The organism is Paenibacillus sp. MMO-58 (genome assembly GCF_037146255.1).
Taxonomy (GTDB): Bacteria; Bacillota; Bacilli; order Paenibacillales; family Paenibacillaceae; genus Pristimantibacillus.
The window spans coordinates 57,672-115,342 of the sequence record NZ_JBBCVY010000003.1; the positions used below are offsets into that span (position 1 = coordinate 57,672).

54 protein-coding genes, 1 pseudogene and 2 riboswitches (1 of these 57 only partly in view) are annotated in these 57,671 nt (G+C 51.0%); of the genes and pseudogenes, 44 read left to right on the forward strand and 11 right to left on the reverse strand.

Annotated elements, in window-relative coordinates; translation table 11 throughout:
• Positions 1-104: 104 nt before the first annotated feature.
• From WFJ73_RS11285 to WFJ73_RS11355, 15 genes are all read left to right on the forward strand, one after another.
• Positions 105-1,202 (forward strand): acyl-CoA dehydrogenase family protein, encoded by a 1,098-nt coding sequence (locus tag WFJ73_RS11285; RefSeq protein WP_336773150.1) that lies wholly within the window; start codon positions 105-107, stop codon positions 1,200-1,202.
• 14 nt (positions 1,203-1,216) lie between these two features.
• On the forward strand, positions 1,217-2,395 hold the full coding sequence (locus WFJ73_RS11290; protein ID WP_336773151.1) for an acetyl-CoA C-acetyltransferase: 1,179 nt from the start codon (positions 1,217-1,219) through the stop codon (positions 2,393-2,395).
• A gap of 34 nt (positions 2,396-2,429) precedes the next feature.
• Complete coding sequence (locus WFJ73_RS11295; protein WP_336773152.1) at positions 2,430-3,293, forward strand: 3-hydroxyacyl-CoA dehydrogenase family protein; 864 nt, start codon at positions 2,430-2,432, stop codon at positions 3,291-3,293.
• 27 nt (positions 3,294-3,320) lie between these two features.
• Positions 3,321-4,445, forward strand: a complete 1,125-nt coding sequence (locus WFJ73_RS11300; RefSeq protein ID WP_336773153.1) for an acyl-CoA dehydrogenase family protein — start codon at positions 3,321-3,323, stop codon at positions 4,443-4,445.
• An 11-nt stretch (positions 4,446-4,456) separates the two neighbouring features.
• Positions 4,457-5,365, forward strand: a complete 909-nt coding sequence (gene prpB, locus WFJ73_RS11305) for a methylisocitrate lyase (protein ID WP_336773154.1) — start codon at positions 4,457-4,459, stop codon at positions 5,363-5,365.
• Positions 5,366-6,484 carry a citrate synthase/methylcitrate synthase gene (locus tag WFJ73_RS11310; RefSeq protein WP_336773155.1) on the forward strand — a complete coding sequence of 373 codons (1,119 nt, stop codon included), beginning with the start codon at positions 5,366-5,368 and terminating at the stop codon, positions 6,482-6,484. It begins immediately after the preceding gene.
• A 34-nt stretch (positions 6,485-6,518) separates the two neighbouring features.
• A complete protein-coding gene (locus tag WFJ73_RS11315; protein WP_336773156.1) occupies positions 6,519-7,961 on the forward strand; it encodes a bifunctional 2-methylcitrate dehydratase/aconitate hydratase in 1,443 nt (480 codons plus the stop codon).
• 120 nt (positions 7,962-8,081) lie between these two features.
• Positions 8,082-9,638 (forward strand): ABC-F family ATP-binding cassette domain-containing protein, encoded by a 1,557-nt coding sequence (locus WFJ73_RS11320; RefSeq protein WP_336773157.1) that lies wholly within the window; start codon positions 8,082-8,084, stop codon positions 9,636-9,638.
• Between the two features lie 182 nt (positions 9,639-9,820).
• The gene (locus WFJ73_RS11325) at positions 9,821-12,052 is read left to right on the forward strand and encodes a heavy metal translocating P-type ATPase (RefSeq protein ID WP_336773158.1); all 2,232 of its coding nucleotides are present in this window, start codon (positions 9,821-9,823) and stop codon (positions 12,050-12,052) included.
• Positions 12,053-12,159: 107 nt separating this feature from the next.
• Complete coding sequence (locus tag WFJ73_RS11330) at positions 12,160-12,876, forward strand: YebC/PmpR family DNA-binding transcriptional regulator (protein ID WP_336773159.1); 717 nt, start codon at positions 12,160-12,162, stop codon at positions 12,874-12,876.
• Positions 12,877-13,131: 255 nt separating this feature from the next.
• Positions 13,132-14,070, forward strand: coding sequence for an aldo/keto reductase family protein (locus tag WFJ73_RS11335; protein ID WP_336773160.1), 939 nt, complete (start codon positions 13,132-13,134; stop codon positions 14,068-14,070).
• A gap of 18 nt (positions 14,071-14,088) precedes the next feature.
• Positions 14,089-14,937, forward strand: coding sequence for an NAD-dependent epimerase/dehydratase family protein (locus WFJ73_RS11340; protein ID WP_336773161.1), 849 nt, complete (start codon positions 14,089-14,091; stop codon positions 14,935-14,937).
• A gap of 185 nt (positions 14,938-15,122) precedes the next feature.
• Entirely contained in the window at positions 15,123-16,025 is a 903-nt protein-coding gene (locus WFJ73_RS11345; RefSeq protein WP_336773162.1) for a DMT family transporter, read from the forward strand.
• An 18-nt stretch (positions 16,026-16,043) separates the two neighbouring features.
• Positions 16,044-16,241, forward strand: coding sequence for a DNA-binding protein (locus tag WFJ73_RS11350; RefSeq protein ID WP_336773163.1), 198 nt, complete (start codon positions 16,044-16,046; stop codon positions 16,239-16,241).
• 59 nt (positions 16,242-16,300) lie between these two features.
• Positions 16,301-16,765, forward strand: a complete 465-nt coding sequence (locus WFJ73_RS11355; RefSeq protein WP_336773164.1) for a VanZ family protein — start codon at positions 16,301-16,303, stop codon at positions 16,763-16,765.
• Positions 16,766-16,818: 53 nt separating this feature from the next.
• Here the strand turns inward: WFJ73_RS11355 and WFJ73_RS11360 are convergent, their stop codons facing one another.
• Positions 16,819-17,400: a TetR/AcrR family transcriptional regulator gene (locus WFJ73_RS11360; RefSeq protein ID WP_336773165.1), complete on the reverse strand. Its 582-nt coding sequence runs from the start codon at positions 17,398-17,400 to the stop codon at positions 16,819-16,821.
• A 252-nt stretch (positions 17,401-17,652) separates the two neighbouring features.
• Here WFJ73_RS11360 and WFJ73_RS11365 point away from each other — a divergent pair, with 252 nt between their 5' ends.
• The 6 genes from WFJ73_RS11365 (at position 17,653) to WFJ73_RS11390 (ending at position 23,658) form a co-directional block, all read left to right on the forward strand.
• A complete protein-coding gene (locus tag WFJ73_RS11365) occupies positions 17,653-19,128 on the forward strand; it encodes an MDR family MFS transporter (protein WP_336773166.1) in 1,476 nt (491 codons plus the stop codon).
• 151 nt (positions 19,129-19,279) lie between these two features.
• Positions 19,280-19,576 (forward strand): chorismate mutase, encoded by a 297-nt coding sequence (locus WFJ73_RS11370; RefSeq protein ID WP_336773167.1) that lies wholly within the window; start codon positions 19,280-19,282, stop codon positions 19,574-19,576.
• Between the two features lie 108 nt (positions 19,577-19,684).
• The gene (locus WFJ73_RS11375) at positions 19,685-19,954 is read left to right on the forward strand and encodes a hypothetical protein (RefSeq protein WP_336773168.1); all 270 of its coding nucleotides are present in this window, start codon (positions 19,685-19,687) and stop codon (positions 19,952-19,954) included.
• Positions 19,935-21,029 carry a GerAB/ArcD/ProY family transporter gene (locus WFJ73_RS11380; protein WP_336773169.1) on the forward strand — a complete coding sequence of 365 codons (1,095 nt, stop codon included), beginning with the start codon at positions 19,935-19,937 and terminating at the stop codon, positions 21,027-21,029. Before WFJ73_RS11375 ends, WFJ73_RS11380 begins: the two co-directional genes overlap by 20 nt.
• On the forward strand, positions 21,026-22,435 hold the full coding sequence (locus WFJ73_RS11385; RefSeq protein ID WP_336773170.1) for a spore germination protein: 1,410 nt from the start codon (positions 21,026-21,028) through the stop codon (positions 22,433-22,435). The genes WFJ73_RS11380 and WFJ73_RS11385 overlap by 4 nt, the downstream gene beginning before the upstream one ends.
• Positions 22,432-23,658 carry a Ger(x)C family spore germination protein gene (locus WFJ73_RS11390; RefSeq protein WP_336773171.1) on the forward strand — a complete coding sequence of 409 codons (1,227 nt, stop codon included), beginning with the start codon at positions 22,432-22,434 and terminating at the stop codon, positions 23,656-23,658. The genes WFJ73_RS11385 and WFJ73_RS11390 overlap by 4 nt, the downstream gene beginning before the upstream one ends.
• A 39-nt stretch (positions 23,659-23,697) precedes the next feature.
• Here WFJ73_RS11390 and WFJ73_RS11395 read toward each other — a convergent pair whose 3' ends face one another.
• Positions 23,698-24,303 (reverse strand): LysE/ArgO family amino acid transporter, encoded by a 606-nt coding sequence (locus tag WFJ73_RS11395; RefSeq protein ID WP_336773172.1) that lies wholly within the window; start codon positions 24,301-24,303, stop codon positions 23,698-23,700.
• A 125-nt stretch (positions 24,304-24,428) separates the two neighbouring features.
• Between WFJ73_RS11395 and WFJ73_RS11400 the strand changes: the two genes are divergently transcribed.
• From WFJ73_RS11400 to WFJ73_RS11420, 5 genes are all read left to right on the forward strand, one after another.
• A complete protein-coding gene (locus WFJ73_RS11400; protein WP_336773173.1) occupies positions 24,429-25,868 on the forward strand; it encodes an aminotransferase-like domain-containing protein in 1,440 nt (479 codons plus the stop codon).
• Between the two features lie 133 nt (positions 25,869-26,001).
• Positions 26,002-28,032, forward strand: a complete 2,031-nt coding sequence (locus WFJ73_RS11405) for an acyltransferase family protein (protein WP_336773174.1) — start codon at positions 26,002-26,004, stop codon at positions 28,030-28,032.
• A gap of 27 nt (positions 28,033-28,059) precedes the next feature.
• The gene (locus WFJ73_RS11410) at positions 28,060-28,566 is read left to right on the forward strand and encodes an RNA polymerase sigma factor (RefSeq protein WP_336773175.1); all 507 of its coding nucleotides are present in this window, start codon (positions 28,060-28,062) and stop codon (positions 28,564-28,566) included.
• Entirely contained in the window at positions 28,563-29,456 is an 894-nt protein-coding gene (locus tag WFJ73_RS11415; RefSeq protein WP_336773176.1) for a DUF3298 and DUF4163 domain-containing protein, read from the forward strand. Before WFJ73_RS11410 ends, WFJ73_RS11415 begins: the two co-directional genes overlap by 4 nt.
• A 129-nt stretch (positions 29,457-29,585) precedes the next feature.
• Complete coding sequence (locus tag WFJ73_RS11420; protein WP_336773177.1) at positions 29,586-30,368, forward strand: SDR family oxidoreductase; 783 nt, start codon at positions 29,586-29,588, stop codon at positions 30,366-30,368.
• Between the two features lie 155 nt (positions 30,369-30,523).
• Here the strand turns inward: WFJ73_RS11420 and yjcZ are convergent, their stop codons facing one another.
• From yjcZ to WFJ73_RS11455, 7 genes are all read right to left on the reverse strand, one after another.
• Positions 30,524-30,643 (reverse strand): sporulation protein YjcZ, encoded by a 120-nt coding sequence (yjcZ, locus tag WFJ73_RS11425; RefSeq protein WP_127496725.1) that lies wholly within the window; start codon positions 30,641-30,643, stop codon positions 30,524-30,526.
• Between the two features lie 249 nt (positions 30,644-30,892).
• Complete coding sequence (locus WFJ73_RS11430; protein WP_015844391.1) at positions 30,893-31,060, reverse strand: hypothetical protein; 168 nt, start codon at positions 31,058-31,060, stop codon at positions 30,893-30,895.
• Between the two features lie 270 nt (positions 31,061-31,330).
• Complete coding sequence (locus WFJ73_RS11435; protein ID WP_164775558.1) at positions 31,331-31,498, reverse strand: hypothetical protein; 168 nt, start codon at positions 31,496-31,498, stop codon at positions 31,331-31,333.
• A gap of 162 nt (positions 31,499-31,660) precedes the next feature.
• The gene (phnE, locus tag WFJ73_RS11440) at positions 31,661-32,455 is read right to left on the reverse strand and encodes a phosphonate ABC transporter, permease protein PhnE (RefSeq protein ID WP_336773178.1); all 795 of its coding nucleotides are present in this window, start codon (positions 32,453-32,455) and stop codon (positions 31,661-31,663) included.
• Positions 32,452-33,267 (reverse strand): phosphonate ABC transporter, permease protein PhnE, encoded by an 816-nt coding sequence (gene phnE / locus WFJ73_RS11445; RefSeq protein ID WP_336773179.1) that lies wholly within the window; start codon positions 33,265-33,267, stop codon positions 32,452-32,454. The genes phnE (WFJ73_RS11440) and phnE (WFJ73_RS11445) overlap by 4 nt, the downstream gene beginning before the upstream one ends.
• Complete coding sequence (phnC, locus tag WFJ73_RS11450) at positions 33,264-34,037, reverse strand: phosphonate ABC transporter ATP-binding protein (RefSeq protein WP_336773180.1); 774 nt, start codon at positions 34,035-34,037, stop codon at positions 33,264-33,266. The genes phnE (WFJ73_RS11445) and phnC overlap by 4 nt, the downstream gene beginning before the upstream one ends.
• A gap of 116 nt (positions 34,038-34,153) precedes the next feature.
• On the reverse strand, positions 34,154-35,161 hold the full coding sequence (locus WFJ73_RS11455) for a phosphate/phosphite/phosphonate ABC transporter substrate-binding protein (RefSeq protein ID WP_336773181.1): 1,008 nt from the start codon (positions 35,159-35,161) through the stop codon (positions 34,154-34,156).
• Positions 35,162-35,333: 172 nt separating this feature from the next.
• Here WFJ73_RS11455 and WFJ73_RS11460 point away from each other — a divergent pair, with 172 nt between their 5' ends.
• The 10 genes from WFJ73_RS11460 (at position 35,334) to WFJ73_RS11505 (ending at position 48,256) form a co-directional block, all read left to right on the forward strand.
• Positions 35,334-36,911: a bifunctional metallophosphatase/5'-nucleotidase gene (locus WFJ73_RS11460; RefSeq protein ID WP_336773182.1), complete on the forward strand. Its 1,578-nt coding sequence runs from the start codon at positions 35,334-35,336 to the stop codon at positions 36,909-36,911.
• A gap of 207 nt (positions 36,912-37,118) precedes the next feature.
• A riboswitch (guanidine-I (ykkC/yxkD leader) is annotated at positions 37,119-37,224 on the forward strand.
• 117 nt (positions 37,225-37,341) lie between these two features.
• Complete coding sequence (locus WFJ73_RS11465) at positions 37,342-38,694, forward strand: APC family permease (RefSeq protein WP_336773183.1); 1,353 nt, start codon at positions 37,342-37,344, stop codon at positions 38,692-38,694.
• 98 nt (positions 38,695-38,792) lie between these two features.
• Positions 38,793-38,913, forward strand: a riboswitch (guanidine-I (ykkC/yxkD leader).
• Positions 38,914-38,953: 40 nt separating this feature from the next.
• Positions 38,954-39,673, forward strand: coding sequence for an urea amidolyase associated protein UAAP1 (locus tag WFJ73_RS11470; RefSeq protein WP_336773184.1), 720 nt, complete (start codon positions 38,954-38,956; stop codon positions 39,671-39,673).
• A 116-nt stretch (positions 39,674-39,789) separates the two neighbouring features.
• Positions 39,790-40,440 carry an urea amidolyase associated protein UAAP2 gene (locus WFJ73_RS11475; protein WP_336773185.1) on the forward strand — a complete coding sequence of 217 codons (651 nt, stop codon included), beginning with the start codon at positions 39,790-39,792 and terminating at the stop codon, positions 40,438-40,440.
• 28 nt (positions 40,441-40,468) lie between these two features.
• Entirely contained in the window at positions 40,469-44,116 is a 3,648-nt protein-coding gene (uca, locus tag WFJ73_RS11480) for an urea carboxylase (protein WP_336773186.1), read from the forward strand.
• Positions 44,113-45,876 (forward strand): allophanate hydrolase, encoded by a 1,764-nt coding sequence (gene atzF, locus WFJ73_RS11485; protein ID WP_336773187.1) that lies wholly within the window; start codon positions 44,113-44,115, stop codon positions 45,874-45,876. Before uca ends, atzF begins: the two co-directional genes overlap by 4 nt.
• A gap of 103 nt (positions 45,877-45,979) precedes the next feature.
• Entirely contained in the window at positions 45,980-46,492 is a 513-nt protein-coding gene (locus WFJ73_RS11490; RefSeq protein WP_336773188.1) for an AAA family ATPase, read from the forward strand.
• A gap of 26 nt (positions 46,493-46,518) precedes the next feature.
• A complete protein-coding gene (locus WFJ73_RS11495) occupies positions 46,519-47,034 on the forward strand; it encodes a DinB family protein (RefSeq protein WP_336773189.1) in 516 nt (171 codons plus the stop codon).
• Between the two features lie 7 nt (positions 47,035-47,041).
• Positions 47,042-47,500 (forward strand): putative immunity protein, encoded by a 459-nt coding sequence (locus tag WFJ73_RS11500; RefSeq protein ID WP_336773190.1) that lies wholly within the window; start codon positions 47,042-47,044, stop codon positions 47,498-47,500.
• Between the two features lie 48 nt (positions 47,501-47,548).
• The gene (locus WFJ73_RS11505; RefSeq protein WP_336773191.1) at positions 47,549-48,256 is read left to right on the forward strand and encodes an MOSC domain-containing protein; all 708 of its coding nucleotides are present in this window, start codon (positions 47,549-47,551) and stop codon (positions 48,254-48,256) included.
• Between the two features lie 52 nt (positions 48,257-48,308).
• Here the strand turns inward: WFJ73_RS11505 and WFJ73_RS11510 are convergent, their stop codons facing one another.
• A complete protein-coding gene (locus WFJ73_RS11510; RefSeq protein ID WP_336773574.1) occupies positions 48,309-49,142 on the reverse strand; it encodes an MBL fold metallo-hydrolase in 834 nt (277 codons plus the stop codon).
• A gap of 149 nt (positions 49,143-49,291) precedes the next feature.
• On the opposite strand from WFJ73_RS11510, the pseudogene WFJ73_RS11515 reads away from it, so the two are divergent.
• From WFJ73_RS11515 to WFJ73_RS11530, 4 genes and pseudogenes are all read left to right on the forward strand, one after another.
• A pseudogene (locus WFJ73_RS11515) lies at positions 49,292-49,525 on the forward strand (manganese catalase family protein); the annotation flags it as partial.
• A gap of 94 nt (positions 49,526-49,619) precedes the next feature.
• Positions 49,620-51,632 carry a Na+/H+ antiporter gene (locus WFJ73_RS11520; protein WP_336773192.1) on the forward strand — a complete coding sequence of 671 codons (2,013 nt, stop codon included), beginning with the start codon at positions 49,620-49,622 and terminating at the stop codon, positions 51,630-51,632.
• 60 nt (positions 51,633-51,692) lie between these two features.
• Entirely contained in the window at positions 51,693-52,250 is a 558-nt protein-coding gene (locus WFJ73_RS11525; RefSeq protein ID WP_336773193.1) for an NADPH-dependent FMN reductase, read from the forward strand.
• Positions 52,251-52,255: 5 nt separating this feature from the next.
• Positions 52,256-52,798: a GNAT family N-acetyltransferase gene (locus WFJ73_RS11530; protein WP_336773194.1), complete on the forward strand. Its 543-nt coding sequence runs from the start codon at positions 52,256-52,258 to the stop codon at positions 52,796-52,798.
• 218 nt (positions 52,799-53,016) lie between these two features.
• Here WFJ73_RS11530 and WFJ73_RS11535 read toward each other — a convergent pair whose 3' ends face one another.
• Entirely contained in the window at positions 53,017-53,970 is a 954-nt protein-coding gene (locus tag WFJ73_RS11535; protein WP_336773195.1) for a helix-turn-helix transcriptional regulator, read from the reverse strand.
• Positions 53,971-54,134: 164 nt separating this feature from the next.
• Here WFJ73_RS11535 and modA point away from each other — a divergent pair, with 164 nt between their 5' ends.
• The 4 genes from modA to WFJ73_RS11555 all read left to right on the forward strand — a co-directional run.
• Positions 54,135-54,941, forward strand: a complete 807-nt coding sequence (modA, locus tag WFJ73_RS11540) for a molybdate ABC transporter substrate-binding protein (RefSeq protein ID WP_442955942.1) — start codon at positions 54,135-54,137, stop codon at positions 54,939-54,941.
• Between the two features lie 106 nt (positions 54,942-55,047).
• Positions 55,048-55,428, forward strand: coding sequence for a hypothetical protein (locus WFJ73_RS11545; RefSeq protein ID WP_336773196.1), 381 nt, complete (start codon positions 55,048-55,050; stop codon positions 55,426-55,428).
• 112 nt (positions 55,429-55,540) lie between these two features.
• Entirely contained in the window at positions 55,541-57,040 is a 1,500-nt protein-coding gene (locus WFJ73_RS11550; RefSeq protein ID WP_336773197.1) for a spore germination protein, read from the forward strand.
• 5 nt (positions 57,041-57,045) lie between these two features.
• Positions 57,046-57,671 carry the 5' portion of a GerAB/ArcD/ProY family transporter gene (locus WFJ73_RS11555; RefSeq protein WP_336773198.1) on the forward strand. 484 nt of this gene lie beyond the right edge of the window, so 626 of the gene's 1,110 nt are visible here — the first part of the coding sequence; it begins with the start codon at positions 57,046-57,048; the stop codon falls past the right edge of the window.

Sequence of the window (57,671 nt, forward strand, 5' to 3'; positions counted from 1 at the left end):
TTTTTTATTGCGTACGGCATGTTAGCGTTAGGCTCCTTCATATATTGATATTGGCTCGGAATCCGTCGAATAGGTTGTCCTTTTACGGAAAGGGGGAGGGGGAGATGCGGTTTCAGCTGGACGAGGAATATGAGCTGACACGTGCGGCGGTGAGGGATTTTGCGGAAAGCGAGCTTGCCCCGGGTGCGGCTGACAGAGATGAGCTTGAGCGATTTGACCGCAGCTTGTTCGACAATATGGCGACGATGGGCTTAACGGGGATTCCGATTGCCGAGAAGTGGGGCGGAGCGGGCAGCGATATACTCGTCTACTCGATTGTCCTGGAGGAGCTGGCCCGTGTATGTGCTTCGACCTCGGCTGTGCTGGGGGTGCATACCACAGCGGCATGGGTTCTTTCCAAGCATGGAAGCGATAACTTGCGCGAGGGAAGATTAATGCCATTAACTACAGGGAAAAGGCTTGGAACCATTGCTTATTCGCGTCCGACCTTAAAAGGAAAAAGGATGGACCAAGACATCTATAAACTAAACGGAACTTTGCCGTCCGTCGAACTGGCAGGCGTAGCGGAAGATTATGTAGGGTTAATCAAGCATCGGACCGGAGGACTCTCGCTAGGTATGGTCTCAGGTGACAGTCCCGGTCTCACTTGTGAGCCTTCGGAAAGCAAGCTTGGTTTGCGGGGGATGCCTATTGCGGAACTGCGTTTTCAATCCGTAAATTTTCCTTTATTTAACGTGATTAAAGAAAACTCGGAATCAGGCACGGGACATATATTTAATGGCATTAACGTAATTCGGAATATTGGTGCGGCCGCTCAAGCTACGGGAATTGCCCAGGGGGCATTGGATGCCGCGTTGGACTACGCGAAGAAACGGACGCAATTCGGCAAACCGATCGGCCGCCAGCAGGGCATAGCGTTTAAGCTGGCGGATATGGCGGCGAATGTGGAGGCATCAAGGTGGCTTGTCTACGATGCAGCCTGGTCCACGGACAGAGGATTGTCAAGCAGCGCGAAAGCGGCTATGGCAAAGCTTTACGCGATCAAACACGCGGTAGCGACGGCCATAGAAGCGGTACAGATTTTTGGCGGGTACGGCTATATGCGCGAATACCGCGTTGAACGTTATTTGCGGGATGCCAAAAGTCTGGAGGCAGCTATGGAACATTCGCATTCGACTATTTTAGGCCAGGAGGCGGAATAGGAGGAGCTGACGGCATGTCTAATCGTCAGTCGGTCATCGTAGCTGGGGCAAGAACAGCGTTTGGCAAGTATGGCGGCCAGTTCAAAACCGTACCGGCCGTTCAACTGGGAGCTGCAGCGATTACAGGAGCCATGCAAAGATCCGGCATTTCGCCCGGTCAGGTGGATGGCGTCATTATGGGCATGGTGCTTCAGGCGGGAGCCGGTCAGATTCCGTCCAGGCAAGCCGCAAGGCTGGCGGGTCTAAGCTGGGAAGTGCCGTCGGAGACGATAAACAAGGTTTGCGCATCGGGCATGAGGGCCATAACGATGGCCGATCAAATGGTACGCTCCGGCGATGCCGGGATCGTTGTGGCAGGCGGAATGGAGAGCATGAGCCGCACTCCTTACGCCGTTCCAACGGCAAGATGGGGCGCTAGAATGGGCAATGCGGCACTGGTTGATCTGATGAATCATGACGGCTTATTTTGCGCGTTCCACCAGGTGCCGATGGGCTCGCTTGGCAACCGGGTGGCTGACGAGTTCAATATCGGGCGCCCGGAGCAGGACGATTGGGCGCTCCGCAGTCACATGCGCGCGGTAGCTGCACAGCGGAGCGGGCGCTTTGCCGAGGAAATCGTTCCCGTCATTATGGATGACGGCATGCAGCATCATGTCGACGAGTGTCCGCGTCCGGATACGAATGCGGCAAAGCTGGCCCATTTAAAGCCCGCCTTCGACCGGACCGGGACGATTACGGCCGGCAATGCTCCAGGGGTGAATGACGGCGCCGCCGCGGTGACGGTCATGTCTTCGGAGGAAGCCTTCCGTCTTGGCATTAAGCCGCTTGCAACCATACTCGGGCATGCTTCGGCAGGCGCGGAAGCCGCGTATTTGGCAACCGTCCCGGCGCTTGCGATCCGTAAGCTTCTGAAGCAGACGGGAATTCCGCTGGAGAAGATTGATCTATTTGAAGTGAATGAAGCCTTCGCTTCGGTGGTGCTGATCAGCGGGCAGATGCTTGGCTGGGATCCTGAGAAAGTAAATGTCAACGGCGGAGCGATCGCGCTGGGGCATCCGATTGGAGCAAGCGGCGCCCGTATTGTTTTGACGCTGATTCATGAGCTTAAACGGCGGGGCGGCGGATTGGGGATCGCCGCGATATGCAGCGGCGGAGCGCAGGGCGACGCGATTTTGCTTCAGGTTGACGCGTGAAAAGGATGCTTGAACGAGAACCGAGGTGAAGAGGATGGAGCAGGTACGGCGGATCCGCCAGGTTACCGTGCTGGGAGCCGGGCAGATGGGAAGCGGCATTGCCCAGACTTTGGCGCAATACGGATACGAGACCGCGCTTTACGATATTACCGAAGCGGCTGTTGAGCGCGGGATGTACGCGATTGGGAGCTCTCTGGACCGATTCGCGAAAAAAGGACGGCTAACGAAGGAGCAGCAGGAAGAAGCCATGCGGAAGCTGACGCCGGTTATAACTTTGGAAGCCTGCCGGGTATCCGATTTTGTAATTGAGGCTATCCCTGAACAGCTGGAGCTTAAACAGAAGCTGTTCAAGGAATTGGACCGGATCTGTCCGCCGCATGCCATTCTGGCGACAAACACTTCTTCGCTGTCGATAACGGCTATCGCCGGCGCGACAAAGCGCCCCTCGCAGGTGATAGGCATGCATTTTATGAATCCGGTTCCGGTTATGACGCTTGTGGAAGTGATTCGAGGTCTGGCTACTTCGGCCGATACGCTGGCAACGACGGTAGCCCTTGCCGAATCGCTTGGGAAAACGGCCGTCCGCGTTGAGGATTACCCGGGCTTTATCTCGAACCGGATTCTGATGCCGATGATTAACGAGGCGGTCTATGCCGTCTATGAAGGCGTGGCTTCGCCAGAAGCGGTGGACCGGATTATGAAGCTAGGCATGAATCATCCGATGGGCCCGCTTACTCTCGCGGATTTTATCGGGCTGGATACTTGCTTGTACATTATGGAGACGCTGCATGAGGGGTTTGGCGATTCGAAATACCGGCCATGCCCGCTGCTGCGCAACTATGTATCGGCCGGCTGGTTAGGGAAGAAAACCGGGAAGGGCTTTTACAGCTACGAATAGAATCGCACCCGAAAGGAGCGATTGTCCATGGAACTCCGGTTTACGAAGGAGCAGCAAGCCATTAGGGAGGCTATTCGGCGGTTCGCCAATGAGGAAATAACATCAGCCGTGCCACGGATGGAATCCGAGGAGCGGTTTCCCGCGGAAATCATCCGAAAGATGGCGGAGCGGGAGTGGATGGGAATCCCGATACCCAAGCAATGGGGCGGGGCAGGATTGGATTTTATCTCCTATATTATCGCGATTAACGAAGTGTCGAGGGTTAGTGCCGCGGTTGGCGTTATTTTATCCGTACACACCTCCGTATGCACGCTTCCCATTCTGAATTACGGCACGGAAGAGCAGCGCCGGCAATTCGTTGGAAAGCTGGCTTCCGGCGAATGTATCGGTGCCTTTGCCTTAACGGAACCGCATGCCGGTTCGGATGCTGCCGCTATACGGACGGCAGCCGAGCAAACAGGCGATTATTATGAGCTGAACGGATCCAAGCTGTTTATTACCAACGCAGGAGCAGCCGGGGTATATGTCGTGTTTGCCGTTACGGACGGGACGAAGCGTGCCGGCGGCATTACCGCATTTATTGTGCCGGGGGATACGAAGGGTCTTCATATCGGCAAGCCCGAGCGGAAAATGGGTCTACATGGCTCGAATACCTGCGAGCTGCATTTCGAGCAGCTGCGGATTCCCGCCGAGTACCGGCTGGGACGGGAAGGCGAAGGCTTCGCGATTGCCAAAGGCTCGCTTGACGGCGGCCGGATCGGCATTGCCGCGCAAGCGCTTGGAATTGCCGAAGCCTCGATCGAGCTTCTTCGTGAGCGTTTCGGATCGCCAAAGGGCTCTCCTTATACTTCCCGCGACACCGAGCTGGCGGAGCTTCTGGCAAGAACGGCGGCCGCCAGGCTGCTGGTCTACCGTGCTGCTTCGCTTCGGCAGGAAGGACGGCATTGCACGAAGGAAGCGTCAATGGCCAAGATGTTTGCTTCCGATACCGCAGTTGCCGTGTCCGGTGCTGCCGTCCGGCTGTTGGGGGAAGAGGGGATATCCAAGGAACATCCCGCCGAACGGTTGTTCAGAGATGCCAAGGTAACGCAAATCTACGAAGGTACCAACGAAATCCATCGCCTTGTGATCAGCGGCAGATTGATGAAATGAAGGTGACTTTAATGAGAAGTAGCCCCGGATTTAAGCTTCGGGACGCGATTCTGTCGGAGCAGCCTCTTCAGGTTGCGGGAGCGATTAACGCGTATGCCGCCATGATGGCGGAGCAGGTTGGCTTCCGCGCGCTGTATTTATCCGGTGCCGGAGTTGCCAATGCTTCCTTTGGCCTACCTGATTTGGGAATTACGACGCTTCAGGATGTGCTGGAGGATATCCGCCGAATCACGAACGTATCGGAGCTGCCGCTGTTAGTCGATATCGATACCGGCTTTGGCGGTGCCTTTCAGATCGCCAGAACGATAAAGGAAATGCAGAGAGCCGGCGTTGCGGCTGTCCATATCGAGGATCAGGTGGCGGAGAAAAGATGCGGGCACCGTCCGAATAAAGCAATGGTGCGATCGGGCGAGATGGTCGACCGGATCAAAGCCGCGGTAGACGCAAAGACCGACAGCAGCTTTGTCATTATGGCCAGGACGGATGCTTTGGCTTCGGAAGGGCTTGAGGCCGCGGTTGAACGCGCCAGCCGGTATGTCGAAGCTGGGGCGGATATGCTTTTTCCCGAAGCGGTCGGCAGTCTGGACGAATATAAGAGGTTTGCCGATGCGGTGCAGGTACCTATTCTGGCGAACATAACGGAATTCGGGAAAACGCCGCTGTTCACCGTAGAACAGCTTCGGGATGCGGGAGTCAGCCTTGCCCTGTACCCTTTATCGGCGTTTAGGGCCATGAACGCGGCGGCGCTGCGCGTCTACCGCACGATCCGTGAAGAGGGCTCGCAGCAGAAGGTAATAGATCTGATGCAGACGCGCGCGGAGCTGTACGATTTTCTGCACTACTATGATTATGAACATAAACTTGATGCGTTGTTTGGAATGGAGCAGAAGGAGCTGAAGGAGGAGAAGGGAGAGGGGTAAATGCCGGAACCAAAGCAAGGCGGCCTTGCGGCTGTTATTGCCGGCCAGACTCGAATCTCGACGGTCGGCAAGGAAGGGAAGGGATTATCGTACCGCGGTTATTCCATCTACGATTTAGCCCGATTCGCAACCTTTGAGGAGACTGCCTATTTACTCTTATACGGATGGCTTCCGGATGCCGAGCAGCTTGGCCAATTCCGAAAGCAGCTTGCTGCCAGCCGAGAGCTGCCGCCTGCCTTAACCGGCATACTCGAGCTGCTGCCGGGCAGCACCCATCCGATGGATGTGCTCCGGACCGGCTATTCTGCCCTTGCTTCGTTCGAGCCGGAGGAGGAAGGGCGCTCCGCCTTGGATATTGCGATCCGGTTGATTGGCTGTACGTCATCGATTCTGTTGTACTGGTATCACTACCAGAATAGCGGCAAGCGGATTGATACCGAAGGCAGCGGCGGCGACACGGCTGCGCATTTTCTGCAGCTGCTGCATCAGAAGGAGCCTGGTGAACAGCATGCCAAAGCTCTTGATGTTTCTCTAACGCTATATGCGGAGCACGAATTTAACGCCTCAACGTTTGCGGCAAGAGTAACGGCTTCAACGCTATCCGATTATTATTCGGCGATTACTACCGGAGTAGGCACGCTGCGCGGACCGCTGCACGGCGGTGCCAATGAAGCGGCGATGGCGCTTATTGAACAATACGACAATCCAGGCGATGCGGAGACGGGCATTCTGGAGGCTCTCCGGCAAAAACAGCTGATCATGGGATTTGGCCACCGCGTTTATTCGGTCTCGGATCCCCGATCCGATGTGATTAAGGAATGGGCGCTCGCCTTGTCCGAACAGGCTGGAGACCGGAAGCTGTACGAGATTTCCGAGAGAATCGAACAGGTTATGCGCCGTGAGAAAAAACTGTTCCCCAATCTGGATTTCTACAGCGCTTCAGCCTATTTTCACTTGGGGATTCCCACTTCGTTGTTTACCCCCGTCTTTGTGTTGTCGCGCCTCACGGGTTGGTCGGCGCATGTCATGGAGCAGCGTGCAGGGAACCGGATAATCCGTCCAAGCGCCGATTATATCGGACCTGATCCTCAAGAGTGGCTGCCGCTCGATCAGCGCTAGTGAAAGATGAATGTCAGGGAGGTGCGCAACTTAAATGTCTGAAACCTTTAGTGCGAATCGACCGGATCCCGATCCGCTGCTGGTCGATATTGCGGATTATGTTCTTCATAAAGAGCTGGTAAGCGAAGAAGCTTACAACACGGCAAGGCTATGCCTGATCGATACGCTTGGCTGCGGACTCTTAGCGCTCCGTTATCCGGAATGCGCAAAGCTTCTTAGTCCGCTTGTGCCGGGAACCGTGGTGCCTAACGGCGCGCGGGTGCCGGGTACGTCCACCGTAACCGACCCGGTCTCAGCCGCCTTCCAGATTGGCTGTATAATCCGCTGGCTTGATTACAATGATACGTGGCTGGCCGCCGAATGGGGCCATCCCTCCGACAATCTGGGCGGCATTCTTGCTGCCGCCGATTACATCAGCCGCAAGAATAGAGCCGAAGGCAAAGCCCCGCTCGCCATGCGAGATGTGCTGACGGCGATGATCAAAGCGCATGAGATTCAGGGAATCCTCGCGCTTGAGAACAGCTTTAACCGGGTAGGACTCGATCATGTGCTCCTTGTCAAAATCGCCTCGACCGCCGTAGTAGCGCAGCTTCTTGGAGGCAGCAAGGACGAGATCGTGAATGCAGTCTCTCATGCTTGGCTTGACGGGCATGCTCTCCGAACGTACCGCCATGCGCCGAATACGGGCTCTAGAAAATCCTGGGCTGCGGGAGACGCGACAAGCCGCGCCGTATGGCTCGCCATGATGGCGCTTCGCGGCGAGATGGGCTATCCTTCCGTGCTGACTGCCCCGGGTTGGGGGTTTCAGGATGTGCTGTTTAAAGGGAAGCCTGTCGTCCAGGCGAGACCGTTTGACTCCTACGTTATGGAGCATGTTTTGTTCAAAATCTCGTTTCCGGCGGAATTTCACGGACAGACTGCCGTTGAAGCGGCCATTCGGCTGCATCCGCTTGTGAAAGACAAGATTGATGACATTGCTTCGATTGAGCTCACTACCCATGAGTCGGCGATCCGCATCATCGACAAGCGTGGACCGCTTCACAATCCGGCTGACCGCGATCATTGCCTGCAATACATGGTTGCGATTGGCCTGCTGCACGGCGGACTTACGGCGGATCATTATGAGGATGCGGCAGCTTCCGACCCGCGGATCGATAAACTGCGGGATAAAATGCGGACGAATGAGGATCCGAGGTATTCCAAAGAGTATCTGGATGCCGACAAACGTTCGATCGCCAACGCTATTCAAGTGTTTTTCGCGGACGGTTCTTCAACCGGTAAAGTAGAGGTGGAGTATCCAATCGGCCACCGGAGAAGGAGAGAGGAGGGCATTCCTTTACTCATGAGCAAATTCCAGGAGAATCTGCGGACGCGGTTCCCGGCGAAGCAAACCGGTCGGATCGCCGCGCTTTGCCTTGATCAGGAGGCTTTGGAGCGTTTAGAGGTGGATCGATTTGTCGATTTATTCGTCATTTGACGGAGCGGCCTTTCATAAGGCCGCTTTTTTCGCGTTTTCTTGACATCCTTCATTGAGTTATGAGCCCTCTAACGCTTATAATATAACGAGGAAAAAAGATTAAAAAGAAAAGGTGCATTCATGAGTATATTAAACGTTGAAAGATTAAGCCATGGATTTGGCGACCGAGCGATTTTTAACGACGTATCGTTCCGTCTGCTCAAAGGAGAGCATATCGGTCTGATCGGCGCAAACGGCGAAGGCAAATCCACATTCATGAACATTATTACCGGCAAGCTTCAGCCGGATGACGGCAAGGTGGAATGGTCCAAACGGATGCGCGTTGGTTATCTCGATCAGCACGCCGTTCTGAGCAAAGGACTTACGATGCGCGATGTTCTTAAAGGCGCCTTCCAATATTTGTTTGACATGGAACAAGAGATGAACGATATGTACGGCCGCATGGGCGACGTATCGCCGGAAGAGCTGGAGAAGCTCCTTGAGGATGTCGGCACGATTCAAGATACGTTGACGAATCAGGATTTCTATCTCATCGATGCAAAAATCGATGAAACCGCGCGTGGTCTTGGCCTGACTGATGTCGGCCTCGACAAGGACGTTCATGACCTCAGCGGAGGCCAGCGCACGAAAGTATTGCTAGCCAAGCTGCTGCTTGAGAAGCCGGATATTCTGCTTCTCGACGAGCCGACCAACTATCTGGACGAACAGCACATTGAATGGTTGAAGCGTTACCTGCAGGAGTATGAGAATGCCTTCATTCTTATCTCTCATGATATTCCGTTCCTGAACAGCGTCATTAACCTGATCTACCACATGGAGAATCAAGAGCTTACCCGTTATGTAGGCGACTACGATCATTTCCTGGAAGTTCATGAAATGAAGAAGCAGCAGCTGGAATCGGCATTCAAGCGCCAACAGCAGGAAATTTCCGAGCTGAAGGATTTTGTTGCCCGTAATAAAGCCAGCGTTGCGACGCGCAACATGGCGATGTCCAGACAGAAGAAGCTCGATAAGATGGAAGTTATTGAGCTGGCGAAGGAGAAGCCGAAGCCGCAGTTCAACTTCATGGACGCAAGAGCATCCAGCAAGCTGATCTTCGAAACGAAGGATCTTGTTATCGGCTACGATTCACCGCTCTCGAGACCGCTTAATCTCCGAATGGAGCGTGGTCAGAAGATTGCCCTAGTTGGCGCGAACGGTATCGGTAAAACAACCCTGCTGCGCAGTATTCTGGGCGAAATCCCGGCAGTGGAAGGTTCCGTCCAGCGTGGCGATATTCTTAGCATTGGCTACTTCCAGCAGGAGATGAAAGAGTCCAACAACAATACCTGCATCGACGAGATCTGGAACGAGTTCCCGTCTTATTCGCAGTTCGAAGTGCGTGCGGCACTCGCGAAATGCGGACTGACAACCAAGCATATCGAGAGCAAGATCGCCGTGCTCAGCGGCGGCGAGAAAGCAAAGGTACGCCTCTGCAAGCTGATCAACCGCGAGACAAACGTGCTTGTGCTTGACGAGCCGACGAACCACTTGGACGTTGACGCAAAGGACGAGCTGGCCCGTGCGCTGAAAGCGTACAAAGGCAGCATCATCCTTATCTCTCACGAACCTGAATTCTACAAACAAGTCGTTACCGAAACGTGGAACTGCGAAGAATGGACAACGAAAGTATTCTAATCGTGTGGCGCATAATAGATAGACTGATCCTGCCTGACAGCGTGTTGTCAGGCAGGATTTTTTTGTGCGGATGTGACAATCGCTGAATATACCCCCTATAGGTATTTTTAATGATTGACATATATACGGGTGGGGGGTATACTGAAGCCAATCAAAGATAATAAGAAATGGATGTGTTGCGTATGGCCCCCGTGCAATCAAACGATCATGACCAGACTACCTTTGACATAACCGGAATGACTTGTGCCGCATGTGCGAACCGCATAGAGAAAGGTTTGAATAAACTTCCCGGCGTTGCTTCGGCAACGGTTAACTTTGCGATGGAAACGGCCCGAGTCGAGTATGCGCCAAGCGAAGTTTCCGCCCAGGATATAGAGCGTAAGGTCGAGCAGTTAGGCTATGCTGCCGCTGAGCGCGTGGCAAGTGCCGCTGTAGAGAAGAATCCTGAAAGGCAAGGACAAATCAGAAAGCTCGTGATTTCAGCCTTATTATCGCTCCCGCTTATTTGGAGCATGGTTGGTCATTTTTCGTTTACTTCCTGGCTGTATGTGCCGGAGCTGTTTATGAACCCGTGGTTTCAGCTTGTTCTGGCAACGCCCGTACAGTTCTACATCGGCCGATCCTTCTATGTGAGCGCGTATAAAGCGCTGCGGAACGGCGGCGCCAACATGGATGTGCTTATCGCGCTTGGCACGTCGGCCGCTTATTTCTACAGCCTTTACGCATCCGTCAATTGGGAAGCGGAAGGCTCATCGATGCATCATGCGCCGGAGCTGTATTTTGAGACCAGCGCGATTCTGATTACCCTGGTATTGCTTGGCAAGCTGTTCGAAACTTTGGCCAAAGGTCGGACCTCGGAAGCGATAAAATCGCTGATGGGCCTGAGAGCGAAGACGGCTACGGTCATAAGGGAAGAGCAAGAAATGATGATTCCCGTCGAGCAAGTGGTGAAAGGGGATGTCGTCATGGTCCGGCCGGGCGAGAAAATTCCGGTTGACGGTCTGGTGCTCGAAGGCGCATCGGCGGTTGATGAAGCGATGCTGACGGGCGAGAGCCTGCCGGTGGAGAAAAGCGCTGGCGATAACGTAATCGGAGCAACCATTAACGGCAACGGCATATTGAAAGTGCAGGCGACAAAAGTAGGAGCGGATACGGCGCTTGCCCAGATTATACGGGTTGTGGAGGAAGCACAAGGCTCGAAAGCGCAAATTCAACGGGTTGCGGACGTCATTTCCGGTATTTTTGTCCCGATTGTAACGGGAATAGCGGTTCTTGCTTTCCTGGCGTGGCTGATCTTTATCAAACCGGGAGATTTAACCGCGGCGCTTGAGACCGCAATTGCGATCCTCGTTATTGCCTGCCCTTGCGCGCTTGGTCTCGCGACCCCTACTTCGATTATGGCGGGTTCCGGCCGCGCGGCGGAGTTAGGCATTTTGTTCAAAGGCGGCGAGCATCTCGAGCAAACTCACAAGGTGAATGCGATTATTCTCGATAAAACAGGAACGGTAACTAACGGCAAGCCGACGTTAACGGATATCCTTGTTGCGGATGAAAGGGACGAAGTCGAATTTTTGCGTTTGGTTGGCGGAGCGGAGCAGCTCTCCGAGCATCCGCTCGCCGTTGCGATAGCTGACGGTATACGGGAGAGGGGTATATCTTTTGCTTCCGCGGAGTCGTTTGAAGCTTTGCCGGGCTTCGGGATTAGGGCTGTCGTGGAAGGGAAATCTGTATTGATCGGAACCCGCAGGCTGCTCGAGGAAAACGGTGTTCATGCGGAGAACGTTTATCCGGTCATGAACAGACTTGAGGAAGCGGGCAAGACCGCCATGCTGGTTGCCATTAACGAGCAATATGCAGGCATAATCGCGGCAGCCGATACGATTAAGGAGAGCTCGGTATCCGCGGTTGGGCGGCTCAAAGAGCTTGGAATCAAGGTCATTATGGTTACGGGGGACAATGAACGTACCGCATTAGCAATTGCCGCGCAAGCCGGAATCGATCATGTGCTGGCTGAGGTTCTGCCGGAAGGCAAGGCGGCGGAAGTGAAAAAGCTGCAGCAGCAAGGCTATATCGTTGCCATGGTTGGCGACGGCATCAACGATGCTCCTGCGCTGGCGACAGCCAATATCGGCATGGCGATCGGCACGGGGACCGATGTGGCGATGGAAGCTGCGGACGTCACATTGATGCGCGGCGATCTCGAAAGCATTCCGGATGCGATCTACATCAGCCGAATGACGATGCGCAATATCAAGCAGAATCTGTTCTGGGCGCTTGGCTACAACACGCTTGGCATTCCGATTGCGGCAATCGGCCTGCTTGCGCCTTGGGTAGCCGGAGCGGCGATGGCATTAAGCTCGGTATCCGTAGTCCTGAACGCTCTAAGACTTCAAAAGCTCCAGGTAAGACGTTAAGACTTTAAGGAACTAGCCTTTCTGCACCGCAATCGGATTAGGAGTTGTCCAATACAAGGAAAAGCCGTTATAATAGGCATATAGAAAAATGAAGAAAGTGGTGCAGCATGGGTCGTAAGTGGAATAACATTAAAGAGAAAAAAGCTTCGAAAGACGCTAACACAAGCCGCATTTATGCGAAATTTGGTCTTGAAATTTATGTAGCGGCGAAGAAAGGCGAGCCTAACCCGGAATCCAACGGCGCACTCAAGTTCGTTCTTGAGCGCGCGAAAACGTATAACGTACCGAAGGCGATTATCGATCGCGCAATCGATAAAGCAAAAGGCGGCTCGGACGAACAATATTTCGAGCTCCGTTACGAAGGATTTGGTCCTGCGGGCTCCATGATCATCGTGGATGCCCTGACGAACAACGTGAACCGTACGGCCCCGGAAGTGCGTTCGGCCTTCAACAAAGCCGGCGGCAACATGGGCGTAAGCGGATCGGTATCTTATATGTTCGACCAGACCGCCGTAATCGGCGTGGAAGGCAAATCGCTGGACGAAGTAATGGAAATTATGCTGGAAGCGGACGTTGACGTAAACGATATCGTGGAAGAAGACGAGACCATCATGGTCTATGCCGCTCCGGATCAATTTAATGCGGTGCAAGAGGCATTCAAAAATGCCGGCATTTCGGACTTTGCAGTGGCTGAAGTAACGATGCTTGCGCAGAATTTCGTTACTCTTCCCGAAGATGCGGTTGCTTCCTTCGAGAAGCTGATTGACGCGCTTGAAGATTTGGAAGACGTTCAGCAAGTGTACCACAACGTTGAATTTGAATAGTTGAACTTGAAAAACGGTCGCCTTAGGGCGGCCGTTTTTTTTCTGTAATACCAAGCTGCGATTGCCGTTTCACCCTGTTTAACAGGATGAATATCAAGGTATATCCAAGTATAGTAGGTAACCTCGAACCAATCTAATGAAAAACATTTCAGTTCTTTTCAGCCCGGTAGATGTCCTTTAGAATAAGGTTGGCTGGAGAACAGCTGTTTGTGTTTGGAATAAAAATTCTTAATAAACGAATGGAGGAGCAATACGATGAAATATCGGAAACTTGGCGGTACAGGTCTGAAGGTTAGCGAAATCAGCTTAGGCAGCTGGCTTACATATGGCGGTTACGTGGAACGCGAGAATGCGGTTAACGCGATTCGCACGGCTTATGATTTGGGAATTAACTTTTTCGATACGGCAAATGTGTACGAGCGCGGCGGCGCGGAAGAACTAGTTGGCGAAGCGCTGAAAGCGTATCCGCGCGAATCCTATGTTCTGGCGACAAAAGTATTCTGGCCGATGGGCGACGGCCCTAACGACCGCGGATTGTCCCGCAAGCATGTGATCGAACAGGCGAACGCGAGCTTGAAGCGTCTTGGCCATGATTACATCGATATATACTACTGCCACCGTCATGATGCGGAAACTCCGCTCTATGAAACGCTTCGCGCAATCGATGATCTGGTTCGTTCCGGCAAAGTACTGTATGTCGGCGTAAGCGAATGGCAGGCATCGCAAATCGCGGAAGCGCTTGGCGTAGCGGACCGTTACCTGCTGGACCGTATTGTCGTCAACCAACCGATCTATAATATGTTTGAGCGTTATATCGAGAAGGAAATCATTCCGCTAAGCGAACGCTCCGGCATTGGCCAAGTTGTCTTCTCTCCGCTGGCGCAAGGCTTGCTGACCGGCAAATACACGTCTACAACCGATTTCCCTGCGGACAGCCGCGCGGCTAAGATCGATTGGATGGGCAAAGGCATTACGGAAGAGAAAATCAACAAGGTCCGCCAGCTGGAAGCTATTGCGTCGGAGCTCGGCATCAGCGTTGGCAACCTGGCGCTGGCCTGGATTCTCCGTCAACCGAACGTAGCAAGCGCGCTTGTTGGCGCAAGCCGTCCGGATCAAGTAACGGAGAATGCAAAGGCTTCGGGTATTACTTTGAGCGAAGACGTACTGGAACAAATCGAAACCATTCTGAAGTAAAAGAAGGAGACATCCTAGATGGCTAAAGTCGTAGTTACAGGCGGGAGCGGGATGCTTGGACGTTGGATCGTTAAGCATTTCGTGGACCAAGGGTATGAGGTGCTTAACGTAGATACGCGTCAACCGGAAGAATCGATTTGTCCGACCCTGATCGTAAATCTGGAGGATCTGGGTCAGACTTACGGAGCGCTGGCAGGCGCAGATGCTGTTATTCATATGGCGGCTATTCCGAGAGCCGGCATGGTGCCGCCCGAAGTTACCTTCCGCAACAATGTGATGTCTACCTACAATGTGCTGGAAGCAGCGGCTGGCCTTGGCATCAAAAAAGTGGTTATTGCGTCCAGCGAATCCTCGTATGGCATCTGCTTCGCGGAGCACCCGTTTGGCCCGCAATATGTACCGATGGATGAAGCTCATCCGCAGCTTCCGCAGGATAGCTACGGATTGTCCAAAATCGTGAACGAAGCAACAGCCGATATGTTCCACCGCCGTACCGGCATGCAGGTCGTATCGCTGCGCCTGGGCAACGTCATTCCGCCGGAATGGTATGAGCGTTTCCCTTCGTTTATCCATAAGCCGGAGGAGCGGGAACGCATCCTGTGGAGCTATATCGATACGCGTGACATAGCCGAAGCTTGCGAGCTTGCCATCAAGGCGGAAGGGCTTGGTTCCGTAGCGATCAACCTCGCGAATGACGAGTCAAGCATGGACATCACCAGCCGTGAGCTGATGGCGGCCCGTTACCCGGAAGTTACCGATTTCCGGGCGCCGCTTGAAGGCTTTGAATCGCTGCTGAACAGCGACAAAGCAAAGACGCTGCTTGGCTGGCAGCCGAAATATTTCTGGCGCGAGCAATTGAAAAAATAATGGAGAACGGCCCTTATCCCCGGGATAAGGGCCGTTTTTTGCGGGAAGAAGGCCATTCGCATGGCCATCACGGATTGGCGAAGATCTTCTTTTTATATAGACAGCCTTCCCAAACGGGGAGTATACTTTATACGCTTGTGTAATGAAACTTACTTATAGACAACAACGAGAAGGTGCGGCGGCTTGTGAGTTATCTCTTTCTATTCTTGGCAACTTTGGCATGGAGCTTTGTGGGCGTGCTAGTAAAAACAGCTTCTACGATGGTCGACAGCTCTATCATCTCCTTCTGCCGGTTCTTCTTTGGCGTTCTTGTGCTCGGGATTTATCTGCTGATGAAAGACGGGAAGATTCAATTTCGCTACCGGATGAAATGGCTCTGGTTCGGGGCGGCGGGCAAATCCGCCAATTATATTTTCGAGAACATCGCGCTGATGATTGGTTATTCTTACGGCAATATTCTCGTTCAGCCCGTACAGACCGTGGTTCTGCTCTTAGCGGGGAGCTTCGTCTTCAAGGAAAAGGTGACGAGGGCGGGTTGGATCTCCGCGGCGTTATGCGTGGTTGGCGTTATCGTTGTCGGGTGGAACGGTATTCCGCTTGACAAGCTGATGGGAAGCAGCGGGTTAACGACCATCTTGTTTACGCTGGCGGGGATTGGCGCTGCGGTTCATGTCATGAGCCAGCGTATGCTTGTTAAAACCATGGATAACGGCAATATGAACTTTTCCGTCTTCCTGATTGCTACGCTGATGGTGTCGATTCCGATTCCGTTCCAAAGCGAAGGATTTACGGGAGTGTCAACGGCCGGAGCATGGCTGGCATTGGTCGTCCTTGGCGTTATTACCGGACTCAGCTTCTTCTGGTTCGCGGAAGCGATGAAGCGGGTGCCGTTCGCCGTTGTAGCGATTGTGGGCAACAGCTCCGTATTATTCTCGATTCTGTGGGCGTATATTTTCTTCCATGATCCGATAACCAGCTATATCATTATAGGTACACTAATCTTTGTAGCGGGTTTCTTGCTTCTTAACTTCTCCGGTCCAAGGAAGAAGACCGCGAAACAGGAAGATAACGTGGAAGCTGCGGTATAAAGCGAAGGAGCGAATACGATGGATCATATGAGCGACCTGCCGGCTAAGCTTAGCAAGCCGGCGAAGCGCGCTTTTACCCAAGCGGGTTATTTGAAGCTTGAGCAGTTTGCAGCGTTGACCGAAGCCGAGGTGCTTGCGCTCCATGGCGTTGGGCCAACCGCAATCGTTCTGCTTCGCCAGGCGCTTGCCGAGAAGGGCTTAGCCTTTCGCGTATAACGAAGAAAGCAGCGGGCAACCGCTGCTTTTTTAGCACGGTGAGAGGAGGGACATGCCGTATGCAAGAGGTTGAACCGAACAGGCGTCTAACGAGGCCTGTGCATGTTATCGTACTTATCTTGTTTATCTTGTATAGTCTCATTATGATCAAGCTGCTCTTTATCCGCGGCAGCAGTTACAGATGGGCAATTTATAATTACAACATTGTCCCGTTTCATACGATCAAATCGTTAATTTATCACCGGCATGCTTATAATACCGATGCTTGGGTGAAGAACCTGTTCGGCAACATCGTTTTGTTTATTCCGCTTGGCGTGTGCCTTCCGCTGCTTAGCCGCAGGTTGTGCAATGCAACCAGAAGTCTTGCGGCCATAATCCTTATTCTGTTCCTTGTAGAAACCATTCAGCTCGTAACCAAAGTCGGCAGCTTTGATGTTGACGATATTATACTGAATACGCTTGGAGCGGGCATTGGACTAGTCCTTATCAAGCTGTTCATGTTCGCATCCCGGTTAAAAAGTTAAAATGAATATAGGATAAAAAACCGTGCCATTGGCACGGTTTTTTGGTTTGCCTGTTATTTCTTCAGAATCCCTTCGAAAAACACCTGGAAGGAGATCAGCAGCTGGTCTCCAAAGCCTTCCTTCGATATGCCCATTACCCAGTTAAGCATCGTTCCCAAATAGATTTGCGTCGCGATGCAGGCCATCGTCTGAGCAGGGATTGTTGTCGTAAACTCGCCGGTCTGCTGACCTTTCTCAAATACGGGAATTAGATTGTCCATAACCAGACAGAAGCCTTCTTTGCTTTCCTCGATATTCTGGTTATTCGCGAGCATGCCTTGAATCGACAGCAGAAGCATGCCGTGATTCTCGGCCATGGCATCACCGAGCGATTTGACGAGAGCCAGGAAGCGTGGGGCGTAAGGGCCTGGCTTATCTTTCAGATTTACGATTTCATCAATGGCAACCAGCTTGTTCAGCTTGCCTCGGACATCTTCTTTGGTTTTGAAATAGTTAAAGAAAGTGCCTTTGGCAACGCCGGCAGCTTCCGTAATTTGAGCGACGGTGGTGGATTCAAAGCCTTGTTCGGCAAACAGGCACATCGCCGCTTCAAGTATCCGGTTTTTGGTCTCGAGCTTTTTCTCTTCTCGGTTCACAGCCATCATCCTCCGTTTATTGCCTACAGTATAGCATATCCATGGCAGTTATGGGTTCAAACTTTTAATGACCAATGGTACAAGAATTATGGTGGGAATATTAACTTTGTCCATATTGATTTGTTTAAATTCAGTAAAATATCAAATGAATTAAGAAAAACTAAAAATGACCGTCGGTCTAAAATAATGTTGACCAATGGTCATTTTATCGCTATAATCCAAAATGTAAGAGATCAGGAATGGAGGATACAAATGGCGAAATCAAATATTCAGGCCGTACCGGGCGCGAGTACGTTTACGATCAGATCGATCATCGCGCCTCTCATTGCCGTTATTGTTGGTTTATTTATGGTCATTCTGGACGGAACGGCGATGAATGTCGCGTTAAGCGGCTTCATGAAGGAGTTCGGCAAGGACTTATCCGTCGTTCAATGGACGACTACGGGTTATGCGCTTGCGCAAGCGGCGGTGATTCCGCTGGCAGGCTGGCTGTCCGACCGGTTTGGGGCAAAGCGGATTTTCCTCGTATCAGTGGGGATGTTTACGTTTGGTTCCTTGCTTTGCGCTTTTGCGGGCAATATCGAAATGCTGATTCTTTTCCGGATTATTCAAGGTCTTGGCGGCGGAATGGTTATGCCTATTGCCTTCGCCATTATTTATAAGCTTAGTCCGCCCGAGAAGGTTGGCTCGGTAATGGGGATGCTAGGAATTCCGGTTCTGATCGCTCCCGCATTAGGTCCGGTTGTAGCCGGCGCATTAATCGATTACGCAACCTGGCATTGGATCTTCCTAATCAATATCCCTCTTGGCATCATCGGAATTATCGCAGGCATTCGTACTTTGCCTAACATTGAACGTCAGGAAGTAAAGTCGCTTGACATTCCGGGTATTATTTTCGGACCGCTCGCGTTTGCGGCATTATCGTATGGGGTGAGCGAAGGGGGAACCAGCTGGACTTCGATTCAGACCTTAACCGGTCTCATTGTAGGAGCAGCCTCACTCATTATCTTTGTGTTTGTCGAGCTGCGCAGCAAGCAGCCGCTTCTGGAGCTTCGCGTATTCCGCTCCAGGGATTTCAGCAAGGGGATTATCGTCCAATGGTTTACGCAGATTGCGCTCATGGGAACGTTCTTCCTCATTCCAATGCTTCTTATCCAAGTACAGGGTCATACGGCAACGGAATCCGGTCTGATCATGCTGCCTCAAGCGATTGCGTCCGCCGTCTTTATGCCGATTGGCGGTAGGCTGTTCGACCGGATCGGAGCAAGACCGTTGCTTGTTACCGGGCTTAGCATCGTTGGAGTTGCTTCGTTCCTGTTATCGAATATTTCCGCGGATGACGGCTTATCGCTTATCCTGATCACTTCCGCTCTGTTTGGCGTCGGGATGGGATTGTCTATGATGCCGATGAATACGTATCTGATTCAAGCCTCCCCGCCGAGTCTGGTTGGCCGGGTTACGTCGCTCACTTCCGCAGCTCAGCAGGTAATGACTTCTTTTGCGATCGCGGGACTCAGCACTTACCTGACTACAAAAATTAAAGACGCAACGGTACCTGGCCAGACTCCGGAGATTGATGCTCTATATCATTCCTACGGTGAGACTTTCCTTGTTGTGGTTGGCATTGCCATTGCAGGCGTATTGTTGGGCTTATTCCTTCGCAAACCGGTCAGAGCGAAAGGCGAAGAAGGCGCTGCTATTGAAGCTCCTATGATGATGGGGCATTAATCCGAACGAAAATACCATTTATTTCTGAATTGTTCAGGAATGGATGGTTTTTTTCGTTTACAGACTGTACAACTGTATGTTATCTTCAATATATATTGTTTGCTTTACTGCTATAAAGCGTCTACGCGACATCAGACTACGGAGGGTGCACATGACAGTATTAGAAGGACTGCGATCGGCCATTGATAAGACGGACCAACAGATTGTTGCATTATTGGCACAAAGATTCATCTTTACTGAAGCAGTAGGGGAATACAAAGCAGCGAATCAGCTTCATTCGCAAGATCCCAAGCGGGAAGAACAGCAGTTCAAGAAAATTGTCGAGCTCTCCGAGCAGTACGGCTTGAGGCCAGAATATGCCGTAGACATTTACCGGAAAATTATGGACATCGCGATAGCAAGACATCAGGAGCTGCTTACGGATAATTTCACGGATCAAGCGGTTTAAGGCACGGCGGTTGTAACTTCGGTTACGCCGCGGTGCTTTTTTTTGTACATATTTCCATCCCAGTTGGAGCAAAATGACATTAACTACAAGGTTAGGGAGGGTGCCTTTGTGATCATCCTCGGATTGTTCGTCATTACAATGATGGGCCTGCTCGTTATGTGTTTTCTGGATATGCTTGTATTTAAACAGTCTTTTTTACACGTATTCGTGCATTTGCTTCCGATCTATCCGGATACTTCGACCATTTATATTATTGTGGCAGCGTTCGTGATGGGGGGATGGGTAGACTTCAATATAACCGAACGTTTGAGAAAGAAATCTGGCAAGCAACCGAATAAGCAGGGGAGTGGGGATAACGGTGACGCCAAGCAAAATTAACTTTGTTGATATGTTCGCGATGCAGCTGGTGTTCCTGCTCAGTACCTCGATTATTTTCGGAACGCCTAGCGTGGTCCCGGACTCTTGGTTAGTCGGAATCGTTGCGTTCTTCCCGGCGTGCCTATTTATTGTCATGTACGGGGCTATGTTATCTACTCAGAAGGATATGGGGCTGTATCAGCTGCTTGAAAAAGCATGGGGGAAAATCGTAGGCAAAGGTTTTGTTCTGATCTATGCAACCTACTTCCTGTACATCGCTTCCCGGAATATCCGGGATATGGTTGAGCTTGTGATGAGCACGCTCCTGCGCATGACTCCCGTACCGCTGATCACAACGTTGTTCGTCCTTATCGTTGCCTACGCTACGCTCGGAGGGATTCAGGCGATAGCCCGGTTTGCTTCGCTTGTTCTATGTATTGTATTAATGATGCTGCTTGCCATTGGAATTCTTCTGATGTTCAGCAGCTCGCTTATTCTGGAACAGATGCTTCCTTTCTTATCGAAAGGAATCGGGCCGGTGATATTGTCTGCCTTCGAGCACTCCATCTGGTTCCCATATGGAGAAATTGTCGTATTCCTGGTGTTCCAGAAGGAGATTGGCGGCGCGAAAGGATTTCGCCGGATTACCTTATATGCTTTCCTGAGCGCATGCCTTATTTTATCGGTCTCCGATCTCATTCAAATCTGGACGCTTGGCATCGAAGAGAAGAAATATTCTTCATTTGCTTTGTTAGATGCGGCGCGTCTCATCAATATTGCCAATATCATCACGCGGATGGATGCCATCATCGCGCTCATCATTATTTTCGGAACGCTGCTCAAATGCGCCGTTTTTCTATTTGCCAGCACGGAAGGACTTGTGCATATTTTCAAGGGAAAGACGGGGAAATATAATTTTCCGCTTGCTCTTCTGGCAGGAGCATTCTCGATCCTAGTAACGCGCAACAGCGCCGAGCATTTGACGGAAGGCTTGACTTATGTCATCTATACCCTGCATATTCCGCTTCAATTAATAGTGCCGTTCTTGACGCTGCTGCTGCTCCGAATCCGTTACCGAAAAGGGGAGGCTACATGAATACGGACAATACGAGCTTTGCCGGAGAGGAGTCCTACCGTTTAGAAAACGTAAAAAAACAATTTGCTTCCGTGTTCGGCAATACGGCGGATCTGGCGGTAGTTTCCGTGGATGTTGGTAGCTATAAAGGGCTTTTATGCTATTTGACTACCATGACCAATACGGATTTCATCATAGAGCATGTTCTGAAGGAACTGACTCTGTCCGAGCATAAAGAGCCTGTCAGCATGGACGAGACCTTTCATTTGCTGGAGATTGTCCATTATGCCGCGTTGAAGCATGAGACGCTTGTGGACCTGGATAAGGTGATGGTTAAGATTGTTCTTGGCAACGCCGCCATCTTTATAGACGGGTTCCCGAAGGTGCTTGTTCTGGAGGTTCGAACGCTTAATTCCCGATCCATTGACGAGCCGACCACGCAAAATGTCGTTCGCGGACCGAAGGAAGGATTTACGGAATCCGCGGATACAAATATGAGCTTGATCCGCAGAAGATTCAATAACGTAAAGCTACGCTTTGAGAAGTTTGAGCTTGGTTTTATGACGCATACAGCTGTCTATATGGCCTACTTGGACGGCGAGGTGGAGGAGCATATTCTAAAGCAGGTACGGGAAAAGCTGAACGTCTCGCATATCGACAGCTTGTTCGATTCCGGCCGGATTGAAGAGATGCTTCATTCGAAGGGAAAAGGAATTCAACTGTTTCCTACCGTCTATAACAGTGAACGACCGGACGCGATTTGCAGCTCTTTGATAGACAAACGAATCGCTATCATTGTTGACGGCAGCCCGTTTGTGCTTGTTGTTCCGTCACTATTCACCGACTTCTTCAAGTCGCCGGAGGACGAGTACCAATGGTTCGTAATCGGAACCTTTTCCCGTTGTCTCCGCTACTTCGCGTTTATCTTGTCGCTTATTGTCCCGGCCCTCTATATTGCGGTCACTAGTTATCATCAGGAGCTGGTTCCGACCATTCTGCTGACCAGCATCGCGGCCCAGCGGGAGGGTATTCCTTTTCCGGCCAGCATCGAGATTCTGCTCATGGAAATTACGTTCGAAATATTGCGCGAAGCGGGTACGCGGATGCCCCGGCTGGTTGGACCAACCATCTCCATTGTTGGCGCACTCGTGCTTGGCGAAGCTGCGGTACAGGCCGGAGTCGTCTCCAACATTAATGTCATTGTTGTCGCCTTGACCGCGATCTCCGGCTTTGTCGCACCAATCTATACGTTTGGTTCCAAAGTGCGCTTTTTCCGGTTCGGGATGATTATTCTGGCCTCCGTTATCGGGTTATACGGTCTCGTACTGGGCTGTGCGATGCTTATGGTACAGTTGACTCGCATTGAATCGTTTGGCGTACCGTATTTGTCGTTATTCTCCCGCTGGGATAAGAGGAGAGTCACATGAGCGCCATACGATTCGGTGGCATGATCTTGCTGTGCCTTGCTCTGATTGCCGCTTGTACGGGATGCTGGGATCAGTCCGAGCTGAACAAGTCTTCCCTTGTCACGGGTATGGCGCTTGAACCGGGCTATCATTCGAAATACAAGGTGACCTTTGAAGTCGTTAATGCTCTGGAGACGGACCCAAGCAAAGGGGGGAAAGGCGGCACTCCAACTGCGGTCTATTCCAAAGAAGGTAATTCGATAGCCGAAGCAACGCAAAGGATCAACGAAAGCTTGGAGCGAATGATCCTTATCTCTCATATCCGGGTTATCATTATCGATGAACGGCTTGCAAGGGAAGGGATCGATCAGTTTATGGACGTACTTCAACGGAACCGGTATGTCCGTGAAGACGTTCTAGTGTTGGTTGGGAAGGGCTCCCCCGCATCGGATTTCCTAAGAACGGTCTACGCAAGGGGGCAATATGCCGGGTATAAGATTCAGATGCAGGTGGAGACTTACCGGAAGGTCCACGGAGGCATTCCTCGGAGTCACTTGTACGATGTTGCACAGGCGCTGTTAACGGAAGGACGCGTGCTGATGCTCGGAGCGATTACCATATCGGGCGACGTAGAAAAGAGCGCATCCCTCGATTCGATCAAGACCGTCTACCCGACTGCTGTCGTCAAAATGGCCGGAGCTGCCGTCTTCCGCGGAGATAAGCTTATCGGGTACCTGTCCAACGAGCATACGCGTATGGTCATGCTGGCAAGCGACTACGTCTATAACACTTTATTTTCCTTGCCGGGATCGGATGGCGGGCCCAAAAGCCCCGGCGCCGTAGCCGTTCAATTCTACCATATGCACTCCCATATGCATGTCCGGATGGATGGTAAAACGCCAAAAATTCGGCTAAATGTCGAGGGGGATGGCAAGATTACGAGTCTAGACCAGAATATTAAGCTGTCGACAATTGAGGGTTATGACAAGATTGAAGAAATGACCCGGGAATACGTTGACCAAGAAATGCAAAAGACGATTAGCTATGTGCAGAAAAATTTCGGCGTAGACGTGTTTGGCTTCGGCCAGCACTATTACCGCTATCACTTCCGCAAGTTCAAACCTATCGCGAGGGAATGGGACTCGCTATTCAGCAAAGCCGAAGTGGAAATAAACAGTAATTTCACTTTGCGCCGCCCGGATCTGAAGACGCAAAAGCTTGAAAAGGACGGGATTGGACCATAAACATAGAAGAAGACCAGCATCTGTCTGGTCTTCTTCCGTTTATACATTGATTAGAATCATCATAATGGCTGATGCCCAGATAAGCAGAGCGGAGATTTTGTTCATCGACCTCATCAATCTGCCGCTGGAATCCAGCTTGCCAAGTATCCTTCCGGCTGCAGCGAGAGAGAAAAACCACAACCAGGAGACGAAGATACAGGCTATGGCGAACATCCTTTTTGCAGGGCCGCCGTAATGCAAGGAGCTGGTACCGATTACTCCTATCGTATCCATGATGGCATGGGGATTAAAGAGCGATACCGAGATGGCGAGCATAACCTGCTTGCGCGGGGAATACCGGCGAGCTTCGCCGGTGGAGGATGCTACGCCGTTTGAGCGCCAGGTTATCCAGCCGATATAGGCAAGAAACAGTACGCCGGCGATAATAAGAATGGTTTTGAGTACGGGTATGTTTATAATAAGTACAGAGACGCCGAGAATCGCTAGGAGAATCAGCAGCGTATCGCATAAGGCTGCAGCAATAACGACCGGAAGAGCCATGCGGAATCTGGCTTGCAGCGCGCCTTGCGAGAAAATAAATACATTTTGTGCGCCAAGGGGCAGAATGAGCCCGATGGCCAGCAATAAACCATGCAGGAATGGCAAAGGAAACACAGCCTTTCGTTGTTTGAAAATATGGACTTATTGTAAGGGCTGCAGCAAATCTTGTCGCCATCCAAACGGTTGGCTTGCATACCAACCAATATAAGATTCAAAGAATGGGGATACCGATGAAGTTTGAAACCAACTGGAGGCCGGTCCGGAATAACGGAATTCCTCTATACCGGCAAATCGCGGATTATGTCCGTGCAAAAATAGAAAGCGGCGAATGGCCGCCGGGCAGCCGTATCCCGACGGAAAGAGCTGTCGCGCAAGTTTTTGGCGTGAATCGGAGTACTGTCGTACAAGCTTTCGCAGAGCTGACGGCAGAAGGGCGGATTGAAGGGAAGAGCGGCAGCGGGACTATCGTTTCCGCAGCTGCAGCCTGGGACAGGGAGGTTCCCAAGCTGCCGGATTGGGAGTCCTATGTAAAGGCTGGCGTTCATCGGCCGAACCAACGGACCATTCAGGATATCAACCATGCCGAGTTTATTCCGGACATCATACGGCTTGGAACGGGGGAGCCTTCCCCCGATTTGTATCCGAAGGCGATGAACCGGATCCTCCGGCAGCTGCCGCTTCAAACGGACATATTTGGTTATCCGGAGCCTCGCGGCTCGTATTCGCTTCGGGAAGAGATCAGCAAGCATATGGCGGGTTACGGAGTGAACGTATCTCCCGATTCGGTACTCATTGTATCCGGAGCCCTGCAAGCTTTGCAGCTTATAGCTCTTGGTCTGCTGAAGAACGGATCTTCCGTGTTAACCGAATCTCCGTCTTATTTGCAATCCCTTCAAGTCTTTCAGTCTGCCGGCATGAGCATGACCGGCTTGCCTTTAAATGAGGAGGGATTGGACGCTCACGCACTCGAGCATTATGCGGAAAGCGGAAAAGGAACGCTGCTGTATACCATCCCCAGCTTCCATAACCCTACGGGCACGGTGATGTCCCTGAACAGAAGGAGGGAAGTTTACCAATTATGCGTAAAGTACAAGCTGCCGATCATGGAGGATGATGCGTACCGCGATCTCTGGCTGGACGAACCATCCCCTCCGCCGCTTAAATCGCAGGACCAGAACGGGCTGGTCCTGTATATCGGGAGCATGTCCAAGACGTTAAGTCCCGGACTGCGGATTGGCTGGGTTATTGGACCGGAGCAGGTGATCCACCGGCTTGCCGATGTGAAGATGCAGTCCGATTACGGAGCTAGCACGTTATCCCAATGGACGGTCACGCAATTTCTTCGGCAAGGGCTGTACGGGGAGCATCTCGACCATGTGAGGAAGGAGCTGAAAGCCCGCCGCACCTATATGCTGCAGCTGCTGGAATATTATTTGAAGGGAGTGGCGGAATGGGTGATGCCAACGGGCGGGTTCTATATCTGGCTACGGTTCAAACGCGACCTGTCTATCCACGCTTTATTCGATGCCGCTCTTAAAGACGGAGTATTGCTTAATCCCGGATACCTCTATGACAAAACGGATCAAAATCATCTTCGTTTGTCCTACTCTTACGCCTCTTTCGAGCAAATGAAAATAGGAATCGAGCGGCTTGCCCACAGCATACCCTGAAGTGACGGGATGCTGTTTTTTTTGTTCAAAATTTCCATGAAAAAAGTGCAAACTTTTTGGCGGCTTGATGCGTCTTGAATACATAACAAAATTATTTAATATGTAAGGGACGGAAACAGCAATGGAAGACAACATGAACAGCAAGAAACGTTACATGCCGGGATTGGACGGATTAAGGGCTTTATCGGTGCTCGCCGTCATCGCGTACCATCTGAACATGAAATGGGCGCAGGGAGGATTAATTGGAGTTGCCATCTTTTTTGTCATCTCCGGCTACCTCATTACCGATCAAATCCTTATTCAGAAGCAGCGCTACGGAAGGCTGGATTTGAAGGACTTCTGGATAAGAAGAGCACGCAGGCTTCTTCCTGCGATGTTCTGTATGCTGCTGTTCGTTGCCATATGGCTGTTGTTACTCGATCCCGACCGGTTAAACCATTTGCAGGGCGACTACTTATCATCGCTGTTCTACGTTAATAACTGGTGGCTGATTTTCCATCAGGTCTCGTATTTCGAAAGCTTTGGCCCGCCGTCCCCAATCGGACATCTATGGTCTCTGTCGATTGAAGAGCAGTTCTATCTGATTTGGCCGCTGTTATTGCTTCTGACCCACCGCCGCGGCAAGCTGTTCGTTATGATACTTGCCGCAGCCGTCGCATCGGCACTCGCAATGGCGTTCCTGTATGTTCCCGGATCTGATCCAAGCCGCGTCTATTATGGAACGGATACCCGCATGTTTGGTCTTTTGATTGGAGCGGCACTGGCTGTCGTATGGCCGAGTCATAAGCTGAATGCAGCCGTGTCCAAAGCGTCCAGGTTTTCGATGGATATCATCGGAAGCATAAGCTTGATTGCACTTATCGTCATGATGCATCTAATGAACGAATATGATGCTTCATTATACCGCGGCGGTTTTCTGGGCCTGTCGGTTCTCACTGCAATTGTAATCGCCGTACTAGCACATCCTGCCAGCTTGCTGGCCAAAGTCTTGGGGCTTCGCCCGCTGAAATGGATTGGCGTTCGTTCTTATAGCTTATACATTTGGCATTATCCTGTTATTATTTTAACGAACCCTTCCAATCAGGCCGTTACCCCGGGTCCGTTACTGATTGCGTTCCAGATTGCGGCTAGCTTTGCGCTCGCTGCCTTGTCTTACAAATACGTGGAGGAACCGCTTCGACGCGGCTCGCTTCGGGCAAAATTCCGGACGGTATTATCCATCAGATGGCTTGGCGTGCAGCCTCTTGCTTTTCTAATTATTATTCCTTTATTACTTACGCCAAGCTTCGGAAATTCGCTTCTGAAAGCCAAGCAGGCTCCGGTTACGGTTGTCTCCGATAATATTCAACGTGATGACGTACAGCCATCGATACCGCCTTCTACGCCAACTCCGCCTCCAACAAAAGAGCCGGAAAACGATGCTGTCGTTACGACTCCCGACCATCGTACGGATAAACCGGATAAAGATACCGAAACAAGCAAACCGACGAAAAATGAGGAACCTGATCCAACCAAGGAGCCTGTTCAAACGACTAAGCCGGAGAATACGCCGGAGCCATCCAAAGAGCCGGAAACGGATGCCGGAAAGCCTTCAGGAGAGACGAAGGATAACTCTACGGAGCCGCCGCAAAAGGGCACGGATGACCAGAATAAGCCGCCGGTTGAAACAACAAAGCCGCCTGTCCACCATGCGGGAAGCGGCAAAGGAATTACCGTTATCGGTGATTCCGTCATTCTGGATGCTGCACCGTTCCTTGAGAAGCTAATGCCCGGCATTGTCGTGGATGGTAAAGTTGGCCGTCAGATGAGGCAGGCACAGGACGTGATCGACCAGATGAAGGCTAATGATACGCTGGGCAGCACGGTCGTTCTAGAGCTGGGGACCAACGGAGCGTTTACCAACAAGCAACTGAAGGCGTTAATCGAGTCGCTTGATAAGGTTGAGCATATTTATCTCGTTAATACGCGTGTTCCGCGGAATTGGCAGGATACAGTAAATCAGATGCTTCCAGAAGTTGCTAAGGCATACAGCAATGTAACCATAGTAGACTGGTATTCTGCAAGCGAAGGGAAGGAAGATTATTTCGCGAAGGATGGCGTTCATTTGAAGCGCGACGGCGCAGAGTTTTATGCGTCCGTGCTTATCGATGCGATCTCACAGTGACCATATATAGAGAAGGGTATGCCGGCCATGAACAGTAAGTCCGAACAAATATTGACCAATTGCATTACAGAAAACAAGGAAAACATTTACCGGCTGGCATATAGCTATGTCAAAAATAAAGAGGATGCGCTCGATATTGTTCAGGACTCGATTTATAAAGCCATGACCAGTATCGAGCTGCTCAAGGATTCCACAGTGGTGAAAAGCTGGTTTTACCGTATCGTTGTGAACACCTCTTTGGATTTCTTGCGCAAGCACAAGAGAGTTCATCCGATGGACCAGGAAAAGCTGGAATTTTACGCTTTAGGCGCAGAGGATTCCTATATGGACATCGATCTGGTCAGGACACTCGCGGATTTGCCCCCTAAATACCGGGAAGTTGTTGTCCTCCGCTACTTCGAGGATATGAAGATCGAAGAGGTGGCGGAGGTGCTTCGCGAGAATGTGAATACGGTCAAAACAAGGTTGTATCAAGCGTTGAGACTGCTTCGCATGAAGCTGAAGGATTCTTCCTTAAAGGAGACTAATGGATGAGTGATATATTAGAGCATCTGCGGAAGGAGTATCAGTCGGTACCGATTCCGGAGGAGCTGGATCTTATCGTTAACCGTTCCATCAGACAAGCCCTGCATACCCGCAAGGCGAAACGTTTGAAGGTGAAAGGGATGACGGTAGCGGCAGCGATACTCGTATTTCTGATTGCGATTAACGCCAGTACAACGGTTGCGAACGCTCTTGCTTCCATTCCTGGCGTGGAACGGATTATCAAAGTGCTGACCTTGCAGGAGTTCAAGGTGAAGGAGTCCAATTACGAAGCCAACATCAAAGTACCGGCGATAACGAATATGGAGAACAAGGAGCTGCAGCTTGGGCTTAATCAGAAGTATTTGGCCGAGAGTAAAGCCTTATATGACCAATTCCAGGCAGATATTGAAGAACTGAAGAAGCAAGGTTTAAACAACGCTCATGTAGGTATAGATGCCGGATATGAAGTGAAGACGGATAACGATACGATTTTGTCTATAGGCCGTTATATTCTTCAGACTGCCGCATCTTCTTCCACGGTGATGCAGTTTGATACCATTGACAAGAAGAACCAAAGACTGATTACTTTGCCGATGCTGTTCAAGGATGATCAGTATCTGAAGCTGGTCAGCGAGAACATCATAGCCCAAATGAAAGAGCAGATGAAAGGCGATGACGGCAAGATCTATTGGATTGCGGGAGCAACGGACTATATTCCGATAGAGGAGTCGTTCTCGTCGATCAAAAAGGATCAGAGCTTCTATATTAACAAGGAAGGCAAGCTGGTTATCGTCTTTAATAAATATGAGGTTGCTCCGGGCTCCATGGGCCTGCCTGAATTCGTTATTCCGACAGACGCCATCCAAGGCGATCTCGTCAGCAACCATTATATCAAGTAAGGGACAAGCAGAGGGGCATGATGCTCCTCTGTTTTGTTTTGTTGGCGCAATTCCTGATTCTGGTGACAAGTCGGGGCTAGTGATGGTAAAATACAGCCGATAAAGTTCACAAGCGAAAGGACTAAACCAATGAAACTTCATTCCAATACCATTCTTATTACCGGCGGAGCTTCCGGCATCGGTCTCGAGTTGGCTAACCGCTTATCTGCCCTCGGCAATACGGTTATCGTGTCTGGCCGGGATAAGGCCAAGCTCGAGCAGGCGAAAGCACAATACCCGAAGCTTCATGCGTTCCCGTGCGATGTTACGGATCCGGATGCTATCGCGAAATTGTATAACAGCGTAATCGTTCAATTCCCGGAGCTTAATATGCTTATTAATAATGCAGGCCTGATGCGTAAAATCAATCTGCAGCAGAAGGAAGTTGATCTTCTCGACATCAGCCGCGAGATCGAGACGAACCTGAGCGGACCGGTCCGAATGGTTAACCAGTTCCTGCCCCATTTGCTGAAGCAGCCATCCGCAGCTATCATGAATGTCTCATCCGCATTGGCGTTTGTTCCTTTCGCGATCTCGCCCGTGTACGGCGCTACAAAAGCCGGTATTCATTCCTTCACCCGCTCTTTGAGGGTCCAGCTCAAGAATACGAAGGTTCAGGTATTTGAGCTTGCTCCGCCGCTCACGAAAACAACGCTGGTTGACGCGTTTGAAGCCAATGATATGAAAGGCAGCGCAGCGATGGAAGTATCCGTGCTTGTTAGTCATGTCCTTAAAGCGATGGAAAAGGATCAGCTTGAAATTCGTCCGGGGCAAAGCAATCTGCTCAAGCTGATGAGCCGGATGGCGCCTAATTTTATATTCAAGCTGATGAGTAAATCGGTCGATGCCATGCATGCGGAATCCGGAAAATAAAAAGGGTGCTCATAAGTCATGCCAATGACGCCTTTCTCCAGAATCATTTGAATGCTCCGTCTGCTTTAACCTGATTATGAAAGGAAAAACGAAAAATAGCGTTGCAGGGATAACTCTCTGCAACGCTATTTTATGAAAGTCGCTAGCCAGTTGTCTTAGCTTTTTTTATCCCGATATCCGCCGTAAGAAGAGCAGCCACCACCAAAGATACCACAGCTACAAGCGATAATGACCAACAGGATGAACAGAACAAGAATGAAACCGGAAGATGCCATTAAGAATAAAACCTCCTAGTAATTTAGAATACACTATAGATTATGCTTCTATGTTTGCAAGTGCTTGGACCTCTATCTCGTAGATAAGAGACTATTTGCAATCGTCATGCTAGGATGAATCTCCTGATAGGAAGAATGACAAGCCAGGCGCAAGCGGACAGAAGACCCCGTATAGGGGCCTTCTGTCCGCTTGCATATATTTAAAGAATTACATTCATCAGCATGCATGGAGGCATGATGCTTTATTAATTAGTAGTAACCTTTACCTGTACCTACGCCTCCAACTCCTGGGTAACCGCCGCCGCAGCCGCCACCCCAACCGCCTACAAATCCACAACCGCAGACGATGATCACCAGCAAGATGAACAGCACAAGAATTGAACCAACATTGTTAAAACCATGGCCAAGTCCTGACATAATTCACAACACCTCCTTACGTCTGGATATACTTTAATATATGAGCGGGAAGCGGATGTGCTTGGGTATTTGCCTCCGAGGCATTTAACCAATTCCATTTGTCCCTCCGGTACAGAGGTAAGGGGATGATCGACATTGGGGGCGGCGCCAGTCAGTATGATTGACCGGCAGGCACAACAAACAGAAGACCACGCCGAGGGGTCTTCTGTCAGCTGCATCTATTTAAAGGATTACATTCATCAGCATGCATGGAGGCAGTTGCTGCATGGATTAGTAGTAACCTTTACCTGTACCTACGCCTCCAACTCCTGGGTAACCGCCGCCGCAGCCGCCACCCCAACCGCCTACAAATCCGCAACCGCAGACGATGATCACCAGCAAGATGAACAGCACAAGAATTGAACCAACACTGTTAAAACCATGGCCAAGTCCTGACATAATTCACAACACCTCCTTACGTCTGGAGTATTCTTCAATATATGTGAGGGGAGGAGATATGCTTGGGTATTTGCCCCTCCGGTACAAAAGCCGGGGTATGAGATTTACCCATCCAGTTTAAAAGCAAAGGTCAGTTCCACTGATGGAACTGACCTTTACCAATTATACGAGCTTCCGGCGGATCGCGCCGGAAATAAGGTCAATGACGGTGATCATGACGATAATCCCAAGCAGGATAATTCCGACCCGGTCCCAATGGCGCGTGCTTAAAGCAAAGATGAGCGGCGTGCCGATTCCGCCAGCTCCGATAAAGCCAAGGATGGTCGCTGAACGGACGTTAATCTCGAACCGGTATAACGTATAGGACAAAAAGCTTGGCAGCACTTGCGGAAGCACGGCAAACCATAATTGCTGGAAGCGATTGGCGCCGGATGCTAGCAAGGCTTCGGAAGGACCGCGGTCGATACTCTCGATCTCTTCCGCATACAGCTTGCTAAGCATGCCGACGGAATGAATGCCGAGAGCAAGAACGCCTGCGAACGAGCCCGGACCTACGGCTTTGATAAAGAGGAGGGCCATAACCAGCTCGGGGAAGGTGCGCACAAAGCTCAGAACGACTTTTCCCGATCCCGAGATTGTCCGGAACCTGCTCATATTTCTGGCCGCCCAGAAGGCAAATGGGAAGCTGACCACCGCAGAAATAATCGTACCTAGAACGGAGATAGCCAGCGTATCCAGCAATCCCCGCAGTAAATCCTCGCCATCCGGCAAATAAACATAATCCCAATCGGGCTCAAAAAGTCCCGTCAGGATGGATTTCATAATGGTTCCGGCGGTTTCTTTAATGCCTGTAAAAGGTACGCCGCTGAATGCCCAGACATAGACAGCAAGCAGGGCGATATAGATCAGCCAGCGATAGGGACTTTTTTTCGGCTTTTGAATGATGATGTTATTCATAACAGTCTCTCCCTTAGCTTCGTGCTGGCATAGTCGATGACAAGAACTACCGCAAGCGTAAAGAGGATAATGACGCTTGTCTTGTCGTACTCCAGGAAGCCAAGCGTTGCTTCGTAATAAAGACCGATGCCGCCTGCGCCAACAAGACCCAATACGGCGGCGGCACGGACGTTAATCTCGAAGGTATAGAGTACAAAGGACATAAAGTTCGCCTGGATTTGCGGGACAACGCCGTACACGATTTTTTGCGCAAAGTTGCCTCCGGCTGCCGTTAAAGCTTCAAGAGGTCCGTGGTCGATTGTTTCAATCAGCTCGTAGGTCAGCTTGGAGATGAGGCCAACCGAGAACACGGTCAAAGCCAATATCCCGGGAATGGGACCCAAACCAAAGACGGACACGAAGATCGCGGCAAGAAGCAGGTCCGGTACCGTACGAACCAGATTAAGAAGAAATCGGGACGGATAATAAAGCCAACGGGAACGCGTCAGATTAGCCGCGCAAAGCAGGGAAACGGGAATAGACAATATCGCGCCAATCGTTGTGCCGATCAGTGCCATGCGAATCGTTTCCAGCATGCCGTGAACAATGTTGTCGAAGTAGCTCCAACGCGGCGGGAACATTTCCTTCAGCAGATCCCACATATTGGGCATGCCGGTAATAAGCTCGGGAAGGGAAGCTTCGGTTTGTTTGCTGCTTGCCCAGAGCAGAACAAGAATTAATACGATGGTCAAATAATGCTTGATCCGGCTTGGCGGCTTAGGACGCGCTGACTTTTGGGCCGTTGCCGGCTTGGTATTCACGTGATGACTCATACGACGACCTCTCCAAGCAGCTCATCCCGCTGGGGCGGGCGGCCATAAATTTCGGCAAACCGCTCGTCCGTCGCTTCCGCTACGGGACCGTCAAAGACGACCTCGCCTGCACGGAGGCCGATAATCCGGGTGGCATACGTTCTGGCCAGATCGATAAAATGGAGGTTCACGATCGTCGTAATGCCAAGCTCCTGATTGATCTTTTTCAAATCGTCCATAACTTGTTTGGTCGTTAGAGGATCCAAGGAAGCGACGGGCTCATCGGCCAAAATGATTTTTGCTTCCTGAGCCAGAACGCGGGCAATCGCGACGCGCTGCTGCTGGCCGCCGGACAGCTCATCCGCGCGGGAATACGCTTTTTCCATAATGTTAACCCGGCCAAGCGCTTCAAATGCCAGATCGATATCCTTCTGCGGGAATCGGCCGGTTAAGGTCCGGAGGGTAGAGTGATAGCCAACCCTTCCGGCTAATACATTGCGCAATACGGAAGATCTTTTGACCAGATTAAAGCTTTGGAAAATCATGCCGATATCCCGGCGGATTAATCGAAGCTTTTTGCCTTTTGCTTTTGTAATCGATTGACCGTTGATCAGGATATCGCCTTCGGAAATATCATGAAGCCGGTTAATGGAGCGGAGGAGGGTAGATTTGCCGGCGCCAGACAAACCGACAATCGCGATAAATTCTCCTTCTTGAATGGTCAAGTCGATATGGTTTAACCCTTTGGTCTGGTTCGGGTAAATTTTCGATACTTGGCGAAGCTCGATCATGGGAACCCATCCTTTTAGAAAGTTTCGGTAACGGGACAAGCCAGTACAAGCCGCGGGCGGCGTTGTACTGGCTTGTCCGATGCCTTAGTTGGCGTCAGTCGACGAGGACTGGAAGACTACTCGGTTTTTACTTTTTCGTTGTATTGGCGTACGATGTCAAATACGCTGTCATCCGATTTTACATAACCTTGGTGCGAGTATACGTCGAAAATAATTTGGTGACCTTCCGGGTCAGTACCGATATCGATGAAAGCTTGCTGAATTTTAGCGACCCAATCCGCATTCATGTCCGACCGAACGCTGATGGTATCGTTAGGAATTGGTTCCGTAAAAGTAAGGACGCGGGTATCTTCAAATACTTTCGGATAGTCCTTCGATACAAGCGTGCGTGCATCCTGGAAAATAGCAGCTGCATCCACGTCGCCGTTCAGAACGGCGAGAACGCCTTGGTCATGGCCTTTTACGGTAACCGGTTGAACGTCCTTCAGCGGGTCAAGACCTGCATCCATCAGCGCAGCAGCCGGCCATACAAATCCTGCAGAGGAAGTAACGTTTTGATAAGCGATCTTTTTGCCTTTCAGATCCGCAACCGTTTTGATTGGCGAATCTTTCTTCACGATAATCATCGACTTGTAGCTGTCTACCAGCTCCGTAGTAGGAGCGCCGGTAGCGTCGTCTACGCCAAAGCGTTGTGCTTGCAGCATAACTTCAGCTGCGCCTTTTTCTTTTGCCAGCACGTAAGCTGTTGGAGGCAGGAAGCCCACGTCTACTTTTTTCGAAGCCATAGCCTCGATGATCGTGTTGTAGTCGGTCGATACGCTTACTTTTACCGGAATGCCAAGCTTATCGCTAAGCAGCTTTTCAAGCGGCTTTGCTTTCGCTTCGAGCGTATCCGCGTTTTGCGAAGGAACGAATTGGACAGTCAGTTCAGTTGGCACATAACCTTCCGGAGCTTTGCTTTCTTCTGGCGTAGGAGCTATGGACGGCTCGGTTGAAGCTTCGTTTGCCGGGCTTGCAGAGTTCGCAGCATTGTTGCTTGCGTTCGAGTTGCTGTTGTTACCGCAGGCGCTAACCAGTAAAGCGAGCAGTAACAGTGGTAAGACGATCAGATGCAGTTTCTTCACTTCCAAAACCCTCCAAAAGTTTCTATATTTTTAATACTCGTCTACTATAGGTAATCACTATTAACGGTAGGTCAAAGCAGAGATAATTATTTGTAAATACGCATAAAGACATATCTTGCCGAATAGGGCTCTGTTACAATAGCGCTTATTGAAAGGAGAGGAAGACCTGACAGTGGAAAGAGAGAAATTGAGTTGCGTCATTCTGGTTACCAGCGATATTCACGGCTATATTCAACCGGTGGATTACCGGACAAGAGAAGAGATTCCTTCCGGACTTGCCAAGCTGGCTACGCTTATTAAAGAAGAGAAGATACAGTTTCCCAATCTGCTGCTTATCGATAATGGGGATATGCTGCAGGGATCGCCATTTGCCGCGTATGCGGCAGCGCATGCTTCCGGAATTCATCCGTGCATAGAAGTGATGAACAACCTGCAATATGATGCGGCCGTACCGGGGAATCACGAGTTTAATTATGGATTCGAGACGCTGAAGCGTGCTGTGGAGGCTTCTCGTTTCCCATGGATATCCTCCAGCATTCTATTTAAGGAGTCGGGAGAACCGGCATTGGGACGGCCGTATATAGTGAAGCGGATAGAGGACAAGCTGAAAGTGGTCATCCTTGGGGCTACGACGCATTATATTCCTCAATGGGAGAAGGCAAGCCATATCGAAGGGGTGGAATTCCGCGATGCTCTTGAAACCGTCAAAGCATGGGCGGCCTACATTCGGGAGCATGAGCATCCGGATCTTCTTATTGTCAGCTATCATGGAGGATTTGAACGCGATCTGGGCAATGGACAGGCCACCGAGCGGTTAACCGGAGAAAACCAGGCTTACGCCATTTGTACGGAGGTGCCCGGTATTGATGTACTGATCACCGGCCATCAGCATCGCTTGATCGCGGAGGAGCTGAACGGGGTGCTCGTCGTGCAGACGGGAAGCAATGGACAAGCCTTGGGGCAACTTACGATTGAGTTTGAGCATAGCGAGGACGGCTGGCGAATTGTTTCCAAGGCTGCCCGGCTGCTTAAGCCGGAAGCGGACACGGCTGCGGATAGGGAGGTAGAAGCCCTTACCGGAGATATGGAGAAAAAGACGCAAGAGTGGCTGGACCTGCCCATTGGTACTACGGAAGGGGATTTGGCCGTACGCGATCCATTTGAATGCCGCAGGGCACCGCATCCTTTTGTGCAATTTATACATCAGGTACAGCTTGAGTCGACTGGGGCGGAAATCTCCGCTGCGGCTTTGCTTAGCGAAGAGTCCAAGGGCTTTGGATCCGTCATTACGGTAAGGGATGTGCTGTCGGCTTTCGTATACCCAAACACGTTAACGGTTCTTCGGTTAACCGGGGAGGATATCCGCATGGCGCTTGAACAATCCGCGGCTTATTTCGAGCTTGGCGCGGATGGAAAACCAGGCATCAGCGAGGCTTATCTTCAACCTAAAGCCCAGCATTACAATTATGACATGTGGGCAGGAATTGAATATGACATTGATCTCTCATTACCTGTTGGCAAACGCGTTACTAGGCTAACCCGAAATGGCGAGGAACTGAGCATGACTGCTGAATACTCGGTCGTTATGAACAGTTACCGTGCTGGCGGCGGCGGAAATTTCGATATGTTCCGTGGAAAGGCCGTTCTCTATGAAGGTGCGGAAGATATGGCCGATTTAGCGATAGGGTATATCCGGTCGAAAGGGCGGCTGACGGCTTCGGATGATAGGAATTGGCGGTTATTGTGGTAGGAAACAGAAAGAGGGCGGCTCTTCTAACGAAGAGTGGCCCTCTTTTTTTGGCATTTATGTAAGCGTAAGCGCTTCAATGTGAACAAAACGAACATCATAGCAAATAAATTTGAAAGAGGGGCTTGAAAAACAAAATTAACATGTTATATTAAATAACATCAAGTTGAAACGATGAATGTAAGCTTACATTACGCGAACAACTGAATAGCCATTGTTCTCTAGGGTTCCGCAGCGATCTATTCCGCTGGCCTGGTCCGAGAGAGGACGCACAGCCAACAGGCTGTGTCCACGGAGGGAGAAAAGCCCGGGAGGATATGAATAATATCTTCCCGCGGCTTTTTTTATTCTCCAGGATCGAAACGCGTTCTGCCGCTTAAGGACGGCAAAGCCGTTTCGCCTTGATTGTCCAGAGATAGGGAGGAGTATGGAGATGAAACAAGAAATTACGCTGCGCCAATCACTTACGCTTGTTCAGGTCGTTGCGCTTGGTTTAGCCTGGATGACGCCAATGATTTACTTCTCGGTATTCGGAATCGCTTATGACGCTTCGAAGGGAATGATTACGGAAGCGTACTCGCTCTCCATTGTTGCCATCTTCTTTACGGCATACAGCTACAGCATTATGGCCAAGATCTTCCCGGGTTCAGGCTCCTCTTATACGTATGTTAAGAAATCGTTGCATCCTATTCCCGGCTTTACGGTAGGATGGGCGATTCTGCTCGATTACTTGTTCTCCCCGATTATTGCCTGCCTGACCTTCGGCATTTATCTGAATGCCCAATTCCCTGCGGTTCCTGCCTATGTGTGGATCATTCTGCTGAATATTATTCTGGCAGTCGTCAACATCGCGGGCATTAAATTCTCCGCCAGCTTAAGCAAGCTGTTTGTTCTCTTCCAGATCATTTTTATCGCCTTGTTCTGCGGATACCTGATGAAAGGCTTGTCTGGCGTGCATGACGTCGTTCTGCCATTCACCCACATGGATGCCGGATTGTCGACGCTGCTTGCGGGCGCTTCGCTGATCTGCTTCTCTTTCCTTGGCTTTGATACCGTATCGACCCTGTCTGAGGAAACGATCGACGCGAAAAAGACGATCCCAAGAGCGATTATGCTCATCATTCTGATTGCGAGTATCCTTTACATTACAACATCCGTCCTGATTCAGGTGAGATATCCTAACCTGACCTTTAATAATTTGGATGCAGCAGGCTTTGAGCTGATGAAGCTTGCGGGCGGGGCGGCGTTAGGGGCCATTTTTACGACCGTCTTGATATTTGCCATCTTCACGCAAGGGCTGACTTCCGTGACGAGCGTATCCCGTTTGATGTACGTGCTCGGCCGCGACTCGATTCTGCCGAAAAAGTTTTTTGGCGCCCTGCATCCCAAATACCGCACGCCAGTTAATAATATCGTGCTTGTATCCATCATTTCGCTGCTTGCACTTGTCATCAGTCTGGATATGGCCGTCAAATTCGTAAGCTTTGGTGCTCTAACCTCGTTTGCCTTTGTTAACATTTCTGTCATTGTAGAATGCTTTATTAAACGCAAACAGCGTTCGCTCAAGCAAACGTTCCAATATTTGATTTTCCCACTGATCGGAGCGTCGTTTATTATTTGGCTGATCACGCTGCTTGACTCTCAAGCGCTCCTTCTTGGCTGCATTTGGCTCGTTTTTGGCGTTACTTATTACCTGTTCCGCACTAGAAAGCTGCGCGCGGCGCAGGGAACGCCGTCAGCACCCATTTTCCCTGCATCGCCAGCGATCGAAACGGAATTCAAATAATTTTTATGTAATGTATATTGACACGGAAAATCAATCCACTTATACTTGGGCTATGTTAGCAATCATTACATCTGAATAAGCTCCGGAATTGCCGGAGCGAAAAAGCTGTCTAGGGTTCCGTTGACGGGTAACGTCAAGGCTGGTCCGAGAGACGGCGTATGGCGGAAGCTCATCGAAGCAGCCAGCCATATGACACGGAAGGACAAAAGCCTGGGAGATCATTCTCCCGGGCTTTTTTTATTCAAAGGGGGACATAACGATGAGCAGCATCTGGAAGACATCGATTCGCGCAGGGGAGAAATGGTCTGGTGCGGTAAGCAAAGGCAAGCTGATTCGTTTTACGGCTCTGGAAGCTGGCGCGAACCTGTCGATTATGCTTTTTAACGCAAAGGATTTGACGGAGCGCTACAACATGCCGGATTCGCTCAAGGCACAATATACGGCTCATTTGACGAGAGGACATACGCTTATGAGCGATAACGGAAGAGTGCTTGCAAGCATCGTGGAAGACAACCTGGGCTGGCATGATACGATTAGCGGCTACACGACAAGAGCTCTTACCGACCGCAAATATGGCAAGACGACCTACCAGGAGCTCCGGAATGAATGGCTCCGGTCAGGACAGGAGAACTTCGCCGTCGAGCTGACGCGCAACGGGCTTGGACTAAGAGATATGTCGCCGGTTGTGAATTTGTTCTCCAAGGTTTATGTGGATGACGATGGGCAAATGCATTATGAGCTAGGGCATTGCGAGGCTGGCGCATCGGTTGTGCTCCGTACCGAAATGGATGTTCTCATTGTTGTATCGAACACTCCTAACCCGCTGGATCCAAGAACGGAATACCCGGCCGTACCGGTTGGCATTGAAGTGTCGGCAGCCGAACCGGTGAACGAAGATGATTATTGCTTGAACTTCAGATCGGAGAATCGCAGAGCATTCGAGAATACGTGGAGTTACTATCAATTGCTGGAGCTTTAATAGACGGAATATTGCGAAAAGTTAATGCTTACGAAGCGTGAATTGCTTCGCAATTCATTAAGTTGACGCTTACGAAGTATAAATTGCTTCGCAATTTATTTTAGGAGGATACACCTATGGGAAGCTTTAACCGGGTAGAAAGCACGCGCTTGCCTGAGGCAGCGATATATAACGAAGTAGTACTTGCAGGGGATGGCTGGATGTATGATCTGGAGCCCGGTCAAGTGCTCCGCATCGTGGATCTGGAAGGGAATCAAGCGGCGGACACGTTGTTCTTCGATGCGGATAATCCGGAGGATCATTACAGCGCGGTTGCTACGATTACGAATCAGCAGAACATTTACCTGACGACGGGCTCGGTCCTGCTTGCGGAATCGGGCAAAGAGCTGGTGAAGATCGTTGCGGATACATGCGGCCGGCATGATACGGTTGGGGGCTCCTGTTCCGCGCAGAGCAATACGGTCCGTTACGCCCACGAGAAGCTGCACATGCATAACTGCCGGGATACGTTTATGCTGCAGTTGGCACAACGCGGCGAGCCTTACAACAAGCGCGATTTGGCGCCAAACGTCAACTTTTTCATGAATGTGCCGGTTACGCCGGAAGGCGGCTTGAAATTCGATGACGGCGTCTCCTCGCCGGGAGCTTACGTGGAAATGCAAGCCGTCGGACGGACTGCCGTACTGATCAGCAATTGTCCACAGCTTAACAATCCGTGTAATGCCTATAATCCGACGCCGATTCGCGTCTTGATCTGGAACGACTAGTCAGCTTGGGAGAAGGGGAGAGATTACGATGTTTACAAAAGTACTGATTGCCAACCGGGGAGCTATTGCGGTTCGAATTGAAAGAACCCTTCGCAAAATGGGAATTGCCTCCGTTGCCGTATATACGAAAGCCGACCAAGACAGCCTGCATGTGGATATGGCGGATGAAGCGGTGCTTCTAGGGGAAGGACCGGCAAAGGAAAGCTACCTGAACGCGGATCTCATTCTGCAGATTGCCAAAGATACCGGAGCGCAAGCCATCCATCCCGGTTACGGCTTCCTCAGCGAAAACGCGGATTTCGCCCGCGCATGCCGCGAGAACGGCATTGTCTTTATTGGACCTACTCCCGAGCAGATGGAGGCCTTTGGCCTTAAGCATTCCGCCCGCGAGCTGGCCGAGAAGGCCAATGTTCCGCTCCTGCCGGGTACTCCTCTTCTGACCGAGCTGGATGAAGCGGTTGCTCACGCTGCCGAGATCGGTTATCCCGTTATTCTGAAAAGCACGGCCGGCGGCGGGGGAATCGGCATGCGTGTGTGCGCCGATGAAGAAGCGCTGCGCGCTGCCTTCGATAGCGTGCGTCATCTGGCGGAAGCAAACTTTAAGAATGGCGGCATGTTCCTGGAGAAGTATATTGCGAAAGCGCGGCATGTGGAAGTGCAGATTTTCGGTAACGGTTATGGCGAGGTTGTAGCCCTCGGCGAACGGGACTGCTCGGTGCAGCGCCGCAACCAGAAGGTTGTCGAAGAAAGCCCGGCACCGCAATTCCCGGAAGACGTGCGGTCTGAAATTCTCGCTTGCGCGAAACGTCTTGCGGCAGAGGCGGGTTACCGCAGCGCAGGGACGGTTGAGTTCCTGTACGATCCATCCAGCTGCAAATTCTACTTCCTTGAGGTAAATACCCGCCTGCAGGTTGAGCATGGCGTAACGGAGGAAGTGCTAGGTCTTGATCTCGTAGAATGGATGGTGAAGGAAGCAGCGGGAGAACTGAATGGGCTGGAAGCTCTTGTTCCGGTGTCCAAGGGCCATAGTATTCAGGCCCGCATCTATGCGGAGGATTGCCTGCAAGGATTCCGTCCAAGCGCAGGTCAGCTCGATCAGGCGTTATTTTCCGGCGAAGCTCGTACGGAAACTTGGGTTCGCGACGGCATTACGGTAACAACGCTGTATGATCCAATGCTCGCTAAAGTCATTGTGCATGGCGAGAACCGTGAGGATGCCATTGCCAAGCTGAAGCAGGCTTTAAATGAGACGCGCTTCTATGGCATTACGACCAATCTGCAGTATGTTCAATCGCTGCTTGACGAGAACCAATTCGCTGCAGGCGATGTATACACGCAGCTGTTAAACGGTTTTGCCCCAACGGAATCCGCGCTTGAAGTGCTTGACGGCGGCATTCAGACGACGGTTCAGGACTTCCCGGGCCGGGTTGGCCATTGGGATGTAGGCGTGCCGCCATGCGGACCGATGGATCCGCTCGCTTTCCGGATTGGCAATAAGCTGCTTGGCAATGCCGATGAGGCGAGCGGTCTTGAACTGACGCTGCGCGGCGGCTCTTATAAATTCCGCGAGAGCATGCTGTTCTGCGTAACAGGCGCAGATATGAAGCCGGCTCTGGATGATGCTGCTGTTCCGATGTACACGCCGGTAAGAGCGGAACGCGGACAAGTGCTCAGCTTCGGAGAGTCGGAGGAGGGTCTGCGCACGTACCTCTTAATCGAAGGCGGATTTGATATGCCGCTTATTCTGGGCAGTGCGGCAACGTTTACGCTTGGAGGCTTTGGCGGTCATGGCGGACGCGCGCTGCGAACCGGGGATGTTCTTGGCGTGAACCGCCAACAAGGAACGGCTGAGAGCGTAGTGAAGGAGCCGCTTCCGACGAAGCTGCGGCCGGCTATTTCCCGCGAGTGGACGATTGGCGTTATTCCGGGGCCGCATTGCACAAGCGAGTTTTTGAAGCCTGAATATTTGGAACAGCTTGCGAATACAAGCTTTGAGGTCCACTTCAACAGCTCGAGAACCGGAGTGCGCCTAATTGGTCCGGCTCCGCTGTGGGAGAGAGAAGACGGAGGGGAAGCGGGGCTTCATCCATCCAACATTCACGATAATGCCTATGCGGTCGGAACGCTTGACTTGACCGGCGATATGCCGATCCTGCTTGGCCCGGACGGTCCTAGCCTTGGCGGCTTCGTCTGCCCGGTAACGACGGCATCCGCCGAGTTCTGGAAGCTGGGACAGCTCCATCCCGGCGATAAAGTACGCTTCCAGCTCGTAACGCTGGAAGAAGCCGAAGAGCTTCGCAAGCAGCAGGAGGAACTGCTGGATGCGATTGAGCAAGGTGATGCCAATGAGCTTCAAGCTGGCCGATTGCCGTCGGTACATGCAGCCTTTTCGCCTGAGTATCCGGTTCTGTACCGCGAGGAGGCAGGGCGCAAGTTCCCGATTACCATCCGCTGCAGCGGCGACGAGAATCTTCTTGTCGAATATGGCTCCCTGGAGCTGGATCTTCTGCTTCGCTTCCAGGTGCATGCTCTTATAGAAGCTATTCGTGACAATGGCATTATTCCGGTGCTAGATCTAACGCCGGGCGTCCGTTCGGTGCAGGTGCATATTGACGCCGCGCGGATGAGCGTCCGCGAAGCGGCCAAACAGCTGCTTGCCATTGACAGCAGCCTGCCGCCGCTCGAATCGATCCGTGTTCCGTCCCGCATTGTCCGTCTTCCGTTATCATGGGATGATCCGGCTACGCAGCTTGCGATTGACCGCTACCAGCAAAATGTTCGTCCGGATGCGCCTTGGTGCCCGAGCAACCTGGAGTTTATCCGCCGCGTGAACGGCCTTGACAGTATTGACGATGTTCAGCGCATTGTATTTGACGCCAGTTACTTGGTGCTTGGTCTTGGCGATGTCTATCTTGGCGCCCCGCTTGCTACGCCAATCGATCCGCGTCACCGGCTTGTGACAACGAAGTACAATCCTGCCCGCACATGGACACCGGAGAATGCCGTTGGTATCGGCGGAGCTTATATGTGCGTATACGGCATGGAAGGGCCCGGCGGCTACCAGTTTGTTGGCCGCACGATTCAAATGTGGAACAAGCTGCGTTCGACGGAAAGCTTTAAATCCGGCAAGCCGTGGCTGCTCCGTTTCTTCGATCAGATTCAATTCTATCCGGTTACGGCTGAGGAGCTGTTGCAGTTGAGGGAGGATTTCCCGCGCGGCAGGTTCGAGGCGGATATTACGGAAACAACGTTTGACCTTGGCGAGTATCTGCAATTCCTGGATTCCATCGAGGAGAGCGCGGATAAGTTCCGAAGCCAGCAGCAGTTAGCCTTTAATGAAGAAAGAGAGCGCTGGAAGGAGCTTGGACTTGCCGAGTACGTGTCGGAGCAGGATTCCGCGAAGCCGGTCAGCGACGAAGAGCTGCCTTCTGACGTGGATGCCATGAAATGCTCCATGCCGGGCAGCGTATGGAAGGTGCTTGTCAATCCGGGCGATTCCATCAAGAAAGGCGATACGCTTATTATCGTAGAATCGATGAAAATGGAGTTCTCGCAAAATGCTCCGTTTGACGGCATCATTCATTCCGTGCATGTCAAGCCGGGTGACGGCGTTAATGCCGGCCAATTAATTGTTGGCATTTCGAAACTAGCGGAAAGAGAGCTGACCCGCATATGAGCGAATTTCAATCGATAATGACTATTTCCTGGCTTCGCGAGCAATACACGAAAGGTACGCTTACGCCATCGGAAGTTATTCATTCCATTATTGAACGTGCCGAAGCCGATCGAGAAAAACATATTTGGATCACGCCGCCGTCGCTGGCATACATCCAGCGCTGCCTGGACCGGTTGAATGAGCTGGACCGTACGTTGCTGCCGCTGTGGGGGATCCCGTTTGCGGTAAAAGATAACATCGACGTTGCCGGCATGCCCACAACGGCCGGCTGCGAGGAATACTCGTATCTGCCTTCGGAGCATGCAGCGGTCGTGGAACGTCTTATCCATGCCGGCGCAATCCCTGTCGGCAAAACCAATCTCGACCAGTTCGCAACCGGACTGGTCGGGACCAGAAGCCCTTACGGCGATACGCATAATGCGCTGCGCCCGGAGCTTATCAGCGGCGGCTCCAGCTCCGGCTCGGCCGTGGCGGTCGCCTTGGGGCAAGCGGTATTTTCCCTCGGCACGGATACGGCCGGTTCCGGCAGGGTACCTGCCGCTCTCAACAATCTGGTTGGCCTAAAACCAAGCGTTGGCGCATGGCCGAGCAAAGGAGTTGTTCCGGCTTGCGAGAGTCTGGATTGCGTGACGGTATTTGCCCATACACTCGAAGATGCGGAGCTGGTTGACCAGGTGGTCCGCGGTATTCAGCCGGATGATCCTTGGTCGAAGGAGATAACGGTTGGCGAACGCAAGCTTCCCGCAAAGCTGCTTCTTCCGGATGGGCCTTTGACCTTCTATGGTCCGTTTGCCGATTCGTACCGCTTGGCTTGGGACAAATCCGTAAACAAGCTGAAGGCTCTAAAGCTCCCCGTTGAATACGTAGATATTCAGTTATTCCAAGCTGCGGCCGCCTTATTATATGAAGGTCCGTGGGTGGCCGAGCGCTGGTCGGCGCTGGGGAGTTTTATTGAAGCCCATCCGGGTGTTACGTTCCCGGTAACGGAGAAGGTACTCCGCGGCGCGACCAAGCCGGAATTTGACGCGGCATCCGTGTTTACCGCCTTTCACAAGCTGCAAAGTTATAAGCTTGAAGCCAAAAAGCTGTTTCAAGACGCGGTGCTCGTCATGCCGACAGCAGGCGGGACGTGGACGCGTGGACAAGTGGCGGCTGACCCGATCGGCACGAATAGCGCGATGGGGCTGTATACGAACCACTGCAACCTGCTCGATCTGAGCGCTCTTGCCGTTCCATTCGGCGCTGCGGCTTCGGAATTGCCGTTTGGCATAACGCTGTTTGCCGGGTCAGGCGAGGAAGGCATGCTATTTCAGCTAGCCGAGATCATTCGTACGGCGCAAGAACCACAGCCTTCTACGCTTGTAGCCGTATGCGGCCTTCATATGAGAGGTCTGCCGCTCGAACGCCAGATGCTGGAGCATGGGGCAGTTTTTGTCCGCGAGGACCGGACGTCACCGTCATATAAGCTGATGAAGCTGCAGACGGTCCCTCCAAAACCGGGACTTCTGAAGCTGGCGCAAGGCGGGGCGTCCATTGAAGTAGAAGTATGGGAGATGCCGATTGCCACATTTGGAGCCTTTACCGCTGCTATTCCGGCGCCGCTTGGGATTGGCAAAGTTGAGCTCGCAGATGGCAGCATCGTACCAGGCTTTATCTGCGAGGCTTACGGAACGGTTGATGCCGAGGACATTACTGCCTATGGAGGCTGGAGAAAAGCGATTACCGCCATGGCTGAAGCGAAGGCTGAAGCAGCACTTTAGCTCGTTTGACTCCAAGAATAGCCAACTATTATAATTTAAGAAGACAGACGCACTTATCCTTGATGGAAAGTGCGTTTTCTTTTTCCGGGAGGGGAGACTCGTCATGAATCATGTTTATATTATTTCCGGTCCGGCAGGAGTAGGGAAGTCCACGACATCGAAGCAGCTTGTGCAACGCTTCTCGAATTCTGCGTATATTTCCGGTGACTATATTAGCCATCTGCATGTAAAAGGTAGGCATAAGCCTTGGGAGAGCAAAGAAGAACTTGCGCTTATTTGGACAAACCTATTGGCTTTGACTCGCAACTTTCTTGCTCAAGGTATTGATGTCGTTATCGACTATGTGACTTTTCCGAATGAAGCGTTATGGTTGAAGGAACAGCTGAGAGGGACCTTGGCGAACGTTTCCTATGTAGTGCTATGGACGGATCTGGAAACGCTGCTTACCCGGGATCAAACACGGCTTCCCGAGAATCGGATGGGAGAACGCTGCTTAATATTAATGAACGAATTCCTTGAATCGGGCGTGGAGGAACGGCATATTGTAAATAACAACAGCCGCTCTATTGAACAGGTCATAGAGATGATTATCTCAGGCGAACGGTATATAATGTAGGTAGGGCATGCATAATGAGGTGACTAATGAGAGGTCTGGAAGTTATTTATACTTATACGGAAAGGCTTGATCAGTATACAATAGAACAATTACGTTACCGGATAAAGCCCGGAGCCTGGTCCCTCGGTCAGGTCTATTCGCATATCGTTGATGTTGCTCTCGAATATCTGGACAATATCAGGCAATGCGAAGAGTCCTGCAGTGAGCAGCCGCTCGGCAAAACGTTAGCAGGGGAGAGATTGTTCGAGGAGGGCGCTTTCCCGCCGGTTAAGATCAAACTGCCGGAAGGCATGGAGTACAGTCCAAACGACTCGAAAAATAAAGAAGATCATCTTCGTGATTTGAATCAATTAATAGAGAACATGAAAGCCTGGGATTTGCGGATTGCCGCCATACATCCCTTATATAAAGTGAGACATGGCGGATTCGGCTGGTTGAATGCCAGAGAGTGGCATGATCTGATTGAGATGCATACCCGTCATCATTTACGACAAATAAAGGAGATCGAAGAACGATGGAACAAAGTGATAGTCGACAGGTGAGCAGAATATGAGGGGGCTAATTGGTCCGGACAGACGTATCGCAGACCTGGTCAAACAAGTCGATCATCGCGTCCTGGCTTTATGGGCGGCGGATTGTGCCGATCGAGCCCGTCCATGCTTCGAAATTATCCTCACCGAGGATAACCGGATGCAGGAGGCTATTCTTGCAGCCCGCGCCTGGTCGCGCGGCGAGCTTCCGATGTCCTCTGCACGCAAAGCGGCTACTGCCGCGCATACCGCTGCGCGCGATGTCATTGCCGCGAGCAGCGCAGCATCCCGCGCCGCACGGGCAGCCGGACACGCTGCCGCAACTGCCCATGTTGCCAGTCACGCGGTACATGCGGCGTCTTATGCGGCTACGGCCATCCGCGATCTGGCGGATAAAGCGCAAGCCAAGCTGATCGCCGATCAGGAGCGGGAATGGCAGTATATGCGCCTTGTTGAATTGCTTGAGCAACTAAGATAAAGACTTCTATTTTGAATCTACAATGTTAAGACAAAGGGGCATTCGAACGTGCAGATCGGCGAAATTCAAGAAATATACCGATATCCGGTGAAATCGTTTGCAGGTGAGAAGCTTGAGGATTGCTTTATCGAAGAGTACGGCATGCTCGGAGACAGGTTTGTCACCTTTTACGATGAGACGAAAAAGGATTGGTATAAATACATAACGGCAAGGAACATTCCCAATCTATTGAACTATAAGGCGACGTTCCAAGAAGGGGGAATCCGGATTACGGGACCAGACGGATCAGAGTACGGCTGGGATGAACGGTTGCTGGGAGAGATCCAAAGCCAGACGAATACAAGGCTGACGATGTCGGCCATGAAAGAAGCGCATCCCGAGCATCCGCAGCTGCTTTCCGTGGACGGAGCGAGTATTCTGATCATTACGGACAGCTCCTTGAACAAGCTTCAGCAGACCTGGGGCAAGGAGCTTGACGAGCGTCGTTTCCGTGCCAACTTCGTAGTTAAGGTCGCAGATGATTCGTTTACCGAAGGAGATTGGATCGGCCGCAGGCTGACGATTGGAGAGGTGCAGCTGCAGGTGGACAGCTACTGCCAGCGCTGCGTGCTCATTACGATGAATCCGGATACCCAGGTAAAGGACCCGACTTTGCTGCGAAAAGTGAATGAAGAGTTTAATTTGCATTTTGGCGTATATGCTTCTGTCGTCAAGACCGGAACAATCAAGCAAGGGGATAAGGTGTTGCTGGATTAAGCCTTCAATAACAGAAAGAAACCGTGGACCTCAGGTCCACGGTTTCTTTCTGTTATTGAACATATTTCCCATGCTGCGGAACTGCAAGGATATCGAAATTGCGGGTCAGATTATCCAGGCCGCTCGCGAGCAAGTCTCCCTTTATCGGCATCCCGTGCCCAGTGACGGCAAAGGCTGGCTTTAAAGCCGCCAGCTTGCGGACCGATTCGGCAGCCGCCTTCCAGTCCGTCGTTAAATAACGGGGTGGACCGTTTAATTCAACATCTTGCGTAATGACGCTCCACAGCGATTCTTGCTTGACGGTTACGAAAACATCTCCGGCTAGTAAGGTTCGGTCGCTGTCCCGGAAGAAAGATACATGTCCGGGTGAATGACCAGGCGTATGGAGCCAACGCCACCCCGCAAGATGGGGAACCGAGCCGTCTTCCGGCAGGGTCGTTAGATGATGACCCAGGTTGATCGCATCTACAGGAAACAAGGGGGAGAGCTTCGCTACCAGTCCGCTATCCACAGAAGGGTCAGGATCCGGGTAATTGCGTTGGCCCGTGAGGTAGGGCAGCTCATACGGATGGGCATAAACAGGCACGTTCCAATGTTCGACCAGTTCCACAATCGATCCGACATGATCGAAGTGACCGTGAGTAAGAAGGATAGCTTCAGGCCTTGCGCCTGGTCCAAAGCGCTCTTCTGCTTCCCCGATAATGGTATCGGCCGCATGCGGCATGCCGGCATCGACGAGAACCCAGTTTTTTTGCCCGGGCATACCTATAAAACAGACATTTACGATCTGGACGGTCAGACAATGCAAGTCGGGAAGAACCTCTTGGCCCGCTCCGCTTTTAATTGAAGTAAAGGGGAGATAATGATAATCCTCGCCATAGGACATATCTTCATGTTCGTGCACGGGAATCCCTCGCTTTCATGATTGATCGTAATTTGTCCTATTCCCCGGCAAATCATTACCATCGAATGAAATACTCTCCTGATACACATGCTATTAGCGCTTGAGCCAACTTAAGGTGGTTTCACCCGACAACGATTAATCAACTCTTGACTGGTTCAGGAGAGGAAATTCCGGGTAATGCTGGAATAGATCATGCTCCGCTCGACGAATCGGTTAAGCATGCCAATCCGCATCATTACATAGTTGGAGCGCAAAGCTCGTTGCCAGTTGATGCAGGAGGCAATCCATGGCTTGGCAATTATGTTTACAATCATGGTAATTTGATTGCCGATCTTCTGGACAATCTGGTGCTTGAGCTCCCGGGCTGACGGACATGGGCAGGTAGAAGAAAGAAAGGAAGGGATCGATCGCGATAAGCGGCTGGTCCCTTTTGTAATAGAAATGGAAGGAGGAACCCGCTTGGAAATTTTTATTATCGTACTGGTCATGCTTGTCCTCATTGGCGTGTCCAATGTCATTTATCGCTTTATTCCATTCGTTCCGGTTCCGCTTATCCAGATAGCGCTAGGAGCCGTTATTGCCGTTATTCCGATTGGGTTTCATCTGCATCTGGAGCCGGAACTATTCTTTATCCTGTTCATCGCTCCGCTATTGTACAACGACGGTAGAAACACTCCGCGCGATGAGCTGTGGAGGCTGCGCGCTCCCATATTGCTGCTGTCCGTAGGGCTGGTGTTCGCAACGGTTGTTGTAGTCGGGTATACGATTCATTGGATGATACCGACAATTCCTATTGCTGCAGCTTTCGGTCTTGCGGCTATTTTGTCTCCAACGGATGCGGTTGCCGTAGGCGCGTTGGCCGGACGGATTCAGCTGCCCAAAAGCTTGATGCGTTTATTGGAAGGCGAAGCTTTGATGAACGATGCCTCCGGTCTTGTTGCGTTCAAATTCGCCATCGCAGCAGCGATGACGGGAGTATTCTCGCTGCACAAAGCAACGTTCAGCTTTATTGTGATTGCCGTTGGCGGTCTGCTGATTGGGGCAGTGCTTGCTTTTCTCATTATCGGAATCCGGCAGCTGCTTAGAAGGGCAGGACTGGAAGACGAGACGATGCATATGCTGCTGCAGCTCGTTACGCCGTTTCTGCTTTATCTTATCGCGGAGGAGCTGGGCGTATCCGGTATCCTTGCGGCGGTTGCGGGCGGGATTGTCCATGCCATCGAGGATGACCGGGTTGATCACAGCATGCCAAGGATGAAGGCTGTATCGGTAAATACGTGGTCGGTTATCCTGTTTATTTTGAACGGGCTTGTTTTTGTTATTTTAGGGCTTCAAATCCCGCAGGTTACCTCGGTGATCTTTAAGGATCCCAATTTTAATAACGGGGTCGTCATCGGTTACGCGATCGTTATTTTTGTGCTGCTGCTTGTGCTTCGATTCGTCTGGACCTTTCTGTTCACCTGGTTTGGCAAAGATAAGCTCAGTCTCAAAGTCATCGTTCTGACGACGGTTTCCGGTGTACGGGGAGCCGTTACGCTTGCCGGTGCTTTTTCGATTCCGCTAGTGCTGAACAACAGCGATCCGTTCCCTCAAAGAGATTTAATTATTTTTCTTGCCGCCTTTATTATTCTGTTGTCGCTTTTGTTGGCCAGCATTCTGCTGCCACTCATTGCGAAAAAAAGGATTCTCGCGGACGAATCCGAGAAGGCCCATGAGGAGAGGGAATGGCAAATGAAAGTGATGGGTGCGGCTATCCGTCATTTGGAACGCGTAACCCATGAGGCGAACGAAGAGGCGATCGAGTCCGTCATTGCCGAGTACCGCAGGATGATCCTGGAGCTGGAGATGCGCGAGAACCAGAACAGACCGCTGCCCCGCCGCCGTCAGCAGGAACTGGAAATGCGGATTGTGGCGCTCGATATCGAGAGGAAATATGTGAACGAGCAGCTGGAGAAGGGCAGCATCAGCGAGAAGCATGCGAATTTCTACTATAAAATGCTGGATCAGATCGAGCTTATCTTGGCTAATCGGCTCCATCTATGGCGTATGGTATTGAAGGGAATATGGAGCAAAGTGAAAGCGAACTTCACAAGCGCAGGCCGAAAACTAGCGTTCTCCGAGGCCGATATTGCAACGCTTCGCGGACTTAGACTGCAATGCTCCGAGGCGGTCCTTGAAGAGATGGATGCCAGGTGCCAGCCCGATACAAAAGACGATCCGACGGAATGCGTAACGGCGTATTATCATCAGATTATTAAAAGGATGAAGGCGATGCCGATCCATTCGAGGAATAAGACCCAAGACTTTAATGAAGCGCGAAAAGAGCTGCACTGGATTGCGATCCAGGCCGAAAGGGATGAAGTTCAAACCTTGTACGAGAAAGGAACCATCGACCGGGAGCTGGCTTCCAATCTGCGGCGGCATATCCGGGACCGCGAAGCCGCTATGTACGAAGAAGATGAAATCGGTTAATCTTAAAGTTGTGCTGTATTTTGCACAGTATACTTTAAGATTGAAGGAGAGATGTACGTCATGACGCAATCCTATCATATTGTTGGCCTGACTGGCAGCTTGCGCAGGGGTTCCCTGAACAAAACGTTGTTAAAAAATGCGGCGGTGTTTTTACCTGAAAACTATACATACACTTACGCCGACCTCGGCGACCTGCCGCTCTATAACCAGGATCTTGAGGAGGATCTGCCGGAATCCGTCAAGCAGTTCGCCGAGCTTTGCAGCTCCGCAGACGGCTTTTTGATCAGTACTCCCGAATATAACGGTCTAATTACCGGCGTTCTCAAAAACGCGCTAGATTGGGTATCCCGGAAAAATATCGGCGCGCCGCTTGCGACGAAGCCGGTCGCCGTTATGGGTGCTACATCCGGCCCAAGCGGCACGGCACGCGCGCAAACAAACTTGCGCCAGCTGATCTTTGCGCTTGATATGGATCCGGTGAACCGTCCGGAGCTGAAGCTTGCCGGGGCGCATATGAAGTTTGACGATGACGGGCGGTTAACGGACTTTGCTACCTTGCAGGTGCTGCAGCAACTAATGGAGAAATTCGTCCATAAAGTAGAAAGGTCGAAGGAATAGCGGAAATGAGTAACAACGGGATTTATATGCGGATGCTTGAGCTCGGCGACACAATGCCATTGCTTGAGCTGAAGCTGAGGAATCGTGCTTTCTTCCAGCCTTTTGAGCCCATTCGTGATGAGAAGCATTACACGCTGGAGGAGCAGGGGAAGGAAATCGCTAACGGAATTTCCGCCGCACAGCAGGGACAGGCTTATTTTTACGGAATATTCCTGACGGAATCGGATGAGCTGATTGGCCGGATTGCCCTAACAAGCGTATCTTGGGGAGTGTTCCGGAATGCGTATATGGGATACTTTATCGATCAAGCTCATAACGGCCGAGGTTATGCGACAGCAGCGGTATCGGCTGTTGTAGGCAAGGCATTTAATGAACTTCAATTGCATCGCATTCAGGCAGGCGTAATGCCTAGAAATGAGCGTTCCATCCGCGTACTCCAAAAAGCAGGCTTCAGGCAAGAAGGCCTGGCCCAGCGTTACCTAAAAATAAACGGTCAATGGGAAGACCATTTCTTATTTGCAATCACAAAAGAAGATATTTCTAACTAAAAAAAGCGGCTGTGCAGTAGTAATCCTGCACAGCCGCTTCTTCTTATCCCTCTAAAAGGTTAAAAGCAAACGAAGTGTTTTGAATGTTTCTGGAGAAGTGCTAACGTTCGTTTTTGCTCGTGGAGTCCAACCAGAAAATTTAATTGAAGGAATCCATGAGCAACGGCGATCGGAAGAACATTCAAAATACGCAGTTTGCCCTTTTAACCTCCGCCCCCTCATGTTTCGAACAAAACCTGCCCCGTCAAAGACAAATCATACCCTGATACGGAGCTAAGCTCGTTCTGGAAAGCAGGGGAGTTGATAATGCCCTGGACGGCTGCAATCCATGCCATATTCTCCGGCTTCTTCAGCAGCACCAAATCATATTGCTCTTGAATGAGCGGAACAAAGTCCACATTGCCCACGATAGTGGCGGCTTTTTCAATGCCAACCCCAACATCGGCTTCCCCCGAAGCAACCTTCCCGGCAACCCCGATATGATTGCTTTCCTCATATTTATAGCCGGAAAGTTCATCTGACTTAATTCCGTGCAGCCGCAGCTGTTCATCGAGCAGAACCCGGGCGCCGGAGCCTTTCTCCCGGTTTACGAACCGGAGGCCAGGTCGTCCAAGATCGGCCCAGCTGCCAAGCTGAAGCGGATTTCCATTGGCGACATACAAGCCTGCGCGGCGCTTTAGCAAATGAATTACTTTATAGGAGGAGCCAATCAGTAATCTTCGGATGTAGGGCAGGTTGTATTCGCCCGAATCGCCATCCAGCAGATGAGTGCTTACAATATCTGACTCTCCTTTATACATGGAAATCAGGCTGTCCAGACTGCCGACATACGAGCGTAAGGGACGGATGCCTGGTATATGTTTTTCCATATGCTTCGCAAGAAGATCAAGACTGACATCTTGACCGGTAATGACAATCGGGCGGCTGCTTCCAACGGGAAAGCTAGTCGCGGACTGTGCGATAGGATGTATGGGTGCAGAAAATTCCGTTCCTTTTCCCGCGTTTTTTGTTTTAAGTTTATAGGCTTCAAGATCGGATGCGTCTACCCGCATCTGCTTGCCGACACGGTAGGAGGGCAGATCGCCTTTCTTGATCAGATCATAGACGGTAAGCTTGGATACTTTAAGAATCTGGGCGATTTCTTCGGTTGTATAGGAAATATCATCGGCCATTAAAGTGTTCACCTTCAATTCAACGGTTTGGCCATATTGTAACATAACATACAACTCTATTGTGCTTCGGGAACAAAAAGTCAATTTTCTATTGGATTGTAAAGTGATGTATGATATAAACTAGATATAAATAGATATAAATAGATATATTTGGAGGAGATCGGATGAGAGTGAAGTTTAAAAGAGGTTTGGTTTTATTAGGTCTAGCTATTGTGGTTCTTGTTATGGCGGCTTGCGGCAATAACAATACAGCTGGCAATAACGCAGCCAGTAAGGTTGAGCTTACCATATCCGCGGCGGCCAGCTTGACGGATGCGCTTAACGATATTCAGAAAACGTACGAGGAAGAAAATCCGAATGTGAAGCTGAATTTCAACTTTGGCGCTTCGGGCGCTCTACAGCAGCAAATCGAACAAGGAGCTCCGGCCGATCTGTTCCTGTCCGCTGCCGCGAAAAACCTGAAGGCGCTGGTTGACAAGCAGCTTATCGATACGGATAATCAAACGAACCTGCTCAGCAATGAGCTTGTTGTAGTCGTTCCGGCTGATGGCGGCGCTAAGCTTGCATCGGAAGCCGATCTGACCAAAGCGGAAGTGAAGCATGTAGCGATTGGCATTCCGGAGAGCGTACCTGCTGGCAATTACGCGAAGGAATCGTTAACGAATGCGAAGCTGTGGGATTCGCTGCAATCCAAATCCGTGCAAGGCAAGGACGTTAGGCAAGTGCTTCAATACGTAGAGACGGGCAACGCGGACGCGGGCTTTGTGTACAAGACGGATGCCTTGACTTCGGATAAAGTGAAAATCGCGTTTAACGTAGATCCGGCAACCTACACGGCTATTCAGTATCCGATCGGAATCGTGAAAGCGACGAAGCACAGCAGGGAAGCGGAAGATTTCTACGCGTATTTGCAATCGCAGGAAGCGCTTGACGTGTTCGTGAAATACGGCTTCTCTGTACCTGCAAAATAAGAGTCATCACAAAAGAACGGGCAGCTCCCGTTCTTTTTCTTTTGGTTTGTTTTACATGGTCAGCAAATCGGATTAAACTGGAAATTAGCGAGAAGAGGAGGTATTCATGCGTAAAGTTTTTGTTGCCGCGGCTATATTGTTAGTTCTGGCTGTTATGGTTTTATCCCGTAAGAGTGAGGAAGGTTTTCGGATTACGGTCCACAATCAATCGGATCAGGAGATTTCCCGGCTGACTCTTGTCTATCCCAACGGTTCGAAAAAATTCAAGATGGAGGCTTATTCGGAGAAAAAGCTTCATGTTATACCCCGTAATTTCGGGGAAGGCTCCATAAACCTCCTGTATGAGGATAAGCTTACGAAACAGGATATCACGATTTTTGGCTACATCGAAAATAATTATTGGGGAAAAGCCGACATTATCATTGATTCGAAAACCGAGAACGGTGACCTTCAGGTCACGGTGAAGACGGAAGATCATCTTTATTAATTCTAAAATACGAATGTTGGAAACCGCGATCTCGGATCGCGGTTTTTTTTGGTTAATTTTCAGGAAGATTATGCAAACTAAGATTTATTCTATCCTTGGCAGAGGTGTGCGGATGACTTTTTCTAAAACATTGCGAAACATGATCGTTAAGGAATCGGAGAATAAATCCAATCCGAATAAGCAGCAGCCTCCTCCTGAACAGGACTCCCAGCCGCCGACGCTCGCGCACACGCTTGACGAGTTCAAAGAATGCAGCGATATTACGCATCGCACTTTTCCCGATCATCAGGTTGACCTTGTGTACTTCGATCAAATGACGGACAAGGATAAGCTCAGCCGGCATATTCTGTCTCCTCTATTGAGCGGAAACGATGAGGAGATCGCCATGATGCTGAAGCATTTGCGATCTCTCAAAACAACCAGCAGCAAGACGCTAATTCTGGATGTATTATCAGGAGGCATTGCGGTCTTTCACGGCCCGGATGCTTACGTATTCAATGTCTATAGCCCGGAAACAAGAGCGATCAGCCAATCCGAAACGGAGACGGTTATTACCGGCCCGCACGATGCTTTTACGGAGCAAATCAATACCAGTCTTGCCATGATTCGTTCCCGGCTGAAGAGCTCCCATCTAAAGGTGATTAAGCTGTCGGTTGGCGAGGTTTCCAAGACGGATGTGTACCTGCTCTATGTGAAGGATATCGTCAATATGAAGTTTGTTGAAGAAGCGAAAAAACGGATTCAGCAGATTGAGGTTGATGCTATCCTCGACACGAATATGCTCATTCAATACATGGATGACAATAAATATTCGATTTTTCCGCAATATCTGACTTCCGAGCGTCCAGACGCCATTGTCTCAAAGCTCGTTGCCGGACGCGTAGCTGGCCTTGTAGATGGTAGCCCGTCCGTGCTTACGTTGCCAACTTCGTTTTTCGAGTTTTTCTCTTCTTCCGACGATTATTACCAGCGGTGGATATTGGGCAGTGCGATCAGATTGCTCCGCTTCGTTGCGTTTCTTATTACGATTAGCTTTACGGCTCTATATGTATCCGTTACGACGTTTCATTACGAGATGATCCCGGAGAATTTGTTGATGACGCTTACCGAGTCCAGGACAAGAGTACCTTTTCCGCCTTTATATGAAGCTTTGCTCATGGAAGTTACGATAGAGCTGCTGCGCGAAGCCGGGGCCAGACTTCCAACCAAGATCGGCCAGACCATTGGCATCGTTGGCGGTATCGTAATTGGCCAAGCTGCCGTACAAGCCGGTCTGACCAGTAACATCCTGATCATCGCCGTTGCTTCGTCAGCGATCGCCTCATTCGTCATTCCGAGCTATGTGATGAGTGCATCGATCCGTTTAATCCGGTTTGGTCTTATCTTGTTAGCTGGATTCCTGGGCAATTTTGGGCTTGTATTTGGCATCGCGGCTATCGTTATTCACTTAAGCGGACTGACCAGCATGGGATCTTCTTACCTTAATCCTGTTGCTCCGTTTGAGCCAAAGGACTGGAAGGATATTTTCATTCGCGCTCCGTTCAATTCGATGCGGGAAAGACCAACGCAGAGCGCTTCCCCTAACATGGTGCGAAATAAAACCAAGGAGTGATTGCCATGAATACGGAGACGAAGGAAAAGCTCTCCCCGTTCCATACCACAATCCTCGTCTATATGATTCAAACCGGTGTGATGGCATTAATCCTTCCTCAGTTGCTCGCAGAGACCTTTGGTACGAACGGATGGATCACGGTACTGGGGTTTGGGTTAATAGCATCCGTAAATATCCTTCTAATTGGTGCGGTATATAAGCTGGGGAAAGGGCGCTCGATCTTTCAGATCCTGGAGCAGTCGATCCCCAAATTTCTGCTGGTGCCGGTTTATTTGGCTATTGCTATGAACTGCGCGATGCTTGGATGTATGGCCGGGAAGGAGTATATTCTCATCTTCCAGATGTATGCTTTTCCGACAACAAGCCCGATGGAATTCAAGCTGATCATGGATGCACTGGTATTTTGGATGCTGACAAAGGGCTTGTACAATATCTCGAAAGCCTCCACCGTCTTCTTTTGGTTGTTCGCGTGGATGTTTTTGCTGCTGTTCTTTTTCTATTCCGACTTTAACTGGTCAAGACTAACGCCTTTTCTATTCAAGGGAGGACATTTCAGTTTTCTGGAAAGCCTCGATATTTACTCCTCGTTTCTTGGCTATGAAATCCTTCTTCTTGCGTTTGGCTATATGAA

Bases quoted from the DNA above. Each gene is read 5' to 3' on its own strand.
- WFJ73_RS11285 (WP_336773150.1), top strand. From the start codon at position 105: ATGCGGTTTCAGCTGGACGAGGAATATGAGCTGACACGTGCGGCGGTG.
- WFJ73_RS11290 (WP_336773151.1), top strand. From the start codon at position 1,217: ATGTCTAATCGTCAGTCGGTCATCGTAGCTGGGGCAAGAACAGCGTTT.
- WFJ73_RS11295 (WP_336773152.1), top strand. From the start codon at position 2,430: ATGGAGCAGGTACGGCGGATCCGCCAGGTTACCGTGCTGGGAGCCGGG.
- WFJ73_RS11300 (WP_336773153.1), top strand. From the start codon at position 3,321: ATGGAACTCCGGTTTACGAAGGAGCAGCAAGCCATTAGGGAGGCTATT.
- prpB (WP_336773154.1), top strand. From the start codon at position 4,457: ATGAGAAGTAGCCCCGGATTTAAGCTTCGGGACGCGATTCTGTCGGAG.
- WFJ73_RS11310 (WP_336773155.1), top strand. From the start codon at position 5,366: ATGCCGGAACCAAAGCAAGGCGGCCTTGCGGCTGTTATTGCCGGCCAG.
- WFJ73_RS11315 (WP_336773156.1), top strand. From the start codon at position 6,519: ATGTCTGAAACCTTTAGTGCGAATCGACCGGATCCCGATCCGCTGCTG.
- WFJ73_RS11320 (WP_336773157.1), top strand. From the start codon at position 8,082: ATGAGTATATTAAACGTTGAAAGATTAAGCCATGGATTTGGCGACCGA.
- WFJ73_RS11325 (WP_336773158.1), top strand. From the start codon at position 9,821: ATGGCCCCCGTGCAATCAAACGATCATGACCAGACTACCTTTGACATA.
- WFJ73_RS11330 (WP_336773159.1), top strand. From the start codon at position 12,160: ATGGGTCGTAAGTGGAATAACATTAAAGAGAAAAAAGCTTCGAAAGAC.
- WFJ73_RS11335 (WP_336773160.1), top strand. From the start codon at position 13,132: ATGAAATATCGGAAACTTGGCGGTACAGGTCTGAAGGTTAGCGAAATC.
- WFJ73_RS11340 (WP_336773161.1), top strand. From the start codon at position 14,089: ATGGCTAAAGTCGTAGTTACAGGCGGGAGCGGGATGCTTGGACGTTGG.
- WFJ73_RS11350 (WP_336773163.1), top strand. From the start codon at position 16,044: ATGGATCATATGAGCGACCTGCCGGCTAAGCTTAGCAAGCCGGCGAAG.
- WFJ73_RS11355 (WP_336773164.1), top strand. From the start codon at position 16,301: ATGCAAGAGGTTGAACCGAACAGGCGTCTAACGAGGCCTGTGCATGTT.
- WFJ73_RS11365 (WP_336773166.1), top strand. From the start codon at position 17,653: ATGGCGAAATCAAATATTCAGGCCGTACCGGGCGCGAGTACGTTTACG.
- WFJ73_RS11370 (WP_336773167.1), top strand. From the start codon at position 19,280: ATGACAGTATTAGAAGGACTGCGATCGGCCATTGATAAGACGGACCAA.
- WFJ73_RS11385 (WP_336773170.1), top strand. From the start codon at position 21,026: ATGAATACGGACAATACGAGCTTTGCCGGAGAGGAGTCCTACCGTTTA.
- WFJ73_RS11390 (WP_336773171.1), top strand. From the start codon at position 22,432: ATGAGCGCCATACGATTCGGTGGCATGATCTTGCTGTGCCTTGCTCTG.
- WFJ73_RS11400 (WP_336773173.1), top strand. From the start codon at position 24,429: ATGAAGTTTGAAACCAACTGGAGGCCGGTCCGGAATAACGGAATTCCT.
- WFJ73_RS11405 (WP_336773174.1), top strand. From the start codon at position 26,002: ATGAACAGCAAGAAACGTTACATGCCGGGATTGGACGGATTAAGGGCT.
- WFJ73_RS11410 (WP_336773175.1), top strand. From the start codon at position 28,060: ATGAACAGTAAGTCCGAACAAATATTGACCAATTGCATTACAGAAAAC.
- WFJ73_RS11415 (WP_336773176.1), top strand. From the start codon at position 28,563: ATGAGTGATATATTAGAGCATCTGCGGAAGGAGTATCAGTCGGTACCG.
- WFJ73_RS11420 (WP_336773177.1), top strand. From the start codon at position 29,586: ATGAAACTTCATTCCAATACCATTCTTATTACCGGCGGAGCTTCCGGC.
- yjcZ (WP_127496725.1), bottom strand. From the start codon at position 30,643: ATGGCATCTTCCGGTTTCATTCTTGTTCTGTTCATCCTGTTGGTCATT.
- WFJ73_RS11430 (WP_015844391.1), bottom strand. From the start codon at position 31,060: ATGTCAGGACTTGGCCATGGTTTTAACAATGTTGGTTCAATTCTTGTG.
- WFJ73_RS11435 (WP_164775558.1), bottom strand. From the start codon at position 31,498: ATGTCAGGACTTGGCCATGGTTTTAACAGTGTTGGTTCAATTCTTGTG.
- phnE (WP_336773178.1), bottom strand. From the start codon at position 32,455: ATGAATAACATCATCATTCAAAAGCCGAAAAAAAGTCCCTATCGCTGG.
- phnE (WP_336773179.1), bottom strand. From the start codon at position 33,267: ATGAGTCATCACGTGAATACCAAGCCGGCAACGGCCCAAAAGTCAGCG.
- phnC (WP_336773180.1), bottom strand. From the start codon at position 34,037: ATGATCGAGCTTCGCCAAGTATCGAAAATTTACCCGAACCAGACCAAA.
- WFJ73_RS11465 (WP_336773183.1), top strand. From the start codon at position 37,342: ATGAAACAAGAAATTACGCTGCGCCAATCACTTACGCTTGTTCAGGTC.
- WFJ73_RS11470 (WP_336773184.1), top strand. From the start codon at position 38,954: ATGAGCAGCATCTGGAAGACATCGATTCGCGCAGGGGAGAAATGGTCT.
- WFJ73_RS11475 (WP_336773185.1), top strand. From the start codon at position 39,790: ATGGGAAGCTTTAACCGGGTAGAAAGCACGCGCTTGCCTGAGGCAGCG.
- uca (WP_336773186.1), top strand. From the start codon at position 40,469: ATGTTTACAAAAGTACTGATTGCCAACCGGGGAGCTATTGCGGTTCGA.
- atzF (WP_336773187.1), top strand. From the start codon at position 44,113: ATGAGCGAATTTCAATCGATAATGACTATTTCCTGGCTTCGCGAGCAA.
- WFJ73_RS11490 (WP_336773188.1), top strand. From the start codon at position 45,980: ATGAATCATGTTTATATTATTTCCGGTCCGGCAGGAGTAGGGAAGTCC.
- WFJ73_RS11495 (WP_336773189.1), top strand. From the start codon at position 46,519: ATGAGAGGTCTGGAAGTTATTTATACTTATACGGAAAGGCTTGATCAG.
- WFJ73_RS11500 (WP_336773190.1), top strand. From the start codon at position 47,042: ATGAGGGGGCTAATTGGTCCGGACAGACGTATCGCAGACCTGGTCAAA.
- WFJ73_RS11510 (WP_336773574.1), bottom strand. From the start codon at position 49,142: ATGTCCTATGGCGAGGATTATCATTATCTCCCCTTTACTTCAATTAAA.
- WFJ73_RS11525 (WP_336773193.1), top strand. From the start codon at position 51,693: ATGACGCAATCCTATCATATTGTTGGCCTGACTGGCAGCTTGCGCAGG.
- WFJ73_RS11530 (WP_336773194.1), top strand. From the start codon at position 52,256: ATGAGTAACAACGGGATTTATATGCGGATGCTTGAGCTCGGCGACACA.
- WFJ73_RS11535 (WP_336773195.1), bottom strand. From the start codon at position 53,970: ATGGCCGATGATATTTCCTATACAACCGAAGAAATCGCCCAGATTCTT.
- modA (WP_442955942.1), top strand. From the start codon at position 54,135: ATGAGAGTGAAGTTTAAAAGAGGTTTGGTTTTATTAGGTCTAGCTATT.
- WFJ73_RS11545 (WP_336773196.1), top strand. From the start codon at position 55,048: ATGCGTAAAGTTTTTGTTGCCGCGGCTATATTGTTAGTTCTGGCTGTT.
- WFJ73_RS11550 (WP_336773197.1), top strand. From the start codon at position 55,541: ATGACTTTTTCTAAAACATTGCGAAACATGATCGTTAAGGAATCGGAG.